Origin of the sequence: Segatella copri, assembly GCF_026015625.1 — a bacterium.
GTDB classification, from domain to species: domain Bacteria; phylum Bacteroidota; class Bacteroidia; order Bacteroidales; family Bacteroidaceae; genus Prevotella; species Prevotella copri_H.
In genome coordinates this window covers 2,759,386-2,817,056 of record NZ_JAPDVG010000001.1, presented here as the reverse complement: position 1 = coordinate 2,817,056, position 57,671 = coordinate 2,759,386, and the positions used below count along the sequence as shown (strand labels likewise).

The 57,671-nt window shown below is 45.6% G+C and carries 43 protein-coding genes and 1 pseudogene (1 of these 44 running past the window's edge); 21 read left to right on the top strand and 23 right to left on the bottom strand.

Annotated features, from left to right (window positions below; genetic code table 11):
- Positions 1-244: 244 nt before the first annotated feature.
- On the bottom strand, positions 245-1,543 hold the full coding sequence (locus ONT19_RS11770; protein WP_118200958.1) for a hypothetical protein: 1,299 nt from the start codon (positions 1,541-1,543) through the stop codon (positions 245-247).
- A gap of 904 nt (positions 1,544-2,447) precedes the next feature.
- Here ONT19_RS11770 and ONT19_RS11765 point away from each other — a divergent pair.
- From ONT19_RS11765 to ONT19_RS11755, 3 genes are read left to right on the top strand one after another with little or no spacing between them, the layout of a single operon-like run.
- Positions 2,448-5,417, top strand: a complete 2,970-nt coding sequence (locus tag ONT19_RS11765) for a T9SS type A sorting domain-containing protein (protein ID WP_264952039.1) — start codon at positions 2,448-2,450, stop codon at positions 5,415-5,417.
- A 17-nt stretch (positions 5,418-5,434) separates the two neighbouring features.
- Positions 5,435-14,521, top strand: coding sequence for a SpvB/TcaC N-terminal domain-containing protein (locus ONT19_RS11760; RefSeq protein WP_264952038.1), 9,087 nt, complete (start codon positions 5,435-5,437; stop codon positions 14,519-14,521).
- Entirely contained in the window at positions 14,518-15,207 is a 690-nt protein-coding gene (locus tag ONT19_RS11755; RefSeq protein ID WP_117728745.1) for a hypothetical protein, read from the top strand. The genes ONT19_RS11760 and ONT19_RS11755 overlap by 4 nt, the downstream gene beginning before the upstream one ends.
- 121 nt (positions 15,208-15,328) lie before the next feature.
- Here ONT19_RS11755 and ONT19_RS11750 read toward each other — a convergent pair whose 3' ends face one another.
- From ONT19_RS11750 to ONT19_RS11725, 6 genes and pseudogenes are all read right to left on the bottom strand, one after another.
- A complete protein-coding gene (locus ONT19_RS11750; protein ID WP_259297502.1) occupies positions 15,329-15,631 on the bottom strand; it encodes a copper resistance protein NlpE in 303 nt (100 codons plus the stop codon).
- Between the two features lie 350 nt (positions 15,632-15,981).
- Positions 15,982-16,733, bottom strand: a pseudogene (locus ONT19_RS11745) (hypothetical protein).
- Positions 16,734-16,765: 32 nt separating this feature from the next.
- A complete protein-coding gene (locus tag ONT19_RS11740) occupies positions 16,766-17,716 on the bottom strand; it encodes a relaxase/mobilization nuclease domain-containing protein (RefSeq protein ID WP_264952036.1) in 951 nt (316 codons plus the stop codon).
- Positions 17,713-18,126 (bottom strand): plasmid mobilization protein, encoded by a 414-nt coding sequence (locus tag ONT19_RS11735; protein ID WP_264964886.1) that lies wholly within the window; start codon positions 18,124-18,126, stop codon positions 17,713-17,715. Before ONT19_RS11735 ends, ONT19_RS11740 begins: the two co-directional genes overlap by 4 nt.
- 184 nt (positions 18,127-18,310) lie before the next feature.
- The gene (locus ONT19_RS11730) at positions 18,311-18,790 is read right to left on the bottom strand and encodes a DUF3408 domain-containing protein (protein ID WP_153096049.1); all 480 of its coding nucleotides are present in this window, start codon (positions 18,788-18,790) and stop codon (positions 18,311-18,313) included.
- Complete coding sequence (locus ONT19_RS11725; protein WP_237472422.1) at positions 18,756-19,055, bottom strand: hypothetical protein; 300 nt, start codon at positions 19,053-19,055, stop codon at positions 18,756-18,758. Before ONT19_RS11725 ends, ONT19_RS11730 begins: the two co-directional genes overlap by 35 nt.
- A gap of 132 nt (positions 19,056-19,187) precedes the next feature.
- Between ONT19_RS11725 and ONT19_RS11720 the strand changes: the two genes are divergently transcribed.
- Positions 19,188-19,499: a helix-turn-helix domain-containing protein gene (locus tag ONT19_RS11720; protein WP_008656559.1), complete on the top strand. Its 312-nt coding sequence runs from the start codon at positions 19,188-19,190 to the stop codon at positions 19,497-19,499.
- Between the two features lie 82 nt (positions 19,500-19,581).
- The gene (locus ONT19_RS11715) at positions 19,582-19,890 is read left to right on the top strand and encodes a helix-turn-helix domain-containing protein (RefSeq protein WP_025066990.1); all 309 of its coding nucleotides are present in this window, start codon (positions 19,582-19,584) and stop codon (positions 19,888-19,890) included.
- A gap of 238 nt (positions 19,891-20,128) precedes the next feature.
- Here the strand turns inward: ONT19_RS11715 and ONT19_RS11710 are convergent, their stop codons facing one another.
- The 5 genes from ONT19_RS11710 to ONT19_RS11690 all read right to left on the bottom strand — a co-directional run bounded on the left by ONT19_RS11710 (position 20,129) and on the right by ONT19_RS11690 (position 25,184).
- On the bottom strand, positions 20,129-20,491 hold the full coding sequence (locus tag ONT19_RS11710) for a hypothetical protein (protein ID WP_264952122.1): 363 nt from the start codon (positions 20,489-20,491) through the stop codon (positions 20,129-20,131).
- The gene (locus ONT19_RS11705) at positions 20,488-21,699 is read right to left on the bottom strand and encodes a site-specific integrase (protein WP_264952032.1); all 1,212 of its coding nucleotides are present in this window, start codon (positions 21,697-21,699) and stop codon (positions 20,488-20,490) included. Before ONT19_RS11705 ends, ONT19_RS11710 begins: the two co-directional genes overlap by 4 nt.
- Positions 21,700-21,763: 64 nt before the next feature.
- On the bottom strand, positions 21,764-22,996 hold the full coding sequence (locus ONT19_RS11700; protein WP_264964885.1) for a phage integrase SAM-like domain-containing protein: 1,233 nt from the start codon (positions 22,994-22,996) through the stop codon (positions 21,764-21,766).
- 930 nt (positions 22,997-23,926) lie between these two features.
- Positions 23,927-24,136 carry a hypothetical protein gene (locus tag ONT19_RS11695; RefSeq protein WP_147379996.1) on the bottom strand — a complete coding sequence of 70 codons (210 nt, stop codon included), beginning with the start codon at positions 24,134-24,136 and terminating at the stop codon, positions 23,927-23,929.
- 61 nt (positions 24,137-24,197) lie between these two features.
- The gene (locus tag ONT19_RS11690; RefSeq protein ID WP_117693239.1) at positions 24,198-25,184 is read right to left on the bottom strand and encodes a glycosyl transferase family 90; all 987 of its coding nucleotides are present in this window, start codon (positions 25,182-25,184) and stop codon (positions 24,198-24,200) included.
- 216 nt (positions 25,185-25,400) lie between these two features.
- Here ONT19_RS11690 and ONT19_RS11685 point away from each other — a divergent pair, with 216 nt between their 5' ends.
- The 4 genes from ONT19_RS11685 to ONT19_RS11670 are packed head-to-tail and all read left to right on the top strand — an operon-like array spanning position 25,401 to position 29,672.
- The gene (locus ONT19_RS11685) at positions 25,401-27,305 is read left to right on the top strand and encodes an RNA-binding domain-containing protein (RefSeq protein WP_264952030.1); all 1,905 of its coding nucleotides are present in this window, start codon (positions 25,401-25,403) and stop codon (positions 27,303-27,305) included.
- The gene (locus tag ONT19_RS11680; RefSeq protein ID WP_117728778.1) at positions 27,302-28,075 is read left to right on the top strand and encodes a lipopolysaccharide kinase InaA family protein; all 774 of its coding nucleotides are present in this window, start codon (positions 27,302-27,304) and stop codon (positions 28,073-28,075) included. Before ONT19_RS11685 ends, ONT19_RS11680 begins: the two co-directional genes overlap by 4 nt.
- Positions 28,072-28,860 carry a glycosyltransferase family 2 protein gene (locus ONT19_RS11675; RefSeq protein ID WP_117728779.1) on the top strand — a complete coding sequence of 263 codons (789 nt, stop codon included), beginning with the start codon at positions 28,072-28,074 and terminating at the stop codon, positions 28,858-28,860. The genes ONT19_RS11680 and ONT19_RS11675 overlap by 4 nt, the downstream gene beginning before the upstream one ends.
- Before the next feature lie 11 nt (positions 28,861-28,871).
- Entirely contained in the window at positions 28,872-29,672 is an 801-nt protein-coding gene (locus ONT19_RS11670) for a glycosyltransferase family 2 protein (RefSeq protein ID WP_117728781.1), read from the top strand.
- Between the two features lie 53 nt (positions 29,673-29,725).
- Here ONT19_RS11670 and ONT19_RS11665 read toward each other — a convergent pair whose 3' ends face one another.
- The 10 genes from ONT19_RS11665 to ONT19_RS11620 form a co-directional block, all read right to left on the bottom strand.
- Complete coding sequence (locus tag ONT19_RS11665) at positions 29,726-31,291, bottom strand: DUF6056 family protein (RefSeq protein ID WP_264952029.1); 1,566 nt, start codon at positions 31,289-31,291, stop codon at positions 29,726-29,728.
- 147 nt (positions 31,292-31,438) lie between these two features.
- Positions 31,439-32,785 carry a Gfo/Idh/MocA family oxidoreductase gene (locus ONT19_RS11660; RefSeq protein ID WP_264952028.1) on the bottom strand — a complete coding sequence of 449 codons (1,347 nt, stop codon included), beginning with the start codon at positions 32,783-32,785 and terminating at the stop codon, positions 31,439-31,441.
- 57 nt (positions 32,786-32,842) lie between these two features.
- Positions 32,843-33,916: a pyridoxal-phosphate-dependent aminotransferase family protein gene (locus ONT19_RS11655; RefSeq protein ID WP_264952027.1), complete on the bottom strand. Its 1,074-nt coding sequence runs from the start codon at positions 33,914-33,916 to the stop codon at positions 32,843-32,845.
- A 4-nt stretch (positions 33,917-33,920) separates the two neighbouring features.
- Positions 33,921-34,979: a CDP-glycerol glycerophosphotransferase family protein gene (locus tag ONT19_RS11650; protein ID WP_119228987.1), complete on the bottom strand. Its 1,059-nt coding sequence runs from the start codon at positions 34,977-34,979 to the stop codon at positions 33,921-33,923.
- Positions 34,976-35,902 carry a lysophospholipid acyltransferase family protein gene (locus ONT19_RS11645; protein WP_119228986.1) on the bottom strand — a complete coding sequence of 309 codons (927 nt, stop codon included), beginning with the start codon at positions 35,900-35,902 and terminating at the stop codon, positions 34,976-34,978. Before ONT19_RS11645 ends, ONT19_RS11650 begins: the two co-directional genes overlap by 4 nt.
- Before the next feature lie 41 nt (positions 35,903-35,943).
- Positions 35,944-37,797: an ABC transporter ATP-binding protein gene (locus ONT19_RS11640; RefSeq protein ID WP_264952026.1), complete on the bottom strand. Its 1,854-nt coding sequence runs from the start codon at positions 37,795-37,797 to the stop codon at positions 35,944-35,946.
- A gap of 124 nt (positions 37,798-37,921) precedes the next feature.
- The gene (gene miaB, locus ONT19_RS11635; protein ID WP_006848118.1) at positions 37,922-39,256 is read right to left on the bottom strand and encodes a tRNA (N6-isopentenyl adenosine(37)-C2)-methylthiotransferase MiaB; all 1,335 of its coding nucleotides are present in this window, start codon (positions 39,254-39,256) and stop codon (positions 37,922-37,924) included.
- 53 nt (positions 39,257-39,309) lie between these two features.
- Positions 39,310-40,329, bottom strand: a complete 1,020-nt coding sequence (locus ONT19_RS11630; protein WP_264952025.1) for a phosphatase PAP2 family protein — start codon at positions 40,327-40,329, stop codon at positions 39,310-39,312.
- Positions 40,320-41,315: an NAD-dependent epimerase/dehydratase family protein gene (locus ONT19_RS11625; protein WP_117693260.1), complete on the bottom strand. Its 996-nt coding sequence runs from the start codon at positions 41,313-41,315 to the stop codon at positions 40,320-40,322. Before ONT19_RS11625 ends, ONT19_RS11630 begins: the two co-directional genes overlap by 10 nt.
- A gap of 265 nt (positions 41,316-41,580) precedes the next feature.
- Complete coding sequence (locus ONT19_RS11620; RefSeq protein WP_203068346.1) at positions 41,581-43,290, bottom strand: Na/Pi cotransporter family protein; 1,710 nt, start codon at positions 43,288-43,290, stop codon at positions 41,581-41,583.
- 171 nt (positions 43,291-43,461) lie between these two features.
- On the opposite strand from ONT19_RS11620, the gene ONT19_RS11615 reads away from it, so the two are divergent.
- The gene (locus ONT19_RS11615) at positions 43,462-45,123 is read left to right on the top strand and encodes a nucleoside kinase (RefSeq protein WP_022121510.1); all 1,662 of its coding nucleotides are present in this window, start codon (positions 43,462-43,464) and stop codon (positions 45,121-45,123) included.
- 510 nt (positions 45,124-45,633) lie between these two features.
- Here the strand turns inward: ONT19_RS11615 and upp are convergent.
- Positions 45,634-46,293 (bottom strand): uracil phosphoribosyltransferase, encoded by a 660-nt coding sequence (gene upp / locus ONT19_RS11610; RefSeq protein WP_006848107.1) that lies wholly within the window; start codon positions 46,291-46,293, stop codon positions 45,634-45,636.
- A gap of 396 nt (positions 46,294-46,689) precedes the next feature.
- Between upp and pckA the strand changes: the two genes are divergently transcribed.
- The 11 genes from pckA to ONT19_RS11555 all read left to right on the top strand — a co-directional run.
- Positions 46,690-48,303, top strand: coding sequence for a phosphoenolpyruvate carboxykinase (ATP) (gene pckA, locus ONT19_RS11605; RefSeq protein WP_022121513.1), 1,614 nt, complete (start codon positions 46,690-46,692; stop codon positions 48,301-48,303).
- Positions 48,304-48,504: 201 nt separating this feature from the next.
- Entirely contained in the window at positions 48,505-49,863 is a 1,359-nt protein-coding gene (locus tag ONT19_RS11600) for a DUF6242 domain-containing protein (protein WP_264952024.1), read from the top strand.
- A complete protein-coding gene (locus ONT19_RS11595) occupies positions 49,818-50,534 on the top strand; it encodes a DUF6089 family protein (RefSeq protein ID WP_118140389.1) in 717 nt (238 codons plus the stop codon). Before ONT19_RS11600 ends, ONT19_RS11595 begins: the two co-directional genes overlap by 46 nt.
- The gene (locus ONT19_RS11590) at positions 50,531-51,283 is read left to right on the top strand and encodes an isoprenyl transferase (protein WP_181976443.1); all 753 of its coding nucleotides are present in this window, start codon (positions 50,531-50,533) and stop codon (positions 51,281-51,283) included. Before ONT19_RS11595 ends, ONT19_RS11590 begins: the two co-directional genes overlap by 4 nt.
- Before the next feature lie 51 nt (positions 51,284-51,334).
- Complete coding sequence (locus ONT19_RS11585; protein WP_264952023.1) at positions 51,335-53,971, top strand: BamA/OMP85 family outer membrane protein; 2,637 nt, start codon at positions 51,335-51,337, stop codon at positions 53,969-53,971.
- A gap of 11 nt (positions 53,972-53,982) precedes the next feature.
- Complete coding sequence (locus tag ONT19_RS11580) at positions 53,983-54,495, top strand: OmpH family outer membrane protein (RefSeq protein ID WP_022121518.1); 513 nt, start codon at positions 53,983-53,985, stop codon at positions 54,493-54,495.
- A 92-nt stretch (positions 54,496-54,587) separates the two neighbouring features.
- Positions 54,588-55,073, top strand: coding sequence for an OmpH family outer membrane protein (locus tag ONT19_RS11575; protein ID WP_006848100.1), 486 nt, complete (start codon positions 54,588-54,590; stop codon positions 55,071-55,073).
- A gap of 114 nt (positions 55,074-55,187) precedes the next feature.
- On the top strand, positions 55,188-55,742 hold the full coding sequence (locus tag ONT19_RS11570; RefSeq protein ID WP_218435053.1) for an OmpH family outer membrane protein: 555 nt from the start codon (positions 55,188-55,190) through the stop codon (positions 55,740-55,742).
- A complete protein-coding gene (murI, locus tag ONT19_RS11565; RefSeq protein ID WP_264952022.1) occupies positions 55,739-56,575 on the top strand; it encodes a glutamate racemase in 837 nt (278 codons plus the stop codon). The genes ONT19_RS11570 and murI overlap by 4 nt, the downstream gene beginning before the upstream one ends.
- A 31-nt stretch (positions 56,576-56,606) precedes the next feature.
- Positions 56,607-56,942, top strand: a complete 336-nt coding sequence (rbfA, locus tag ONT19_RS11560; RefSeq protein WP_006848097.1) for a 30S ribosome-binding factor RbfA — start codon at positions 56,607-56,609, stop codon at positions 56,940-56,942.
- 86 nt (positions 56,943-57,028) lie between these two features.
- Positions 57,029-57,671 carry the 5' portion of an FtsX-like permease family protein gene (locus tag ONT19_RS11555; protein WP_006848096.1) on the top strand. 587 nt of this gene lie beyond the right edge of the window, so 643 of the gene's 1,230 nt are visible here — the first part of the coding sequence; it begins with the start codon at positions 57,029-57,031; its stop codon lies off the right edge, out of view.

The following is a 57,671-nucleotide window of genomic DNA, read 5'->3' as shown; positions in this document are numbered from 1 at the left end:
ATCGAATTATATATGGAAGGTATATTGATTTGAGGCTTAATGTGCTGATTCTCTATGAAGTTATAAAATTATACCCAAAGGTATTATACCCTAGGGTATATTTTTTTGATATTGTAATATTCTTTTATTTCTATTGTATCGGTTGCCATCAGCAATTAAATACGATATTAGCAGAAATAGTAATCCCCCACCACGCTATGGCTGCGTGATGGGGGATTAATTGTTTCAGGAGATTCAAGATGCTTTATGCCGAGAGGGTAAGCTTCTGCCAGATCTCGGTGTCGCCACCTTTCAGCTTCTTGCAGAGACCACGCTTGGTCCAACGGCTTATCATCTTACGGATGGTTTCACGGCTGGCTCCGTCGCCACGCTCACGGCTGGCATCGAAGAGGGTGAACTGCTCCGGGAGCTGGGCGAAGAGCAGGGTGTTTCGAGACTTATAGACTGGGATAGCCTCGTTGTCCTGCTGCTGCTTGTCGAGACGCAAGCCAAACATCTCCATCTGCATGGCGAGCACGTAGTCGGCCACAGCCTTGGCAAAACGGATGCAGGCATCTGTCTCCTCTCCGGTCTGTTCCAGGATGTGGAAGATGACGCCACAACGGAAGCCGATGACGGCGGAACGGCGACGATATACATCCATCACACGGTCGGCATTCGCCAGGGCGAGCTGTCTCTTCGCTTCGAGCCACTGGCAGAACTCCTTGCACATACGGGGCAGCTCCATCACGCCGTGACTACGTTCAAGGAGAGTTACTGCCTTGAGGATGTTGGCCTGCTCCTCTTTGGTGTAGCCGTGGTGCTGACTGAGGGGTGCGAAGGAGGTATCGGGCATCTTGGCGAGCATCATTCTTGAAGAAGATCCGTCCTCGATGTTATCATCGGTGAAGAACTTCTGGAAGATGTTCTGGGTGCAGCAGCCGGAGAAGTTGAGCTGGGCGTGGGTTACGCCGCTGGTGGCTGTGATGTAGTCTTGACCCACCTCGCTCTGGTCGAACGCCTTACGGAAGTAGTCGCCGAACACCTTCCATACGCTCTTCATCGAACCGAGCTCCTCGCTGAACATATACATGGTGTGGCCGTCAGCACAGAGCTGACGACGCATCAGAGCCGACTTCGAGATTGTATCGCCAATGTGACGGATGCAAGGTTTTGGATCCACTACACCCTTCTTGCCCTTGTGCTGCTGGTACCAGGCTTCATCCTCACGAGGTTTCTCATCGTCCTTATCCATCTTCTTCGCCCAGATGTTCTCGATGCGGCGGCATACGCCCTTACCCGATGCCTGCTCGCCGATGATGATAGACATGAGTGCCATCGGAGTATCGCTGCCGTCGCAATACTTCGCCTTCAGACGGTCTGCGTAGGTTGCGGCAATAGGGAGGGCTGAGAAGAGGGCAGGCACGCGTGCCTCTGCGGCTACGCCAGAGAGCGAGTCGCGGAGTCCGAGTGGAAGCTGGTCTACTGGGAATTCGTAAAGAGGCTGTGTACTTGCCTTAGCGGCTAAAAGGTTCTCTATGTTTCTTAAATTTTCATTCTCCATAATTATTTAATGTTTAAAAGTTAGCTTGTCGGAATATCCGGTAAACGGGGGCAAAAATACGACTATCTTCTGTAACCGCCAAATTTGAGCGTGTGATAAGGCCCGAAATTCAGCAGGCATTTGGAGCAAATTGTGTTAAAAAATCTAACTCGCTCTAAATTGGACTTTGATTGAAAATCAAGAAGTTGGGCGTTTGCCTATATTATATAGGTAACAATATGGAAACGAGCGGACTTCTGCTCGTTTCTGTATTTTGCAATATGCAAAGAACGCCTCAATTCGGGGACAAAGATACGATATTTTTCTTAATATCCCATAATTTGCAAGAAGAGAAACATAGAAATTAGGACTTTTTTACATGAAATCTCAAACTTGTGAACATAACCCCATCATAAAAAATGAATAGCAAGTATTCCTGCTGAGTTTATCAAATCAGGGCCATTGTTGTTGATGACGACTCTACCATCAGCTCATATATACCTTTCCGACACAAGCATATATTGTTTTCGTTTGTACTCCGAGTGTGTACAGTTTCAAACCATGATTTACATTCTTATATAAGAAAGTGAAGCCGTGACCATTTGTGATTTTTTGCCAAACTAACTCCAGTACATACAACAGATGTAAAAGATTTCTGCAAAATTGACCGAAATCATAAGAAAAAAACACCAAATCTGCAAATTTCTTAAAGATTATATCCGTTTATTAAGATTATTTTTGTATATTTGCAGCATTAGTTTGGTGGTAAAGCCTATTGGCCTGCCACGTGACAACAGGACTTTACGGAGCAAGCCTATATCACAATTCTTCTCCGTAGTAACAGTCCGTTCTCTCTCACTGGTCTCTCCCTGCGCGGCAGAGGCATACGTTTCTATATTTTTCAAACACTCCAAATTGACAGCGCATGAGAAAGTTTACTTCTTTGTTACTGTTAGGCTTCGCTCTCGGCAGTTTCGCGCAAACGCCCGGAGGAGTCAGCGGAAGCGAACTGTGGTTCAAGACTGCGCCATTGAACTCAGACCTGCAAGGTTATTACCGTTGGCAGGATTTCTCTGGGGATTCCATACGGCTGATGCTATTGGACAGCCGTGGCGTCAAGTCTGAACTTACTCTTCCGAACAGTTCAGTCCATTACTTCAACTTCAATCCGAGTCTCTGGCTCGCAGACGGATTCCGTAGTCTGAGTGCCAAACTCAAACACGGCAACCTCTCGCAGGCTACCGTCATTGGTGTCTTTGCCCCCGAAATGGCAACCATCGGCAAGGATATGGTTGTCTATGCTCTTGACGGCCGCAAGGGTGACGGAGCCATTCTGAGCAAGGACAAAGCCGTAAGGGGTAGAGGTGTTGAACCACTGGACTATGGTTCAGCATCGGGTGAAGACCTGCTTTATCAATCAAGTGATTCTTTGTCCGAGAACGGTTTTAAGGAAAGCGCCCTGCGCGTTGTGTCCTACTTCAAGGTAAGCAATCCTTCAACAACATTGTGGGGAGACAACTCCAACACCACATTATTCATCGGAACCCCTTCCACCTCTGGCAGTTTCGGTACGGATTTCCCGACCTCGCTCTTCGGTAATGCTTCCATCCGGGGATATGCCCCTGAGCTTATTGTTTTCAGCAGGATGCTGACACCTGACGAGCGCAGGAAGGTGGAAAGTTACTTGGCAGTGAAGTATGGCATCACCCTCAAAGGCTCATATCTTGACAGCGAAGGAAACTTGATTTGGGACTTGGCGGAGAACCAAGCCTATCATCATCGTGTGACAGCCGTTGGAAACGATATAGCAGGAAGTCTTTTACAACCGCTTTCCGCTACCTCGTATGAGGAAAGTCCGACTTATGCGGCATTGCAGGACAATGACACCTATTATGATGCCAACCCTTATAGTCTTTCATCTGCCTCACGTCTGCTTGTTATGGGACGTGAAAGCGGCAATCCGATGCCAGACAAGGGATATACATTTTGGGGTGATGATGATGCGTCACTTGCAACCTACACATCCCCGACAGATTCCCTGTGGCACATCATGAAACGTACATGGATGGTCAAGACCAATGTGCCGTCAACGTCTGACAGTACAATGACAAGATGGACTGCACAAGGATTTGAGGTTTCGAGGAATGGCTTTACCGACAACATCATTCAAGAGGAAGCCGCTTCTGGGGCTTATGCCATTACTCCTGCCTTTGTTGAGGGTGGCGGCGCATTGGAGTTTACCTGTCCTACAAGTCACCCGACTTTTGACGTTGGCTTTGGAAGCAATAGCGGTAATACTTGCAAGTACGGTTTCCGAATCTCCAACGCAGGGACTGTTTACCCAATCATCAATGGCACTGTATCAAATTCGTACATTGCCACGGATGTTGATGGAACGGACATCTCTATCCGCAAGGAAAGCAAAAACATCTATCTGCGTGTTGACGGAATAGGAAGTGCCACAAGAACCATATCCCTTTCGGATGCGGCAGAAACAGATACCAGCGTAGGCATTATCCGAACGGAAGGAACAGAAGCCGCATTGAATCTGACAGGTTTGAGGACTGGAGGTATTGACGATGTCGGTTATATGGCAGAGTTGAGCTATGACCTCACGCCAAACAAGGAATTCTCTAACTATTGCCGCAAGCGTACCGTCATGCTCATAGACCCAAGCGGTGAAGGTGATTTCGACATCAACAGCAATAGCAACATAAGATGCTCCAAGCCTGATATGACAAGGGGCAAGACCATATTCCGCAATATCCTATGGGATGCAGACGGAAGCGGAAGCGATGTGTTCACATTCGCCTATTATGACGGCATTTCCTATGATGCCACTCCTACGCCGTCAAGTTGCGAGAATGGAGTTCCACGCAATGACGGGTATATCGACATCGGCATCAACATCGGTACACCAGTCTATTCCTATGTGCTCAGCGTTGACACCGTTGCAGGAAAAGTAAAAGGAGAAACCATTGCCAGAGGAACATTCTTCGGTGACACGCATAGAATCACGAATCTTGCCCCCGGCACCTATGCGCTGTCCGTATCACAAGGTGGAGGCAACGAGATTTATGCCACTGGCAATGCTCTCTACACCTCATACTCACATGACACCAGGACCTATCTGTCTGGCGACATCTCATGGACGGTGAACGATACAAAATCAAACTACCGTGTGGGATTGGAGCCAAGCCTCACGGACGAGATCACCCAATATGGCTTCGACGTGCGGGGCGACAAGGCGCATATCATAACCGGTGGATATACAAGCCTAACCAAATATGTCACCATCAAGCCGGGCGATGTGCTCAGTGTTACAGTCCGCAATATGCAGGTCACATACAAGTTGAACGGACAGACCGTGCATCATGAACATGTCTGGTCACTTCGTGCATGGCGGTTCTGCATCAAGTACGGAAAGGGCGAGACACATATCACAGATCTTACCGTAAACGGTACGCCTGTAACCTCATTCACCACAAGGGGCAACGTGCAGATAGAAACACCCAAGAAGTGTACGACAACGATGACCGTCTATGTCGGCAGCGAGTGTGATGCAAGTATGCCTAACGGAACACAGGCAAGGGAGAACCATGTGGGCAGCTCGGACAGACAGGCTGACAACTCCTTCATTTCTGGAGAAGACGAGAATTTCACTGTCAATGGCAACGGTTCTACGACAGGCATCTACGAGGCTAAACTCACACAGGACAAGCCTTCTGCAGCCACATTGATGGTGTTTGACGTATCAGGCAAACTGGTAGTGTCACGCCAAATGACAGGCGAAAGCGTCAAGCAGGCCGACTTCAAGGTTCCCGCATCGGGTGTGTATGTCGTGAAGGCAATCTCCGAGAATGGGGAGCATACAAGGAAAATCTCAGTAAAGTAACTTAAAGGAAGATACGCATGAAGAATTATATACAGAAGGTGGCGTGGGCATTGGTTTTACTGCTTGCCGCCACACTGTCCCTTTCGGCAAAGGACGGGACAGCCGTGAGAAAACTCTTCAAGAAGGGTGTCTCTGACAGTATCTCCGTAGGAGGTAGCAAACTGGTCGTTCTTCAGAAAGACCTCATTCGGAACAGAAGCCTTTCCGTGAACTCTATCGGAGAGGAGAATGTTCCTGAGCTTGACTTTGCCATGACCAATGTCACGGCAGGAGGACATGGCTACCGTTTTCTCCCTCACGGAACACACTTCACAGGCGAGGGCGCGACTGTCAAGATAAAGTATGACCGCACGAGAATACCAAGCGGCTATACCGAGGACGACATCCGTACCTATTACTACGACCCGGCCGAGAAGCACTGGGTTGCGTTGGAGCGTGTGCGTGTGGACAAGAAGGAAGAGTGTGTCGTTTCCAAGACGACCCACTTCACCGACATGATCAACGGCGTGATACAGGCCCCGGAGTCACCGCAGACCGAAGGATTTGCCCCGACGATGATGAACGACATCAAGGCGGCAGACCCGACGGCGAAGCTCAATGTCATTGCGCCTCCAAGCGCAAACAACCGTGGCTCTGCCAACCTGCAGTATCCGTTCGAGATGCCGCCAGCACGAAACGGCATGCAGCCAAGCCTTGGCTTGCAGTACAGCAGCGAGGGCGGTAGCGGTTGGCTTGGCGAGGGTTGGAACGTCAGCGTGCCAAGCATTACGCTTGACACCCGGTGGGGCGTGCCTCGTTATGACCAGTCAAAAGAGACGGAGACTTATCTCTTGTCCGGTTCAATGCTCTCCACCATGGACGACAACGGACAGATGGGAGTCGCACACCGTGGCGAGAAGATGAACAGAAAGGCTGACCGCCAGTTCTACACCCGCCAAGGCGGTGATTTCAGCCGTATCATCCGCAAGGGTGACAGTCCTGCCAACTATTATTGGGAGGTTACAGACAAGCAGGGTGTCAAGTATATCTATGGTGGTGACGGAGCTGTTGTAAAGGGCAATGTCACTGATGCTTCGGGCAGTACCCGTGAGGTGATTGCCGAATGGAAGCTGAAACGTGTCGAGGAACTCCACGGTGACTATATAGAATATGTGTATGACATCGTGGATGAGGATGTGCGTGGCGGCTTGAAGGCCAAGGCTGCATATCTGAAGGAGGTTCACGCAGGTAATGCAGGACAGGAACCGCACACCGTTGTACTCTTTGATGGCAACAAGGTAAAGCAGGTAAAGACCAACAATGCCCGCTATGGATTCCTCGCCTCCTCCAACAGGCTGTTGGAAAAAGTGACCGTGAATTTCCAGGGCGAGACCCTGCGCAGCTATGCCTTTGACTACAAGGAAGGTGCTTTCCATAAGGAAATGCTCACTGGTGTCAGACAGTATGACAACACAGGAAAGGAAGTGGCTTTCCAGAACTTCGACTATTATGATGATGTGCAGGCAGAAAAGGGTTATGTTCCGTTCAAGGATGATTCCGAAAAATGGAACACCCATGATGATGGACTTGACGCTGGTTTCGTCAATCCTTTAAAGGCTGTCAGCAAGCGATTCAGCGACAAGCCTACGGCACTCGGCGGTACTACAAGTTCTTCTGTGAGCGGTTCGTTCTATGCTGGTGTGGGTGTCGTGGACGGAAGTCCTTGGAAAGGCAATACCGTGGGTGGCTCATACAGTTACTCCAGCGACACGAGCAAGGGACTTTCCGCACTCGTTGACTTGAACGGTGACGGACTTCCTGACAAGGTATATAAGTCCGGTGGTTCTGTATATTATCGTCCACAGATTAAGACAGACAACGGAGAAGTCGTATATGGTGAGCCTGTCAAGGTAAAGGGCATCAGTAACTTCTCGACAACCAAAAGTTCTACCAACACTTTCGGTGCGAATGCCGTTGTCGGTTGGAATGTCCTGACTGCCGTTGTCGGAACGGACAAGTCAACCACTAAGACCAAGACCACTCAGTATTTCAGCGACATCAACGGTGACGGACTTGTTGACCTCGTTTCCAATGGCAAGGTATATTTCAACCATTTGGAGTTTGACAAGGCAGGCAATGCCGTGCCTACATTTACGTTGAGCAGTGCCGACACGCCAAGCCCAATCATCTATGGTGGCAAGGTTGACACATCCGTTATGGAGGTTAGCGAGGATGAGCAGGCGGAAGCCATCAAGAACTCCCCTATGGAGGATATTGTGCGTGTATGGCAAGCGCCAAAGGATGGAACAGTAAGCGTGGCAGGTCAAGTAAGCCTTGTCGCTCCTACTGGAGACTATGACGCTGACGAATACCAAAAAGCAGACGGTGTGAGGGTTGCCATTCAAAAGGGTGGCAATGAGCTTTGGAACAAGACTATTGCAAAGGGCGACGGCAGTTCTTATGCCGCTGCAGTCTCTTCTGTTGCCGTCAAGCGAGGTGACAGAATCTATTTCCGTGTGCAGTCGGGTTCCGAGGAAACAAGCAACGGTTCTTTTGACAAGGTGAGCTGGTCGCCTACCATTACATACGCTGGCGAGTCAAACACCTTACCTAATGGTCTTTCTTCAACAGAGTATAAGCCTGAGGATGGTGCCATCTATGATGTGAACACCTCTGCCAATGTGGAGAATGGTTCAAGTGTTGAAGTTCACAGTGTCTTCCACAAGCCTGTAACAACTGACGATGTTGTTCTCAGCATCATCGGCAGCAATGACAAGAAAGACAGTGACGGAAACGACAACCCGAACTATATCGAGAAGACGGTCTTTGCTCGTACACTGAAGGCTGGCGAGGCTTTCAATGGCGATTCACTCAACATCAGTCTGGAGAATACGGAAAAGCTGACCAACTTCAGCTTTGAGATTTCATCTACCTCAAATGTTGATTGGAAGAATATCGGTTGGCAAGCGTCTGTGACTTATAAGGACTCTGCCAATATCGAACAGACGGTAGCCGTTCCTGCACACTACAATACATTTGCAAATGCCTTGGAAGAAGGCAAGCCATACTTGACCACAGCGACTGATACAATTATGGTTGTGTCACCAGTGCTTACCCTTTCGGACAATTCTATCAACGGTCAGATTACTTTGACCGCCAAGACAGAGGATGCACTTGTTGGCAAGAAGTCTTTCACTATCGAGAATGGCATCTTGAAAGCCGATACTCTGCGATTTGCAACTACTGCAGGAAAGAACATCTGGTTTGAATACAGCTATCCGGCAGCAATCTCTAATGAAACTGTTACTTCAGCCTCTGTTTCCATTCTGAAAGATGCGGCAGGTCTCGTAACAGAGAATGTGCTTGCTGGATTCTATGCAGAGAATGACAATCTTGGCTTCGGTATGCTTTATCGTGGCTGGGGAGGTTTTGTTTATAACTCGGCAGAGGGCAGATATGCAAAGCCTATTGACGAGTCATTGCTGAAATTGCCTGAAAACGAGAACGACAAGGTCGATCCTCTCACGATGGCATTCACTCCATTGGGTACAGACCAGACCACTATGGACAAGTGGGTCGGTCAGCGACAGGACATCTATCTTACAGCGACCGAGGCAAGCACAGCCCGATTGACAGAGCAGGATGTACTCCTTACAAATCCTTTGGATAACAATGCGGAGGTGGCAGGACTTGCAGGCGAATACTTGCAGGGCACGGGTGCTGCGGCTGTAAGCCAAGTGGTATCAAGCAAGAGTACCGTTGTGCAAGGCGGTGCGCTTGGCATCACCCACAATGATGCCAAAGGTAGCGCAAAGACGGAAGTTGCCATGATGGATATGAACGGTGACGGATTCCCTGACATCATTGCAGGTGGTACAATTCAATACACCAACTCACAGGGTGGACTGAGCGGCGAAATCTATAAGGGCATCGGCTCAAACAACTCTGACAATGCTTCTGAGGCGTGGGGATATGGTGGCAATCCTGTTGCTTCAGCATCAGCTATTACCAATTTAATATCAAGAGGAAAGGCATCTATTCTGAATCAACAGACAGCTTGGTTGGCTCAATTCTCCATTTCTGGCAGTGCGCCAAAGAATACGGATGAAGCAGTAGAATCGTTTATTGATATAAATGGCGATGGACTCCCTGACAAGATTCTTTCCGACAAGAAGGTAAGATTAAATCTTGGCTATGCCTTTACAGAACCTATTGATTGGGAGCTTGACCGTGTTCAAGGCGGTAAGAGTCTGTCCTATAGCTTTGGCGCAGGTGGTAGTACTGAGACCGGTTGGGGTGAAACGTATTACAAGAATAAACGAATAGACAAGGCTTCTGGAAGTTTCTCTGCTGGCTTTGGTATCGTAACCTCAGAAAGCGAAGAGGAGTACAATCTTATTGACATCAACTCTGACGGTCTCCCTGATAAGGTATGGAAGAATGGTGACGGTATCACTGTTGCCCTCAATACAGGCAATGGCTTTGACGAGCCTATCAGTTGGAAGGGTGCAAGTGCGCTTAGTGAATCTGCCTCTACCTCAGAGTCTGCAAATGCAGCGTTCACTTTGACCATCAACATTCCTGTCATCAGCATCAAGATTTCAACCAACCCTGGTGCATCAACCTCGCACAGTATCAATCGTCCTACCTACTCTTTGCAGGATGTTGATGGTGACGGTTATCTTGACATCGTTGAGTCTGAGAAGGAAAGCGAGTTGAAGGTTACACGCTCTGCCATTGGCAGAACCAACATGCTAAAGTCTGTCACCAATTCCTTGGGCGGAACTTTCACATTGGACTATGCCCACACCACTCCGACCTACGGTCTCCCTGGTGGCAAGTGGGTAATGTCCGCATTAACTATTGATGACGGAATCCATGACGATGGTCCAGTCATGACAACCGCCTTTGAATATAAGGACGGAAAGCGTGACCGCCATGAACGTGAGTTCCTCGGTTTCGGTGAGGTTATCACCAAGAACCTCGACACGGAGAATGGCAATTCTGTTTACAGACAGGCTGTTGAGAACTACGATGTAGCCAATTACTACACGCAGGGCAATGTTACCGCCACATCCGTAGAGGATGCCAACGGCAACAAATACACGGAGACAAAGAACCGTTACGACAGCTACTATCTGACTGCCGACGGTGACAAGTACACGTTCGCAAAGCGTGACGTGAACCTTTGGAGTGACCGTGCATCTGCATTCGTACCTCTCCGCTATACGGCAAACTTGCAGTATGAGGGAGCGGCAAACGGTGTGGTTACATCCGAGGCATGGAATGAGTACTACCTCAATGGCTATCATGGTGAGTTGAAGTCCTACAAGTACAGCGACAAGGGAAGCCTTGGCGAGGACGGAAACGGAAAGTTTGACTATGCAACCGCCATTAAATACACGGACAATGCAGCGAAGCATATCTTCGGACTTCCAATAGATGTTACGGTGACTGGCGGTGACGGCTCGATTTACCACCATGTGACGGCAAAGTACAACACCAACTATGCCAACCACATCACGCAGATTACACAGCAGTTGAATGATGGCGAGGCTGTTACGGATTACAAGTACGACTCTTACGGCAACATCATCCAGAAGACTCTCCCTGCCAACGGCAAGGGACAGCGTATGTGGTACAAGTACCGCTATGAGCCTGAGATGAACATGTATGTTGAGCGCATTGACGATGCGTGGGGCTACCGCAGCGAGCAAGGCAATTTTGACTATCGCTATGGTATAGCCAAGGAGCATCGTGACCTCAACAACTTCTACTATGAGACTGATGTTGATGACCTCGGTCGCATTACTGGCGTGCGTGGTCCTAACGAGTTGGCTACGGGCGTGCCTTATGCCATCGCCTTTGAGTATCAGCCATTGGCTACCTTTGGTGAGAGTGGCATTACCGCTCCTGCATACGCAGTGACCAAGCACTACGACATCCAGCATCCTAACGATGACTTGGAGACCGTTACTTTCGTTGACGGCTTCGGAAGAGCCGTGCAGGTGAAGAAGGACGGTGTTGTGACAAGTGCATCCAAGGGAAGCTCTGCCAAGGACGAGAACGTGATGATTGTCAGCGGCAGAAACGTATATGACGCTTTTGGACGTGTGGCAAAGGCATTTTATCCTACAACGGAAGGAACAGGCTCGAAGTCCACATTCAACAAGTCATTTGACAATGTATCTCCAACGGTTACTGTTTATGACGTGCTCGACCGTGCTACCTCAGTGACATTGCCGGACAACTCTACGACAACTACGGCATATACTGTTGACAACGGCACTCATGCACTTGTTACAACCGTAACAGACGCACTCCATAATGTGCAGGCTACCCATACCAATGGCAGTGGCAAGACCTTGAAGACCATCCAGAAGAGCGGTCCTGACGGTGAGATTACCACTTCGTTTGAGTATGACGGCATACAGCGCCTTGTTCGTGTCACCGACACGGAGGGCAATGTAACGACCTCTACTTACGACATGGGCGACCGCCGTACAGAGGTGAACCATCCAGCAAGCGGCATCACCAGTTTCACTTATGATGCTCTCGGCAATGTGCTTACAAAGCAGACTGCCAACCTTGCGAAGGAAGGCAAGTTCATCACCTACGATTACGACTATCAGCGTCTGACGGGTATCAACTATCCTGACCACCCGGAGAACAACGTGAAGTATTACTATGGTGGTCGCAATGCCTCTCAGAACCGTATCGGCAGATTGATGCTCCGCGAGGATGGAACAGGTGCCATTGAATACTTCTATGGCAAGATGGGCGAGGTGACAAAGACCCGCCGCACGATGATTGTGCCTAATCAGGCGATAGCAACCTACGTGACGCAATGGACTTACGACAGCCACAACCGTCTGTTGGAGATGATTTATCCTGATGAGGAGAAAATCACTTACTCTTACAATCTCGGTGGTCAGCTTGAAAAGGTTCATGGCTACAAGTCATACGGCTACGATTATGTAAGCAAGATTGGCTATGACAAGTTCGAGCAGCGCACATACTTGAAGTATTGCAACGGTGCAGAGACATTCTACACCTACGACCCACAGCGTCGTAGATTGCAGAACCTCACGGTGAATAGTGGTGGAAACACCATCATGGATAACGCCTACACTTACGATGCGGTGAGCAATGTGCTCAGCGTAGTAAACGGTGCGTCAGTGCCTCAGGGTGGCAAGGCTGGCGGACAGATGGCGCATACCTATACATACGATGCTCTTTACCGTCTTGTCAGTGCAACAGGCACTTATACTGGTGCAGACAACAAGACCGCAAGTTATACTCTTGCGATGGGTTACGACAATATGCACCGTATCACATCGAAGCGTCAGATTCTCACGCAGAACAATGTGCAGTTCAACGGCACATTGAATGCTGGCTATGATTTGTCGTACACCTATGGAACTGATACAGGAAAGAAGTTCCAACTCGCCAATGTGAAGGATGTGAACTACCGCACAGAGGAGACGCCTTCGGAGAGCGAGAATGTGAACAACAGCCATGCCTATGAGTATGATGCCAATGGTAATCTTGTCTATGTCAATACAAGCCGCACAAAGAAGGACGGTATTGCTGACGAGAAAGCCGCAGAGCGTAAGCTCAAGTGGGACGAGGAGAACCGCCTCCTTGCTTCTGATGACAACGGCTTTGTGACCAACTATTGGTATGATGCTGATGGTGAGCGCACGGTGAAGACATCAGGTGAGAGTGACCAGGTGTATGTAAACTCCGAGTTTGCTGGAGGTCGCACGAACACCGCCAAGTTCTCACTCTATGTATCACCTTATCTTGTTGCCAACCAAGGCGGACGCTACACCAAGCACATCTATATTGGTAGCCAGCGTGTCGTTTCCAAGATTGGAGACTTTGACTCTTACGGTTCTGACCCACGCCGCATCCAATATGCAGGTGGTGAGACTGATGGCTTGTCTGTTGATTATAAGGTTAAATATACTCAGCAGTTGCAGGTTATCAAGGATAATTATGCAACCTTTGCAGTGCCGTACAATGGCGAGGACAACAACGACTATGTCGATGGCAAGGGTTTCTGCTGCAATGACGGCAGCTTGGAGGCTGCTCAGACACGAGCTTTAGCGAGAGCTGCAAAGAATAACTTCCAAGAAGGCGATACATACGAGAAGATGCAGTTCTACTACCACCCAGACCACTTGGGTAGCAGCAGTTACATCACCAACCTTGATGGCGAGGTGGTACAGCATATCGAGTATGTTCCTTTCGGTGAAGTGTTCATTGAGGAGCGCAACAACATCTGGAATACGCCTTATCTTTTCAATGCGAAGGAATTCGATGAGGAGACAGGATTGTATTACTATGGAGCGAGGTACTATGACCCAAGGGTGAGTTTGTGGATATCAACAGACCCAAAACAAGAATCATATTTTGCATTTTCATCCTATGTTTATTGTGGAAATAATCCTCTTATATATATTGACCCAAATGGTAAGGAATGGGAAGATCCAGCTCAAGCGGAAAAACTAAAAGCAAAAATAGATAATAAAATAACATCTATTCAAAAGAGTATTTTAGCGCAGAAGGCACGTTTGGAAAGTAACCAAGCAAAAGGCAAGGATATTTCTAAGCAAGAGAGAAAAATTGCTGATTTCGAAAGTAGAATATCAAACTTGAATCAAAGTAAATCAGATATTGATTTATTGGGGCATGATTCTCAAAAATACAAGCTAACTCAGGTTAGTGGAGAAGGTGCTCATATGGTTAGGCTTGAAAATAATGGTACAATTTCGATTGAAACATCTGAAGATGCTTTATCAATTCATGAAATTACTCATGTAAGACAGGCATTAGATGCTGGTGGTCTTGAGTTTTCAGATTCTGGATGTTTGAAAAATCCTGGAACAAGAGCAAAAGGTTTACAACGGTATATTGCAATTTCAGAAGCTGAAATAGAGGCTTACAAAATGCAGTATTCCTATAGACCAGAAAGTTTACCGATATCCGTTGACAACATCTCTATAATAAATGTTCATTATGTAGGCTCCATAAAAGATCCGAATGGTGGATATGGCTATCCAATGATTAAAGATTATTCTGATTTTTTGAAGAGTCAACAAAAATTTAAAAATAAATGAGATTTATATTTTGTATTTTTTTGTCAGTTATAGGATTGGTTAGTTTTGGTGAAACATCTAAAAAACTTGAAAATGGTATCTATCATAATGAAACCAGTTCAAAATTGATAGAAATTAAAAATGACACACTAAAGTTCTATTCCTCCTCTTCTATAGAGGGGGAACAGAGCTTTCCTTTGGCTATTTGTCAAATAACTAAAGTCAGCGATACTTTTTTTGAGATAAATTCAATAGAAGGACCGATGCAAAGTGCTTTTAAAAACATTTTAATTATCGAAGAAGTTTCTGGTAATAAAACTCTTGCTGAAATACTTTTCAAAGTTCCGAATACAACTATGCCTATAAAGTTTAATGTTTATTGTGGAACTATTTCGTATTCTGGGATTACAGAAAAAGGGACATGTACTATAGTATTGAATCGTAATAGAATTAATTCTCCAAAAAGTTTCAGATTTACATTCCAACCAATGTATTATACCGAAAGTAATCCCGCAGGCCAATACTTTGGTGTCTTATACTACGAGTATCCGTATAAAGTGGATTTGAATACTGAGAAAAGTATTATTATAAATCTACCTGATGTAACAGATAAACTTTTCAATCAATATTATTTATTAGGAGAGTATATACAAGTTACACCAAATGGTATAAAATGGAGAGGTGAATACTACAAAAAGCAACAATAATCTTAGTGTGTTTACTATTCAATATGTCTTTGTAAACAATAATTTGTAAAAGTCCATCTTTGGTTCGAGTGTATAATAAGCTGTGTTCTACTACAATGGGTAAACACAGTTTATTTACATTTCATTTCTTTATTAGGGCATAGTTATCCCGATTTTCTTTTTTAGGTTCGTTACCAAACGAATCTATCAGAATAATATGGTTGGCATCCCTCACCTTATAGAATATATTGTCGCCACTCGAAGGATGTGCAAGCATCAATATGTTACCGTCAAGCATATGGAAAGAACCTCTTAACTTTTCCTGCTCGTGCTGCTTTCCTTTGAATGTCTGTATCAATAAGTAGGTACCATCAGCATTTAATATGAGTGTTGTTTCCACATTCGGCGGTAATACACCGCAATAAGTTCCCGCAATAGAATCCAAATCAATCTTGTTGCTTAAAGCAGCCGTATATTCTTCGATTTTAATTGAGTCAATCTATGTATCATTTTTGTCAGTACCGCAGAATATATAAGATGTAACCAAAGCGATAACCAAAACAGTTATTATTATCAATTTCTTTTTCATAGCCGTCATAAAAGAAAATGTGTCCGCAATGTCAAACGAGTGGCATCACGGACACGGATGAATAGTTGAGAGTTGAATGAAAGTTAGTATGCTGAAACATTGTTGATGCACGGACAAGCCCTTGCGCTGTCGAATACGATGCGAAGACCGTTAGTCTTAATCTTGTCGAAGCGAAGAATGCGCTTGTACCCGTTGGTCGTTGTCTATTATTTCTGATTAATTTTCTTTTTAATTTCATTCACCTCTTTAAATAGGCTATTAGCAATGCTATCTTTAATTGCTGCCATCTGTATCATTTCGTTATGATAGCGAATTGAGTCCTCGTAAATATTTACATGAGTTCTCACTTTCTCAGTAACTTCTTTATTTGGGCATACAGAAAAGTTCTTTTCGATGTATCGAACATTTGGATCGTTAGATGGAAGAACCATCTTCAATGCCCGATACTTCAAGTCTGTCTCCTCCCAATCTTGGTGCTCTCGCCATTGGGTAAGATTGCCCCAAATGGATATGACAAGTGACAGAGCCATGCCAACAATGAAAAGAAGAACATACTTTGAAGTTGGCTCAAAGCGGTGGGTGACAACCTTCTTTTGAGGTTTGTACCCTATTGCGTGAAGTTTGTCCTGCACAACTTTTGATGTGGCATTCAGTTCTTGTTTCACCTGATTAATGGTATAAACAAGAGTTTACTTCGCTGTTCATCTTTGCTTACTTCTTTCTTGGTAAGGTCGATATAGACGCATATCGCCTCTCTTAATTTTGCCAATTTTCCAATAGTTTCCTCTTCTCTTGCAGATGCAGAAAGAATGGCTTTTTCAAGTTTGCTTGTGTCAACACTTGCAGGGCTGAGAACAGTTTCCGCTCCTGCGTTCTTTGTGGAGACAGAAAGTTCATCAACTTTCTGCTCCAATCTCTCAACTGTGCCGTAGATGGCTTCCAATAGTTCTTCTTTCATGTTCGATTCTATTTTTAAGTCTGTAACTTGCATCAAAGGCTGAAGCCCTTTCTGCGTTTTCTCTTTTTCTTCTTGGCGGATTCATCCTCTGGGAATAGCTCATAAGTTTGGGCATTAGACGGAGCGAACAAGCCGATGGAAGAAATACCACTCCAAGGGTCTTGGGTATGTTCTGCCGTTGGTTGAGTCTGTTCTACTTGGTGACAACTTAGTTGTCCTCCCTGCATAGATTCGGATCTTGGCGATACACGATTATACTCAGTGCCAAGTCTTGCATCCAACTTGACAAAGCTGTATTCTCGGCTAATCTGCGTACCCTTAAAACTATATCCATCCTTGCTAAAACGGATGCCTTGAATCTTGGCTTGCTCCTTGTCCTTATAGACAAACTCCAAGTGAACACCTCGTTTTGCAAATTCGCTTCTGAGCTTTTCCCAACTATCTGCCATTTTCAATGCGTCCTTAACAGCATTGTGAATCTCATATTTGGCTCGCTCGGCATTGCGTAATTTACGAGTATTAGTATTGCTCTTGTCCGTTCCGTAAGTAAATCCATACTTGGATTTAAGAGCCTTGGTCACTTGCTCATTACGCCTGTAATCATTCCTGTCTGATATGAGCTTGCCATCGTTATTGATGCGGTTATATACTATATGGCAATGTGGATTGTCAGTATTGTGATGCCTTACGATGATGAATTGGGTATCGGTGATGCCCATCATCTGCATGTATTCAATGGCTATCTTAGCCATGAACTCATCCGTCAAGCGTGGCTTGTCCTCGGGCTTGAAGCTCAAAGCTATATGTCCCACCGGCTTCTTAATCCTTGGATTTAGTTGCCTTTGTAGCTCAAAGCTTTGCGCCATTTCGGTATTCGTGCCGAGTAACACACCATCAGAGGCAAGGATCTTCGCCTCGTCCTTGCCTGTCACATAGCGGATGCAGCCACCAAAAGATGTGCCTTTCTTTAGCTTGCCTATCATGGTGTATCCTCCCTTCTGTTCTTTCCGCTTTGATTCGGTTTGGAATTTCCTTGCCGATACTCAACAAGGACAGTTTTCAATCTCCTCAACAAGTCCACCACATACACATGGGTTTCGTGGAAACCTCTCTGATGCGACAGCTTGGTAAGTTGGTTGAGGTTGTTCGCCATGCCAATGAGGTGCTTGGCGATGGCTACCGTCTCTGCGCTGTGTCCGCTAACCACCTCGCCGTTCAAGGCGGACTCACGGATGTACTCCGCCAACTTGCGGTTGGCTTTTCTCGCCCTCAGTCTCAATGCCTCGTAGCTTGGCTTCGAGAACTTCACCGTGACAGACTTCGACAGCTTGCGAACCCTGCCTGTGGGCGGTCTTCCGCCCTTTCTCTTGTCTTGTTCCTGTACGTTTGTCATTCGATACACTGTTTACAGTTGGTACACTCACTTTCTGCGACCGTCGGGAGCAAAATTTCTCCGCCCTCATGGTGGAGCGAGGCGTTCTGGGGGTCCCAAAACATAACCTCGCTCCCTCTCAGAACACGTTAGTTGGAACTACAGCCTTTCAGCTATCCACGTCCAAGGTCGCAGACCTTAATTCTCACAATTTGCGCCAAGCCTCGAAGTCCTCTTCATAAAGGCTTAGGTGGTGGCGCACGATGTTCTCGATGATGCCCGATACGCTCATGCGTCTCCCTCCGAGGATGCGGACGACACGATCAAGACGGTCTCGCACATCGGAACTGACAAAGACTGGCTTGCGGTCGTCAATCCTTGGAACTTGGAGGAAGGTCTGCTGATACTCCTCCAATGTCGCCTTGCGCTGCTTGCCACTGATGCGCTTCTGCGGATTCGGTGGCGATTGAACCTCGTTCGTCAGCTCGTCCTCCATGTTGGAGGTTGTTGCAGCCACATTCTCTGTCACAACTTCTAAATCGGAGTTCTCCACCTCTTCAAAGAAAGAGCTATGTTTTTGGGCATAGTCTTTACCATAAGTGGATGGTTGAAGCGAAGCCATCACCTCCTGTGTCATTTTCTCCTGCTGTTCAGGAAACATTTTCGTTTCTTTTGTTCTTGCCATAGCTTAACTTGTTTAAATTGTTGGTATAGTGGTCACGGTATGCACCATTGACCGATTGTCGGCTGCAAAGTAAGTATACTGAGTGCTGCCATGCAACTGATTGGGTGTAACGTGGCAATTTAGTTGTGGCTTGCTTGTGGGTGAATGAGAACAGCTGTGATAACTTCAACGTATTTCTCAACTCATCATTGTTCATGTATTCGTTGCAGTCGTGCAAGTTTTTCTTGTTGTTTTTGGCGTTGAAGTCGGCAAACCCCGGCAACATACTGCCACAGAAATTGAAAACGCTTGTTTTTAGATTGCCGTGCCTTATCTTTGCACTCACAAACGTGGAGCACAGCATATGCGTGGAGCTTTGCGACATACAACATAGTATTAACTTAGAAAAAAGAAAAGTATGGGATTCATCGTATTCGAGGAAGAGGCATTCAACTATCTTGATGCCCAGTTGGAGAACTTCGTGAAGCGCATGGACAGAATCCGTGAGCGCAGTGAGGACAAGACCATGAACAAGTGGCTCGACACGCAGGACGTGTGTCAGACGCTCAACATCTGCCCACGGACAGTGCAGACGCTTCGGGACAACGGAACTTTGGCTTATACGCAAATCAGCCACAAGACCTACTACAAGCCGGAGGACGTGATGGCTATCGTAGCAGTAGTGGAGGACAAGAAAAAGGACATGCGCTTTCGCAAGCGCACAGGTTAGGCTGTCAATATACAACAGCCACTTAATCCAATGCAGCAAGTAAAACGAGTAACGTAAGTATCAACAATAAAACGAGACAACTATGAGCAATGAAGTAATGACAAGAAACAGCGAGTGGATGAACCACATCGTGAACCACCTCAACCGAATGGTTGACAATTTTGAACGTGCCGTGATGAACTACCGTCCCATGCTTGATGGTGAGCGCTTCATGACGGACAAGGAGCTTTGTGCCAGGCTGCAACTGAGCCGAAGAACCCTGCAGGACTACCGAAACAACGGTGTCATCCCGTATATCCAGCTTGGCGGAAAGATACTCTACCGCGAGTCCGACATTCAGAAGATTCTGATGGCTAACTATCGTGAGGCGTACAGAATGAAGGGCTTGTAGGAGAAATACATGTCCTTGATGAGTGGGGTGAAATGAACAAGGCGACAACGTATAACTTACCGAGCGTGGTTGTTATAGGTTGTCGCCTCGTTTTATTGGCTATACCGAGTTGGTCGTGTTTGCCGGGTATCATTTGTGTTACCTGTATAAATCTAATACCATGCTAAAACACACTGCGGTGGTTCGCCCAAGTGGCTGGAGGCGCAAAGCCTCCAAGGAACGTTGCTTTATGGCAGGTCTATGCCATTGCGTTCTCTGTAAAGATACAGACCAGTTTCGTGCGGCTTGTCTGCTTGCCGATGACGGACTGCATGATGAACTCCCGAAAGGCTCTGCTCTCAATGCTGTCAATACGGAAGGCTACCGCAATGACGAGTTCAAGGCTATACACATCATAGCTGATGCGGTCGTTCTTCCTGACATGACGGTGTACACCCTGCTCTTTCAGAATGCCATCCTTGAATATAGCCTTGACAGCCTTGCGCACATAGCAGCCGAACACATTATACATGTCGGCAATCTCCTGCATGGTCATCCATACAGTATCGGTCGGCATGGATACCGTTCCGCTCTCGCTGATAGTTATAACTCCTCTGTTCATTTTCCAATAGTTTTTTCGTTCGACAATCTGTTCCTTTCTCGCTTGGCAATAAGCTTATCCATGTCATTTGAAATCTTCTGCTCCGTCACCTGCGCATAGACCTGTGTGCTTGTAATGTCTGCGTGTCCCATCATCTTGGCTATGCTGCCGATGGGAATTTCCTCGTTGAGCATCAAGACTCCGAATGTATGGCGGCTGGCGTGGAATCCCAACTTATTACTTATGCCAAGCACCATTCCAAGGGTATGCACATCAAGATAGATGTCTTTCTTCTCACCCAGTGGAAAAACAGGCTTGCTGTCGTCCGTGGTATTGTAGAGCGAAAGAATCTTCTCGGCTATCGGATGGAGTGGCACGAAGAACTCCACGCCTGTCTTCTCTCTTTCCTTGCGGATGAACTTCCTACCCTCAGAGTTCTCACTGATATGGTGAGGGTACAGTTTCTTTACATCTATATAGGATAAGGAGGTGAGCGAGGCAAAAATGAAACATCTGCGTGCAAGCTCCGTTCGCTCGTCAGCCATCGGGGTAGAGAGCATCTTGATGAAGTCTGCCTTGCTGATATGGGTCATCTTCGGGGCTGCCTTCTTCTCATACCCTATCTTGGCTATGGGATTGAAGCGGACAATGCTCCTGTCCACTGCCTTGTACATCAACATGTTCAGCCATAGAAGGCAATGGTTCACGTAGCTGTCGATGCGTCCCTGGTCTCGTTTCAGGAATAGCTTGTATTCCTCCCCGAAATTCTCGTCTATGTCCTCAAAGGCGATGTCGTCCTTATCCAACGAATGGACAAAGGCTCTCAGGTTCTTCTGCCATGTCCGCTTGTGCAGAAAGGTTTGTCTGGCTTTTGAGGTTCGATACCATTCCACGATGGTATCACCAAAGTTCAGCAAGAACCTTCCTGTCGTGTCCTTGTCCTTCAACACAGCCTTCAGCATTTCCACGGTGATGATGCCATTGGTGGTAAGAAGTGAGTTGTATTTATCCTTGACCTCAGCAAGGAAACTTGCCAATCGTCCGTTGTCCCTTGCGTTCCGTACCTCTCCCTTCTTGGCGTTCCACTCCTGTGGGGTACAGGATATGCCTGTGGAAATGGCTGCGCTTTTGCCGTCAACGGTGATGCGGCAAAGTATGTTGGCTGTTCCGTCTGCCTTCACCTTCTGTCTGTTGATGTAAGGCAAAATTGAAAATGTACTTCTGCTCATAGTTGTTGTCCTTATAATATAATAATGTAGTTGAAACTGTAAAAAGAAAAGTTGAAAGCCTTGTTCATAATGCGAGAATAAAGTCCTTCCCGGTTGCAGCGATGAACTTGTCCATGTCCTCAAACAGCTTCTTCTGGGTTACTCTCGCATACCGCTGCGTCATCTTCACATCCTTGTGACCGAGCATCTTGCAGATGGTCTCCATCGGCACACCAGCCTCCAGCGTAATGAGGCTGGCGAACGAGTGTCGTCCCGAATGGTAGGAATAGGTCTTGCTCGTTTCCGCCAACTTGCAGATGGTGATGAGATCGATACGAACACGATTCGTGCTCAGCAATGGGAAAAGGGTATCTCTTGCCCCGTCCTCGTATTTCGCCACCAGCTCCAACGCTTCGGACAGGAGTTTCACCCTGGCAAGTGTTCCGGTCTTCTTGCGGTTATAGATGAGCCATTTGTCACCATCCTCCAACACCTTGACATTGGCTTTCGTGATGGAAACGGTGTCTATGAAGGCTGTTCCTGCATAGCAGGCGAAAAGAAACAGGTCACGGCTAACGGATAGTCTCGGCTTGTCTTCGGGCAGTTCCGCATCACGGATTTTTATGAAATCAGACATGCTGAGAGCCTTGGGTGTCGTAACCTTTGGAGTGCCAACCCGATAATGGGCGAACAGCAGGTTCTTGCACAAGCCTCGCTCAAAGGCGATGCGGCACATCTTCTTGAAGAGCGACACATAGATGGTGATGGTTCCTGATGAAAAGCCTTTCTCGTCAAGCAGGTAATGGTGAAAGTCACTGATGAAAGGCTCGGTCAGCTGTCCGAAAGCCAAATCAGTCAACCTATACTTCTCCCCGATGAACTCAGCGAGATTCTTGCGAATCTTTCTGTAAGTCCAGACACTGCTCTTCGACATATCGATGCCCTCATGGGTACTGAGTTCACTGATATGCTCGTCCACGAAGGAGAGAAGGGTGGTCTGTGTCTTGACGCTGCCCTGCAAAGCCTCCTTGACATCCTTAGCCTCGAAGTCCGTTCTCTTTTCCACAAGCACATCGAAAGCCTTTTGGATGGAAAGCAACAACTGCTCGATGTCCTTGTTGGTCTCCACGGCTTCCTTGCTCTTGCCCTCCAATCGGCTGGCACGAGGATTCCAAAGCGATGGAGTGCAAGACAACTTGCAGGAGAACTGCGCCATAGTCCTGTTCACCGTGATGCGTCCCATGATGGGAGCTTTTCCATTCTTGTCCATTCCGCTCTTTTTCAGGTAGAGCAACACCTTGAATTTTTCGATTTTCATAACGCTTACATTTTGAGTGTGCAAATATAATCATTTTGTAAGCGTTCCTTGATACGCAAAACATTGAGAATCAGCGCAATAAAATCCGTTGATGCACAAAGTTGCCTTTCCGCATTGTTACCTGCTTTGCATAGGTAACTGTGGCTCACGATTTAGTAACTGAACTACTTCAATATTCCTCACTCGCTTGCTTTATGCCGATTTGGCAACTTTGTGCAAATCTACTCATTCCCAACTGTTTACGTTCCAACCTCTCTTATTCTCCTTTGGCTGCTTTAGAGCTTTATGTTAATAATCCTAAGTCATAGTTTTGTGGGGCGGAAAACATAGGTTCTTATGTGCTAAATCATAGTTTCTCGGGTGCTAGGTTATAGTTTCTCGGATAACAGGTCCTCGTCTCAATCCGTAACCCCCTTTTTCTTCTTCTTCCTTTCTCATAAAAAATAACACGGACAAATAGAATTTGTCCGGACAAATTGTCTGGAGCGTCATAACGTGTTGTTTTTCTGGTACTTATAAGCCTGCCGGACAACCATCCGGACAAATTCAATTTGTCCGTGTTTTAAAAATATTCCCGTTAAATTCTTTGGTGTCTTACCCGTAATCCATTGACTATTAGTTAATTCGTAATAAAAATGCTAGTTTTAAACAACTTTGTTTTAAACAACCTTGTTTAATTTGTTTTTTTTTTGCTATCTTTGCAGAAGTTCTGTATCTGCAGCCAATGTAACCCGCCTCAAGAAGTCCTTGATGGTGAAAGATCTGATTACAATACCTGCTCCTAAGCATCTGGAAATGAGTGACCCCATCTTGGCGTTGTGGCTCAAGAGAAGAGTGTGGAAGGAATCATAAAAGGATAAAGCCCCTTCTGTATTCCGGGTATATGAAAAACTGGGATGCGGAAGGGGCTTTTGGGGAATTTACCTTTTCTTATTTAAAGAACCTGTTGAGCTGTTTGATGGTCTGGTCGAACTGCTTGGCTGGCAGACGGTAGTTCTTTACAGGATTCATGTGGGCATCATAAACATCCAGGGCACCATCGGCAGTCTTCTCCAGAATGGTGTCGTTGTTGATGATGAAGGCATAGTTCAGATTGCTGCCTACTACATGCCATAGTCTAGGCGTCTTATCTGTCATCATTCTGCCCATCGAATAATCGGCAGGATTGTTCTTTCATAATAGATAGAATCCTTTCTAGACATTAATCCTTAGATTTTAACAGAGAAAAATACTTGTCCAGAACCATCAGCGAGATGATGTCCTCACGTTGCTTATCCTTGAATTGCTCTACATATTCATGAGCGTGGTTGATGATAGCTTGCGCTTCATCTGGATGAGCAGTATAATAGTCCATCTTTTCCTCAAGATCAGAGAAATCAGGCTTTACTTCTATATAATGATAGTCTGGCTTCAGAGTTCCTTCCATAAACCAAGTTTCATAATATGGCTTAGGCATCACGGCGATGGAATTGGAAGACATAATCCATTTAAGATTGCTTGCCACGTCATTTCCCTCCAGCGCCATCACGTATTTGTATTTCAGATGGTCGTAGATGGAAATCTTGTCGCTCTTCCATTCTGGCTTAATCAGATCTATGGTTCCGATATCGAAGCGAGGATTTCCGAAAAACTTCTCTACGAATTGCACACGGATGTCCTTGCAGGCTATTTTTCCTCTGAAGATAGCCTGGTCTTTCTTTTCTGCAAATGAAAGCTTGTCCTTCACGAAGATGAAATGGCGTACCTTGTCCATCTTGAGCAATACGGAGTTCTGGTTTTCTCCATGAATTGGGCGGCTTTTTACAATGGTAGGAATATCTTCCACATACGTGATGTCACCAGGGAGGAGATTCCATTTGTTATTGCCGTCAAAACAGCGGGCATATTCCAAAGTATCCAGATAATATACCTTCTGGCGGGTCATCGGCTGTTCTGCAACTTTAACAGCTTCTTTGTCCCATAAATCTTTGTTGAGAAGGATATTATCTTCTGTAAGCTTGTTGTAGTAGTTTACCCGGTTCAGGATATAATCGTAGTCTTTGCGTTTCTTGGCTTTGTCAAGTAAATGCTGCCCCCTCCATATCAAGATGCAGGCAGGTGTATACAGACGAGCGTATTCCTTGATGTAATACCAGGGTTTGCTGTTTTTTCCGCTATGGAATTTATATTTCAATTTTTGAATATTCATAGGATTTCTTTTTGTTTATGAAAACGATGATGATGTTATTGGGTACAAAAATACGAAATATACTTTAATCTTGCAAGAAAATGGATAAAAAAAGCAAGTATCAATGAAGGAAGAAAGATAATCTTCCTAAAATTTGGCGTTTCTGATAGTTTTTCGTATCTTTGCAACCTATGAGATACTAGGAAGGTATCTTGTTAAAGAATATAAAAGAATTGTATGTTAGAAGTACGTGATAGATTAAACTTCGAGGATTATCTGGATTCACTCTTGAATAGCGTAGAGAGTGATGACTTGGAGTTTAAAAGTGCTGCCGGTGGATTTCCTGGTAGCTTTTGGGATACCTATTCAGCCTTCGCCAATAGCGAAGGAGGAGTTATCGTGCTTGGAGTTATAGAAAGAAAAGGTAAGTTCTATATAGATAATCTATCTGATGAACAGATAGAGAAATATACCAAGGACTTTTGGAATAATGTGAATAATCGAGCTACGGTTAGTTGTAACCTGTTAAAAACAGAAGATGTCGTGGTAGAAGATTACAATGGTCACAAACTTATGTTATTCTTTATTCCTCGTGCATCCAGAGAACAGCGTCCTGTTTATAGAACATCCCAGCCCTATAATGGTACTTTTAAGCGCAATCATGAAGGTGATTATAAATGTACGGAGCGAGAAGTGCAGCGTATGTTTTCAGATGCGAATGTTTCTAATCCCGCTGATAGCCGCATTTTGAGAAATTATTCATTGGATGATTTAGATATGGAGTCTGTTGCTCAATATCGGCAATTATTTAAGTTAGCCAAGCCAGATCATCCTTGGTCTGTTTTGTCTGATTTTGAATTTCTTAAAAAGATAGGTGCTTATCGTACTGATCGTGGAACGAAAGAAGAAGGTTTTACTGTGGCAGGAGTTTTGATGTTTGGTAAAGAAGATGCCATTACTGATAATGAATGTTGCCCCGACTTCTTTCCTGATTACCAAGAAAAGCTGTCAGATAATCCTGAGATACGATGGACCAATCGTATTTGTCCTGATGGAACTTGGGAGGCAAATTTATTCCAATTCTATCTTCGTGTTCTTCCAAGATTATCAGCGGTCTTGCCAAAACCTTTCATCTTGGAGGGCAATATTCGTCGTGATGAAACTCCTGCGCATGTGGCTGTTCGCGAAGCTCTGGTGAATTTTTGTATTCATACCGATTATTCGGAAAATGCAACAATGGTAGTGCGATTGTATAGCAATAAAATTGTTTTTACTAACCCGGGAACTCTGTTGGTTTCTAAAATGCAATATTATGGAGAAAGTGCTAGCGTATGTCGCAACAAGACTCTTCAAAAGATGTTTATGTTGATTGGCTCTGCTGAAAAAGCGGGAAGTGGAGTTGATAAGATATTGGCTGGTTGGCGATTTGCAAATTGGAGAGCACCTATGTTGAGAACATTAAGTCAGCCTGACTTAGTGGAACTCACAATGATGATGGAGTCGATGATGGATGAAGGAACAAAGGAAAGATTGGTTCTGATATATGGAACAGAAGTTTTTTCTTTGGGACATGAACGCCTGTTGACTCTTAATGCAACTTGTACAGATGGATATATTACAAATGAGAGCTTAAGGGTTGTCCTTAACCAGCATAAGGCAGAAGTTGCCGATTTGTTGAAAGATATGTGTAAGCATAAATTGCTGGTTCAAGAGGGATACGGTAGAGGAACCAAGTATCGGTTGCCTATGAATGCTAAGGTTGCAAGTTCCGGCTCTAAGGTTGCAAGTTCCGAGTCTAATATTGCAAGTTCTGGGGCTAATATTGCAAGTTCCGAGTCTAATATTGCAAGCTCTGGGGCTAATATTGCAAGCTCTGGGGCTAATATTGCAAGTTCTGGGGCTAATATTGCAAGTGCTCGTGTAAAACAAAGAATGTCTTATCAAAATTTAAAGACTTTGATTTGTTCTGTTTGTTCTGAGTGGCTATCTTTAGATGAATTATCGGCAATTGTAAGGCGAGATAAAATTTATTTAAGAAATTTTATAATTCCTAAGATGTTAGAAGATAATAGCCTGGAAATGCTATTCCCTGGTGTTCCTAACCATCCTAGGCAAAAATATAAAAGTACTATAAAGAAATGAAGATAAAGATAAACCCAAAATACGAAGAGATGAGAAGTTTCATCGAACGCATCCCGGATGTGTTCGAGCAGGAGGGACGTTGTATCTTTGAAGGACGAAATGTTATCAAGGCTTTTCATGTAAAGTTTGATGGAAAAGAGAAAGAAGTTGTGGTGAAGAGATACAAGCAGCCTAATTTCATTCAGAAGATAGGATATAGCTTCTTCCGCTCTACCAAGGCTTTCCGTGCCTATGAGAATGCCCTTAGGCTGATGGCAGATGGCTTTGCCACTCCCGAAGGCTTTGGATATATTGAAACGAGGGTAAAGGGACTTATTGACTATTGCTACTTTGTCTCTGATATAGATAACAGTATGCCTATCAACGATCAGTTGAACTCCCCAGAGGAATTCAACAGGGTGATGGCGGCAGATTATGCGCACTTTGTGAATCGATTGCACCAGAAAGGCATCATCGATATTGACTTGAATGCCGGCAATGTGCTGTATCAGCTTCAGGCTGATGGTCATTATACGTTCTCGCTTATCGATATCAATCGTATGAGGTTTTACTCAGGCTATCCGCCGATGAAGGAATGTGTGGAAAACCTGACGAGGTTTACCGGAAGAATGGATGTCTTCGAGTGTGTGGCACGAGAGTATGTGAAACTGCGGGGAATGGATGAGAAAATATTACAAAAAATAATAGGAGCAAAGAAGATACACGATTGGCGATGGGCACATCGCAAAGGTATCTTGCATTATTTTAAACACAAAAAGTTAGGTTTATGAAAACAACATTATTGATTACGACTTACAATTGGCCTAAAGCCTTAGAACTCGTGTTGTATAGCGTGTTGCATCAGCATGTTATGCCTGATGAAGTTGTTATTGCTGACGATGGTTCTACCGAAGAGACTAAAAAACTGATAGACCGTTATGCTGATAAAATGCCAGTACCGGTAATTTGGGTTTGGCAGGAAGATAAGGGATTCAGAAGAACTTCCATTTTGAATAAGGCAATAGCAAAGGCTACGGGTGATTATATCATCCAAGTTGATGGAGATGTTGTTTTGAGTTCTCATTTTGTAGAAGACCATATAGAAATGGCTCAGAAAGGATGTTTCGTCTGTGGAAGTAGAGTGCTGCTGTCTGCCCAGATTTCCAAAAAGATTTTGGATACAAAGGTAGTCAATGTGAATCTTTGGAACATGCCTTTCAGTTATGTAAGCAACAGCTTCCGTTCTCATGTGTTCCGCAGATTGCTGGCTTTTCGCTATGCCCGTAGAATCGACCATCTCAGAGGTTGCAACATGGCTTATTGGAAAGAGGATGCCATCAAGGTAAATGGTTACAATGAGGATCTGTTGGAATGGGGACATGAGGATGCCGAGTTTGCCTATCGCCTGCATTTTGCTGGCGTTCGGAAGAAGGCGCTGAAGATGGGAGGAATCATGTACCATCTTTATCACAAGGAGGCGTCTAAAGCCCAAGAGAACATGCATAAAGATGTTTTGAACCAGGTGAAGAAGGAGCGTTTGGTTCGTTGCACAAATGGTATCGATCAATATTTATAGAGCATAGATATATGGATAAGACAAGTGTAGAACAAGAGCAGGGAAATGGCATCTCGGTGGTTATTAATACCTATAATGCCTCCTGCCATCTTCAGCAGGTGCTGGATACAGTGAAGGGCTTTGACGAGGTGGTTGTCTGCGACATGGAAAGTACTGACGACACCTTGGATATAGCAAAGCGTAATGGTTGCAAGATAGTTGTCTTTCCTAGAGGAAACTATCAGATTTGTGAACCGGCACGTCAGACTGCCATAGATGCTGCTTCCTGCAAGTGGGTATTGGTGGTTGATGCTGATGAACTGGTAACTCCAGAACTGAAGGAATATCTTTATTCCCTGATAGAGAAGGAGAATGCTCCACAGGGTTTGTATGTTCCACGCAAGAGTCGCTTTATGGGACGATTCATGCACTGTTTCTATCCCGACTACCAGTTGCGTTTCTTTATCAGGAAGGATACCGTATGGCCAGCCATCATTCATGCCGATCCTGTTATCAAGGGCAGAATAGAAAAGATACCGGCGGCTCATGCTGATATGGCACTTGTTCATCTGGCAGATGACAGTATTGCCAGCAGGATGGGAAAGATCAACCAGTATACAGCTAACGAGATAGAAAAGAAGAAAGATCGCAATTATGGAATGGCAGCTTTGTTCTATCGTCCGTTGGTGCGTTTCTTCCGTGCTTATATTCAGAAGGGTGGCTTCCGTGATGGTAAGGAAGGATTTGTATGTGCCTGCTATGAAGGCATCTATCAGTTTGTTGCTGTCAGCAAGATTATAGAAGATCGCTTGAAACATAAAAAAGGTAAGTAGTAGTTTGGGCTACTTACCTTTTTTGTTTAATGAATGGTATTGTTATTTCTGATTTATTTTCCTTCGATAAAGGTCATTCCGCCTGGACCTACTTCATCACGGCAGCGTTTTAACAATTTGGCTGGCGTTTCTTCGCCATCATCGAAAGGTAATGCTACTACCGTTTTTTTGCCATAATAGTTTGCCATACCTCGGTTAATCCAATAACCTGGATAAATAGTGATATCATGGAAGGCATCGGATGGCATCTTTACGGTAAGCGGATTTAATACCAGATGATCTGCCTTGCTTTGCTTTACGGCAATTTCGCGCTGCTGCATTTCTAGGTCAAACTTCTGTGCTGTTCCTCTACGCAGCAAGGAGAGTGTTCTGTTGGTAGTAGTTGGCTTTGCTGTGATAGAAAGTACCAACACAAGCCAGTAATATACCGGTAGCCATCTGAAGTATTTATTATATTTCAGTCTGATTGCCTCTGTCAAGTTTACAATAGCAACGCTTATTGGTTCCAGATTAGCCGCTCTGCGCTGAAGAGCACCAGAAAGATAGTAGATATTGAAGCAAATCATCCACAGATGCACATAGAAGTATACATTCTGTGTTCTGTCTGCTCCTTTGGTTCCCATGGCATAGCTGTTTGGAAAAAAGAAGGCGCAATAAAGTAGGAAAGAGATGAGCAGATAAAGCCATGGATGAGAAAACCTAAAGTGGGATGCCTTGGCTAATCTTGCAAGGAAAGGTATGAGAATGGTAAACATGAGTATTTCTGTGATTTTAATGGCATCAGCGAGAAATTCTATGCCCTTTGCTATCGCAATAAAGAAGGCTGAAACCACATTCGGTTGACTGGTGACTGTGGATTGGCGGACAGTATTGCCTGGTGCAAATACACTGAAAGCAAAAGCGCAGGCATAAATGATAAGGATAGAAAGCAAGAAGAAAGGAGTCTTCTTCCTCTCCACCCACATCCATACGATTGCCATAAAGAGAATGGCTGGCATACCCAGACCGGTAACAAAGTTGCCGCCGGCAATGAATATGGCGAGTGCTGCGGAAACCAGCGTGATGATGATTTTCGCTATGATAGATTTTGTAAGATGGAATTCGATGAGTAGGGAGGCAAGAAACAAAGAAATACTATAATATAAGGTATAGTACATCGCTCCGTTATACCAGCAGAATGCATCGTAGAACGACCATACGAACTGTACGGTCATTAATACAAATAGAGTAGAAATGAAAGTGTATTCCAATTTGCTGATATGTAGCAATCTGCGTAATATTGTGTATCCCAGTGTATAGGTGGAAAGAATTAGACTTCCCAATAGAATAATCGGTACAAGCCAGTATTTGCCAAAAATTCCAGGTTGTAATGCCATCAGGAAACATGCCGAATAGGTACCCTGCCATGTCTGGTAGATATGCATGGATTCTGCCCAGGCCGCCTGAATACATGCCCCAAATGAATGGGTGGCAGTCCAAGCCTTGTAGACAGGAGCTCCGAATACATAGTCATCTGCAAACTGATGGAGATAGGGACCTGTTGCCACAACAGGGATGACGGATAAGATTAGAATACAAATCGCCAATATCGTATGGCTTTTTAACAATTTCTGATTCATCGTATTATTGTTTTTGCTTATTTTTATATGTATAATAACAGAGAAACTTGTGCTTTCTTGCACTAATAGTTGTTAAATTATATAAATGCCGTTAAGACTAAAAGGAAAAAGCTTTCAAGAAAGGAAATGGACATCATGTAGACGAACCTATATGATGACCATGTCTTTTCTTGCCTCGAAATTGGCGATAGTCTTGACGATTTCTTCTGATATGTCATCGGATACATACGAGAAGTCCTTGCCGGTGCGGATGGCTTTGAGGAAGGAGAGGAGCATATAGCGCAACCCTTCTCCATCCAGCTGGTAGAAGTAGCGCTTGTTGTTCTGCGGATTCTCGTATCTCACCTCGAAGTAATCGGTCTTCCACCATGGGGCTGGTACGTAGATGTATCCCTTGGTGCCCGAGATAATCAATTCGCCTTCCGACTTCACGCCTTGACCAACCTTCAGCGAAGCTACGGCATGAGGATAGAGGAAGGATATCTTGGTAAAGGCATCATAGCGCTTTGCTTCGTCCAGGAAGTGAGTGGCTATCTGTTTGTTGCTGTATTCTGTGCCTAGAAGCTGGAAGATAGGCAGGAGTGCCGTCGGTCCCCAGGCGCAGATACTGTTCCATTCGTAAAGACTCTTCTGTGAATCCTGGGTCGGGTCAAAGTCTACGAGACTGGTGCAGGTTGCATCCACCGACATGATATCACCGATGATACCGCCCTTAGCCAAGAGTAAGAGTCGGTAATAGGCTACGGAATAGGCGGTCTTGATAGAATCCATCAAGACTACCTTCTTATTTTTTGCTATTTCCTTGAGTTCTTTCCATTGCTGAGGCTGAAGAGTGATAGGCGATTCGCACAATACGTGTTTGCCAGCTTCTAATGCCTCCTTTATTTGAGCATAGTGCTTGCTTGGGGCAGAGATAACATAGAGCGCATCGCTTTCATTCAGGAGTTCCTGAAAACTGGCTGCCTGCTTTTCCGCTGCCTGCAGATTCTCTGAGAGATATTGGTCGTTGAGGGAGAAAACCTTTCCTGCCTCTAGCCCATTGACATATTGGCTTTCGCGCTCTATCTTGTTGAGGATAGGCGATTCGCCAACCAGTCCGAGGCTAACCACCTGCTGCTCGCTTCTGATCTCCGTGCTCGATACGCCCTGAGTGCGGTCTAGATAAACCACCTTGCAATAAGCGTTGAGATAGTCAAACTTGCCTCTCCAGTCAGAACCTACGGTAAAGATATCTACGTCCAGTCGCTTGATGTCGTCAATCTTCTGTCCCTCGTATTCCTCGATGATGATTTCATCGGCAATGCCAGTGGCACGCACGGCTTCCACTCGTTCCATGAGGGATTGTTGTACATTGATTTTGCCACGCTCACGGTCGAAGGTATCCGAGGTTACGCCCACGATGAGGTAGTCGCCCAAAGCCTTGGCGCGCTCCAGGAGACGGATGTGACCATAATGAAGCAGGTCGTAAGTACCGTATGTGATGACTTTAACCATAAGTTTCTCTATCTTGAAAGTTCTCTATACCTTATTATATATATTATAGCAGCCCCTTTATAGCAGTCCCTTAGCCTGCATATCCTTCAGTGCATCAACGAGAGTGGTGTTGTCTTCCGGACTCAGGTTGCCGAGATGACCTACACGGAACACCTTTTCTGCCATGTCGCCACCATTAGGACATACCCAGATGCCATATTCGTCTTTCAGCTTCAGGAAGATGTCGTAGGCTGAGGCGTTCTGTGGATGCAGAGGAGTAACGGCATTTGACATTGACTTTGATACGATGGTGAATGGCAGGTCCTTGATCTTACTTCTGAAATCTTCGGCAAGCATTTTCATGCGCTGGTTCTCGCTCTCCACACCGCCATTGCGCTCTATCTCCTTCAGGCGGGCATGAATCTGCAGTAAAGTTCCTACGGCTGGGGTGAAAGGAGTCTGTCCACGCTCACCGTTCTTCAAGGCATCCTTCAGGTCGAAATACATCGACTTAACATTGTTTGCCTCTACTCGCTTGATTGCCTCTGTATCGAGAATGATGACAGAGATGCCTGGAGGACATGCCAGTGCCTTCTGTGAACCCGTAATCATTACGTTCACGCCGAGTTCCTTCATGTTGAATGGATCCGCGAGGAAAGAACTGATGGAATCTACGGCCAGGAAAATATGGTTGCGATGACAGAAGTCGCTGATCATCTGGATGTCGTAGAGTACGCCGGTAGAAGTCTCATGTAGATTGACGAGGAAGCCGGTGTAGCCTTGTCCCTCGTATGGCTTGAGGTCTTCTGCCGTGAGTGGAGTCCCCATCTCAAGCTTGATTTCTGTATGTGGAATCTCATGAATTTCACAGAGTTGTACGAATCGGTGACCAAAGCTACCGCCATTCACTACCAGTACTTTGTCGGCAGGAGTGAATACATTCATAACCACGGCTTCCATAGAGGCTGTGCCCGAACCTGTGATAAAAACAGTGCGGGCATCGTCTGATGCCTTGGCAAACTGCTTCATCAATTGTTCGTTCTCCTTCATGATGGCGGAGAACTCTGCTGTTCTGAAATAAGGCACCTGCTCAGCGCCGATGGCTCTAACTTCATCGCTTGCCATCACAGGTCCTACTGTAAAATTAAGCATATCTTTATTCTTTTTTGATTCTTCCAAATGTCTTGATGCTGGTATATTTGCGCCAGAGATTCAGCTTTCTCTTCTTCGGCACACCATGACGGCGGATGTAGTCTTCGGCTCCGTCGAGCATGCGCTGGCATACGTTGCCGTCCAAATATGGATCGTAGTTGTCTACTATCCACTGTCTCTTGGCTATCGCCTCAGGGTCTGTGAGGGCATGGTCGTAGGCGGCAATCAGTTGATCAGGTTCCGTGATGTTTTCCCAGTAGATATCCTTGGATATGGTGCCGAGGGTGATTACTGGGCGAGAGAGCAGCAGGAACTCATAGATGGTAGAAGAAGTGTCGCTGATGAGCGTATCTGCCATCAGCTGATATTTGGTTACGTTCTCTCCCTTGTCGATGAAGAGAACATCCTTCTTGGTTGCAGCCCATTCACGGTATTCATCTACCCATTCCTGACGGGTAAGCGGATGGAACTTCATTACTATCAGGGCATTGCGCTCCTTAGCCAGCTTGCCCAACTCTTCCTTGATGTAAGGAAGCGAAGTGAGTTTTGGCGAGAAGGTTGGGGCATAAAGGATCAAGGTCTCCTTGCCGCTTTCCCTGAGCAGTTTCTCTCGGTCGGCATCATATTTATGCAGGTTTTCCTTGATCCAATCCTGCTTAGGCCATCCCGTTTCCAACACCTCGAAATCTCCATATCTCTTGGCCAGAGCCTCGAAGTGGGAAGTGAAGTAAGGACCTTGGGTGAAATAGGTGTCAAAGTAACGGCGGATAATCCAGTGATCTTTCTTCTCTGCGGCATAGCCGTGGAATACCTGTATCTTGACGCCTGGCAGATAGTAAGGCACAATGTTGCCTGGCACATAGATAGCCTCTGGCTGGAAGTCATAGACTTCTTGAATAGAGTTGGTCCATTTCACCTGGTCGGCATATGGAAAACTGTCTATCTTTGGTTTGTGGATATACCACAATATCTCGTGTGGCAAATGTTGCTTTGTCACATGTTCTTGTATCGGATTAAGTATGTCTATGGCATACTTGTTTTCACAGAAAAGAACTATTCTCATGATTCTATAGGAATTACTTTACCGTTTTTAATTTCATATCGCTTGTCAAACTCCTCCTTGGTTCGCTTCCATCTGTTATGCGTCCATAAATAATAGGGTGGATTCCGGCGGATGGTTTCTTCCAGCATCTGGAAGAAGCGACGGGTAATCTCGTGCTCCGGCAGGGAGTTCGGATTGCGGGTGATGAGCTTGTAAGTGGCTGTATAGTAGCCGCGCTTAGGGCGGGACATCTCTACATAGAACACGGCATCGTTCATCTTCCTCATGATTCTCTCGCCACCCGTAAACACAGGGGTTTCGGGATGGTTGAGGAAAGGAAGCCATAAGTGGATGTTCTCCCACTTGGGACCCTGGTCGCTGATGTAGCCGAAGATGCTCATGATGCCCTTGCGCTTGTAATCCACCAAGTAGCGGAGGATGTTTTTCTTGGGCACCACCACGCCATTCTCCTCGTGAGAACGGATGCGCTTGAAGAGTTCGTCGAAGGCTTGGTTGCGCAGAGGATGATAGATGAGACCCATCTTGCGTGACTTGGGCAGTTCGATGCCCACACATGAGAGCCACTCCCAGTTGCAGTAATGGCCCAGGATGGCTGCCACGTTCTGACCTTCCTGGAAACATTGCTCCACCTCCTCGCTGTTGATGACCTGGAATCGCTGGCGCAACCCCTTGTCACTGATGCTGAGCAGTTTGACAGCCTCGAAGAAGTAATCACTGAACCAGCGATAGAACTTCTTCTCGATGTCGATAATCTCTTCTTCTGATTTCTCAGGAAAAGAGCTGGTGAGATTCTTACGCACAATGCCTCTGCGGTACTTGATGACGTAATACATCATGAAGTACTCGAAGTCGGCAATGCAATAGAGCAGCCTGAAAGGCAGCAGCGATATTGCATAAAAGAATGCATAAACAATCTTAACCATCTGTAAAACTATAAATTCTTAACTATTAACTCTTTACTCAATTACACCTGCTGCATATCATGCAACTTCTTGTAATATCCTTTTTTTTCAATCAGTTCCTCATGAGTACCACGCTCCACAATCCTACCCTCGTGCAATACGCAGATTTCATCGGCATGCTTGATGGTACTCAATCGGTGAGCCACAGCCACGGTGGTACGGGTTTTCATCAGTTTCTCCAAGGCATCCTGAACCAGGCGCTCGCTCTCGGTATCGAGGGCTGATGTTGCCTCATCGAGGATGAGGATAGGAGGATTCTTGAGGATGGCACGGGCGATGCTGACACGCTGGCGCTGACCACCGGAGAGTCTGCCGCCTCGGTCACCGATATTTGTATCGAAACCATGCTCCGACTTGGTAATGAACTCGTAAGCATTGGCTATCTTAGCTGCATTGGCTATTTCCTCATCCGTAGCGTCGGTCTTGCCGAATCGGATATTGTCCTTGAAACTTGCATTGAAGAGGATAGCCTCCTGGTTTACATTTCCTATCAGCATGCGAAGGTCATGTACGGCAAGGTCTTTCACATTAATGCCGTCAATCAGCACCTCGCCTTCCTGTACATCATAGTAACGTGGAATCAGATCTACCATCGTACTCTTACCGCTACCGCTCTGACCAACAAGTGCAACAGTCTTGCCTTTTGGTATCACGAGATTGATATCCTTTAATACATAAACCAGTTCGGCGCTCTTTCGGTCGGTATAGGCGAAGGAAACGTGGCGGAACTCTATCTGATGTTCGAAGCTGCTGATATGCTCAGGGTTCTCCTTGTCCTTGATTTCCACCTCAGCCTGCAGAATCTTGTCGATACGCTCCATACTTGCCAATCCCTTTGGAATATTGTAACTCGCTTTGGAGAATTCCTTCAGCGGGTTGATGATGCTGTAGAGCATCACGAGATAGAAGATGATGGTAGGACCGTCGATTCTGCCGTAATCCAGAACCAGGATACCGCCAAACCACAATACCACTACGATGAGGATAGTTCCCAGAAACTCACTCATCGGGTGTGCCATCTGCTGGCGGATATTTACACGCATGATGTTGTCGCGGTAGCTGCTGTTAACCTGATTGAAACGCTTGTTCATCTTTTCTTCAGCACAGAACGCCTTGATGATGCGCAAGCCGCCCAGCGTTTCTTCTACCATACTCATCGTATCGCTCCAAAGTGCCTGTGCCTCGATACTGTGTGCCTTCAGTTTCTTGCCCACTACTCCCATAAACCAGCCGAAAGGTGGTACAAAGAGAATGGTGAAGAGGGTGAGCTGCCAGCTGATGCAGATGAGTGTAACGAAATAGAAGAGAATCAGGACAGGATTTTTGAAGAGCATGTCGAGCGACGACATGATGCTGTTCTCCACTTCCTGCACATCACCGCTCATGCGGGCAATGATATCGCCCTTGCGCTCCTCGCTGAAGAAACCGAGCGAGAGACTGTTTATCTTCTGGTAAATCTGGTTGCGGATGTCTCTTACGATACCTGTACGGATAGGTATGATGGTGGCTGACGAGAGGAAATAGGCTCCCGTCTTGAGGAATGTCATGAAGGCTAGGAATATGCCGATGACCAAAAGGGCAGTTGATGCACTATGGACAACAATAAACTCCTGAATATAATAATACAGGTTATTGGTTGCAACCTCCTTGATGCTACCCCAATCTCCATTCCAGTGCATATACTCGTTGACACGGATACCACCATCTACTTGGAACAGGATTTGCAGGATTGGTATCAAGGCTGCAAACGAAAAGATGTTCAATACCGCAGACAGGATATTGAACAGGATAGACAGTCCCAGATACTTCTTGTATGGAGGGACGAATCGGCGTAAAATTTGCAAGAATTCCTTCATAGGTGCAAATATAGTGCTTTTTAAGAAAACCGCCAAACTTTTGGCGGTTTTTCTTGTTTATATTCTGTTTTTTCTTTTAGAAGAGTCTTTTTATTCAGAAAAAGCTGTTCTGATGAGTTTGGTTTTACTCCTTTACTTCTTCTCCGAAGAGAGTAGCAGAGGTAGAACCGGTGATGCGAACCTTCACGAACTCTCCGATATGGTGGTTACCCTTATCAATGACAACCGCCTTGTTCTGTTCTGTTCGACCCATCATCTGCTCGCGGCTACGCTTGCTGAAGTTCTCGATGAGGATGGTGAATACCTTGCCTTCATCCTTCTTGTTCTGCTCGGCACTCACCTCGGTCTGCAACTTGATAAGTTCGTTGAGGCGGGCTATCTTGGTTTCCTCAGAAACGTTGTCTGGCAGATGCTTGGCGGCATAGGTGCCCGGGCGCTCTGAATACTTGAACATGAAGGCGCTGTCGAAGCCTACTTCCTTCACCAGCGAGAGGGTTTCCTGATGGTCTTCCTCGGTCTCGTCGTGATAACCCACGAAGATGTCGGTGGTGATGCCGCAGCCTGGAATGATGCGCTTGATGTCGGCGATGCGCTGCAGATACTCCTCACGGGTGTATTTGCGGTTCATCAGCTTCAAAATCTTGTTGCTTCCGCTCTGTGCAGGGAAGTGGATGTGCTTGCAGAGGTTTGGCTCTTCGGCGATGGCGTGGAGGATGTCCTCGGTCATATCCTCTGGGTTAGAGGTGGTGAAGCGTACTCGCATATCCGGCACAGCCTGGGCTACCATGTGGAGGAGTTCGGCGAAGGAAAGACTGCCTTCCTCGCGCTTGCCCGATGGAGAGAGACCATAACTGTTTACATTCTGTCCAAGCAGGGTAACTTCCTTGAAGCCACGCTGCTGCAAATCGCGAACCTCACGCAGGATGCTCTCAGCATCGCGGCTGCGCTCACGTCCACGGGTATAAGGCACGATGCAGTAGTGGCAGAAGTTGTTGCAACCACGCATGATGCTTACGAAACCGCTCACTCTGTTGCCACCGATGCGCTGAGGCACGATGTCACGGTAAGTCTCGGTCTTAGAGAGTTCTATGTTGATGGCATTGGTACCCATCTCGCACTGCGCAATCATATCCGGCAGGTTGAGATAGCTGTCTGGTCCGCAAACCAGGTTGGCATAGTGGTTCTGGATGAGGTCATCCTTTACGCGCTCAGCCATGCAGCCCAAAACGCCGAGAATCACCTTTCTTCCCTTCTTCTGCTCTGCATGGAGGGTGTCGAGGCGATGATAAATCTTGTTCTCTGCATTCTCGCGGATACTGCAGGTGTTCAGGAAGATGGCATCAGCCTCTTCTTCTTTCTCACAAATTTCGTAGCCAGCCATCTGCATCACAGAGGCAACTACCTCACTGTCTGCCACGTTCATCTGGCAGCCATAAGTCTCAATAAATAGTTTCTTCATTGTTCTAGATGAATTCTATTCGTTTATAATGTTATTGTAATTAAAATATGTATTTATCTGAATCTCAGTCGCGAAGAAGGAGTATGATGCTCTATCATTCCCTTCGATACTGCCATCAATACAAAATAGATGACGACGGCAGAGATGAGGCCAGCGATGGCATCGATGAGATAATGCGCCTGAATATATACGGTAGCCAGACACAGGAAGATGTAGAATGGCAGCATCACGTATAGCAGTTTTCGGTTGCCGGTATGCCAGACCAGGAGCATGCAGATGGTGCTCACGCCCACATGCGAACTTGGGAAAGCGGCAGTAGGACGCTCGCCGGCGTTCTTGGCGTCTTCTACAAGCTGGTAGAAGATTCCATCGGTGTAGCCCGGTGTCGGCAGGCAGTTGGTATGGGTATTGAAGTAATCGCCCAAAGCCGGGAAGATGCCTTTGGTTATTTCTGATATTCCTACTGCATCAAAGTAGAAGGTCGGGCCCACTACCGGTACATAGATGTAGATGAGATAGTAGATAAAGAAACCGGCGAGCATGACGAATGCAGCTCTTTCTGCCTCATAATATCTGCAGAAGAAATAATAGAATGTAACTAATGCAATCATCGGATAATACATAAAGTAGCCCATCGACATCAGTTCGCTTACTACAGCCCAAGGCAGAGCTTTGGCAAAGAGCAGGGCGGGTTGACATCCGAAAAGATCCTGCTCCCAACCTGCAAAGATATGGTCTAGGTTTGGGAACATACGATTGATTTCGTAGGTGTCGGGATACCACCAGGCAAGCAAAGCCATCTGGGCAATGATGCGCACCATCTTGGTGATGCGGCAAGGTATCATGCGGTATACTGCCCAAAGGGCAATGGTCATGACGAGCACTCTCAGTCGTCCCCAGAGCATAGCTTCCGGGTTTACGAGTTTGGTGTAGGTAAAGAGCATGGTGATAATGGTGATTGCCATATATCCCAGCATGACCCATTCCAGTGTCATCAGTCCCTTCTTCGGGTTCTTGTCTATCTTGAAATAATCTTTTATCACGCTTCTTATTAGTTTATAATTTACAGCCATCCGTTATCCTTGTACCACTTGATGGCGAGCTTCACACCTCTTTCCAGTGGATAATGAGGATGATAGCCCAGTTCATCCATGGCTGGCTCAATATCACATCGCCAGTTGCGCTGTTTCAGAATGTTGTACTTATCATTGTTCAGGGCCGACATCTTGCCGGTCATTCTTCCGAGATATTCTCCGAAGAAGGTTACGATGCGCAATACCCAGACAGGTGCCTTGATGCGTAGCATCCAAGGATTGCCTAACTCCTTTTTTATCAGGTCGCTGAAGGCGGCCGACTGGTATACTTCTCCATCGCTGAGGAAGTATTTCCTGCCGTTCATTCCATGATCCAGAGCCAGGAATACAGCCTGTACTACGTCCTGTACATATACAAAGGTGATGTCCTGGCGCTTGAATCCTACAGCAAAGTCAACATGCTGCTTGATGCTCTGTGCCATGAGGAAATAATCTTTCTCTCTAGGACCGTAAACTCCTGTAGGGCGGAGGATGATATAAGGAAAGTTGTTGCCGATGCTGTCCAGATAGCGTTCTGCCTCCAGCTTACTCTTTCCGTATGCAGTATTTGGCTTAGGAGTATCATGTTCTGAGATTTCCTGATAAGGCTGCTCTTCGCGGATGGCTCCAAAGATGCTGAGCGAACTGACAAAGACAAATCGCCTGATAGGCATCTGGAGGCGCAGAAGAACGTTCACCAGATGCTTGGTTCCCTCTGTGTTTACCTTATAAAAGTCCTCTGCATGCAGGCACTTCGTTGCGCCGGCTGCATGCACTATATAGTCGAACTCGTGCGGGGCGAGTTCTTTCTCCAACTCTTCCTCTGAAGAAAGATTGAGATTGATAAAATGGATGCGCTCGTCTTGCAGATACTTTCTGGAACTGGTAGGGCGTACTGCCGCCCAAGTTTCCATGCCCTGTCTTAAGGCCTCTTCCACGATGTAGCTGCCGATAAAGCCCGACGCACCCGTTACTAGAATCTTCATTAATAATTTATAAAATTGCAATTTCGGCTGCAAAATTACAACAAAAAATCGACTTATCCTCTATGTTATGCCAAAATTCTTTCTTTTTCTTTGTGAAATCACTTCTTTATGGCAACTTTGCTGTTGTGAATCAAGTATCTTGCTTAAAAACATATCTGTTTATCCTATTTAATATAGGTAGAAAATAAAGATAGGGCATGAAGCCCACTAATGAACTTCATGCCCTATAAACTGTTAACTATAAACTATAAACTGTAAACTCTCCCTAAGCTTCATGCTGTCTTACACCCATGCGGGCCTCTACTACGTTTACTACATAGTCGCCGAGTTTCTCGCATTCCTGAATGATATCCATATACATGGTACCGATGGCGTAGGTATAGAGATGGTTGTTTACATCGTTGATGTTCTGGCTCTTCAACTGATTGCGATAGTTGTTGATTTCGTTCTCGATGTTGAAAGAGAGGTTGGCATCGTTGTCTCCCTTATGACCTACGAGTGTGATGTTCATCTGGGTAAGGGCATTGTCGGTAAGTTCCATCATCTGGTGCATGTGCTCATACTGTGAAGTGATGAAGTCTTCCTTGCCTTTGAAACGGCGGTTCAGCGTGCGTGCGATGTTGAAGCAGCTGTCACCGATACTCTCGATTTCAGAAATCTCACGGAGCATGGCACGAATCTTTGCCTTGGTCTCGTCAGAAAGATGAGAATCGCTCACCTGGTCGAGATATTTGGCAATCTCTATCTCCATGTTGTCAGAGATGCCCTCGTATTTCTCGATGCGGCTATAGAGTTTTACAAACTTATCTTCATTGGTTTCGCCAAGAAGCGTCTTCACCATGCCGAACATGCGTTGGATGCGCTCGGCAAAGCAATGAATCTCTTTCTGTGCCTCCAAGACAGAGATTTCCGGTGTCTTCATGATACCGCTCTGGATAAAGCGCAGGCGGAAGTCGTCCTCATCGGTATTCTTCTTAGGACGGATAATCTTGCATACCAGCTTCTCTATCTGTGGAATGAACCATACCAGGATAAAGGTATTGGAGAGGTTGAACGTGGTATGGAAGGCGGCAAGCACAAAGGATAGCTTGGCTGCATTGGCTACGAAATGAGGATTAGTCTTCTCCATGGCATCGTCGAAACCTACCCAGCCGCAAACCAGATGGATGAACGGGCGGAATACGCAGAGTATCCAAAGCACACCGAAGATGTTGAATACCATGTGCGCCATCGCCGCTCTCCGGGCCTGGGTGTTGGCGGTGAGCGCTGCCACATTGGAGGTTACGGTTGTACCGATATTCTCACCCATCACAAGCGCAATACCCTGATAGATAGGCAATACGCCGGTAGAGCAGAGAATCATCGTAATCGCCATGACGGCTGCCGAACTCTGCACGCACATAGTGAGTATACTACCAATAATCAGGAAGGTGATGGTAGTCTGGAAACTGTGAGGGTCGAAACTTGCAAAGAATTCAAGAACCGGCTGATTATGAGCCAGATCCATGTCGATACCGGTTTGGCGTAAAGTACCCAAACCGAGGAACATAAAGGATATACCGAAGATGAAGTCGCCGATAATCTTGCGCTTCTTGCTGTAAATCAGAATGATGGCGATGAAGAACGCCGGCCATACAAAATCTGTGATGTTAAACGAGAAACCGGCACTCATGATCCATGCGGTGAGCGTGGTTCCGATGTTGGCGCCCATGATAACGGAGATAGCCTGGGCTAGGGTAAGGAGACCTGCGTTAACGAATGATACGGTCATCACCGTTGTGGCTGTAGAAGACTGCACCGCTGCGGTGATGAGCGTACCCGAGAGGATGCCCGTCAAACGATTGGTGGTCATGGTTCCTAACACATGGCGGAGCTGTGGTCCTGCCATCTTCTGCAAACTGTCGCTCATGGACTTCATACCGAACATCAGTAGGGCGAGTGCTCCAATAAGCTTAAAAAATATCCAAATCGACATATAATAACTTAATTAATGTTGTCAAATACATCAAGTTTCCGAATTTCTTCGTAACTTTACACACTGTAGGCGTCTCTCTTCTAAAAAGAGTAAGCCGATGCTCAAAAAGCACCTTCGGGGGCTTCGAGAGCGGGTAGATTAGTTTAATTTTGTAACATAGTTTTAATACAAATGAAACAAGTAATTCAAATCCGTTGCAAAAATAATAAAAAATCTCAGAAAGTAGAAATCGGAAGCACACTTTTTGATATTTTTTCAGCATTTGACCTCAAAATGACCCACGGACCGGTGTCTGCAAGGGTAAATAACAAGGTTGAAGGCATGCATTATCGTGTTTATAATTCTAAAGATGTAGAATTTCTTGATATGACTTCTTCATCCGGTTCGCGTGCATATACCCGTACCCTCTTCTTTGTTCTCTGCAAGGCGGTACAGGACATTTATCCTGCTACAGATGTGGTGATTGATATCCCCGTATCGAATGGTTTCTACGTAGATATTCGCCTGGGCAGACCTGTTGTTGATGAAGATGTGAACATCATCCGCCGTCGCATGCAGGAGATTATCGATGCCAGAATGCCGATACGCCGCTTCACCGTGCCTACCGAAGAGGCAGTTGCGCTGTTTCAGGAGAAAGGAGATGTTGAGAAGGTGAAACTGCTCAAGACATCGGGCTCTATCTATACTACCTATTATAAAATAGGTGATTATGTAGATTATTACTACGGCACGCTGCTCACCAATACCTCGCAGCTCTATCTCTTCGGGCTGGAGAAATATTATGATGGCATGCTCCTGCGCATTCCTTCGCTCAAGAACCCGGATGTGCTGGGCGAAATGACCCGACAGGACAAGATGTTTGAGATATTCAAGGAGCATCATCGCTGGCAGAGTATCCTGGGCATCAGGACTGTAGGCGATTTTAACCAGGCGATAGATGCTAATCATGCTACTGACATCATCAATATCAGCGAGGCGCTGCAGGAGAAGAAAATTGCCAAGATTGCTGAGGAAATTGCCAGCCGCAAGGGCGTGAAACTGGTGCTGCTGGCAGGTCCTTCTTCTTCGGGCAAGACCACTTCGTGCAAGCGCCTGAGCATACAGCTTGCCGTAAACGGATTGAAACCGCTCCAGATTTCGCTCGATGATTATTTCGTAGATAGGGAGAAAACGCCGAAGGATGCTTCGGGCGAATATGATTATGAGAGCATCTATGCCCTGGATCTCGATTTGATCAACGAGCAGTTCAACGCCCTCTTCCGTGGTGAGGAGGTAGAATTGCCGAAGTATGATTTCCAGAGCGGAAAGAGTAAAAAGAGCGGCAACAAGCTGAAGATGAACGATAACAATGTGCTGGTGGTAGAGGGCATTCATGCATTGAACCCTGAGCTGACGGCCCACATCCCGCAGGAGCAGATATTCAGAGTATATGCTTCGGCGCTGACCACGATTCTTCTGGACAATCACAATTATATCCCGACGACAGACAACCGTTTGCTTCGCCGCATCATCCGCGATTACAAGTATCGAGGTGTCTCTGCCCAGGAAACCATTCATCGCTGGCCTTCGGTAAGGGCGGGTGAGAACAAGTGGATATTCCCGTTCCAGGAGAATGCCGATGCGATGCTCAATACGGCGATGCTTTATGAGCTGGCTGTGATTAAGACGCAGGCAGAGCCGCTGCTGCAGCAGGTTCCGGAGAATTGCGAGGAATATGCTGAGGCTTACCGGTTGCTTAAGTTCCTGAAATACTTCAAGGGTATACCTTATAATAATCTGCCGCCTACTTCGCTTCTGCGAGAGTTCCTGGGGGGCAGCTCGTTCCATTATTAAAGGTTTTATCTTTCGGAGATAAGTTGGCTGTTTGAGTAGGACAGCCAACTGGCAGAAGCCGGACAGCCGACTAGCGCCTTATCCGCTAGTCGGCTGTTTGTCTTTAACAGTCCTCGGAAATGGGTTTGTCTGATTTCCTTTTAGGCGTCTGATTTTCTTTTTTATGCGATAGACGAAAAACTCTTCACTCTTCACCAAATGCTCCGAAACCCTAGTGTTTATGGGCATTCCGAGGGGTGAAGAGTGCTCGGACACTCTTCACCCACTCTTCACCACTCTTCACCCTTCAGTTCTGGCTAATTTGCAATTCTCCTATCTGTCTTTCGCATCTGTTTCCGTTCCTGTCGGTGAAGAGTGGTGAAGAGAGGGTGAAGAGATAAAAACAACTCTTCACCCCTCGGAATGCCGATAAACACAGGGGTTTCGGACCGAAAGGTGAAGAGTGAAGAGTATTTCAGAGTAGAGTTGCTATACTTTTTATAAAGCGTACGAATTTATAAAGCCTGCGGCTTAGAGCTTGCTGCCATAGCACAAGTCGCCGGCGTCGCCGAAGCCTGGCACGATGTACTTATGCTCGTTCAACCCCTCATCAATAGAGGCACACCAGATGGTAGTCTTGTCCTCTGGGAAGGTTTTCTTGACGTGCTCAATGCCCTCAGGTGCAGCGAGAACACAGGCAATGTGGATATGTTTAGGATTGCCCTTGGTGAGGAAAGCCTTCATACCCATCTCCATGCTGATACCTGTGGCAAGCATAGGGTCGGCAATGATGAGCACCTTATCAGTAAGATCAGGTGTGGCGAGGTATTCGATATGTACGCCCACCTCAGTATGCTCCTTGTTGGTATACTCGCGATAAGCACTCACAAAGGCATTGCCAGAGTGGTCGAAAATATTGAGGAAACCTTCGTGGAAAGGAAGTCCGGCACGGAAGATCGTACCGATGACAATCTTTTCGGTAGGAAGATTGACCTGGGCTACACCGAGCGGTGTAGTCACCTCTGTCTTTTCGTAATTAAGAGTCTTTGATATTTCAAAGGCCTCATACTCACCGATTCTCATAATGTTGTTGCGGAAGAGCAATCGGTTCTTTTGATAATCGCAGTCACGCATCTCTGCCAGATAGCGGTTGATGATGCAATTGTGCTCGCTCAGATTATTTATCTTCATATAGCTGTAGTTTTTCTGCAAAGATATAATAAATCTCGGAAACGGCAAAATGTTTGGGCAATTATTTTCTCTCTGGAGGAATGAAAGAACATGTTACTATCTTATTTTTCCTTCAAATATCCTCTTATATATAAAATAGGTGTAAATCTCTGCTTGTTTTTCTCTAAGCAGAGATTTTTTGCAAAGTCAACGTGGCAAATGTCGGTCGAATCGGCTTTTTTTAAGTTCTTTAACCTAAAAAGCTTTTAAAAAGAAAGAATAATACCTAAGAATCTTTGCTATAAAACATATTTTTCGTAACTTTGCGGCGGTTTTGGGAGAATGATGATTTCTTCTGCCAACCAAGGTAAAAAGGTAAAGAGAAATTATTCACAACTTAAATACATTTAAAATAAAATGGCAAAGTTTGATAAGTCAGTTTTAGCAAAGTACGGAATCACAGGTACAACTGAGGTTCTCTACAATCCTTCTTATGAGGTATTGTTCAATGAGGAGACTAAGGAAGGTCTCGAGGGTTTTGAGGTTGGTCAGGAGACTGAGCTCGGTGCAGTTAACGTAATGACTGGTATTTACACTGGTCGTTCTCCTAAAGACAAGTTCATCGTTGACGATGCTACATCTCACGACACTGTATGGTGGGATTCTGAGGAGTATCACAACGATAACCACAAGGCAACTCCAGAGGCATGGAACGCCGTTAAGGAGATCGCTAAGAAGGAGCTTTCTAATAAGAAGTTGTTCGTAGTAGATGGTTTCTGCGGTACACACAAGGATACACGTATGAAGGTACGTTTCATCGTTGAGGTAGCATGGCAGGCACACTTCGTAACAAATATGTTCATCCGTCCTCAGAACGAGGCTGAGTTCGATCAGGAGCCAGACTTCATCGTTTACAATGCTTCTAAGGCAAAGGTTGAGAACTGGAAGGAGTTGGGTCTCCACTCAGAGACAGCCGTTGTATTCAACGTAACTTCTAAGGAGCAGGTTATCATCAACACATGGTATGGTGGTGAGATGAAGAAGGGTATGTTCTCTATGATGAACTACTTCTTGCCATTGAAGGGTATGGCTTCTATGCACTGCTCTGCCAACACAGATATGAACGGTGAGAACACTGCTATCTTCTTCGGTCTTTCTGGTACAGGTAAGACTACATTGTCAACAGACCCTAAGCGTAAGTTGATCGGTGACGATGAGCACGGATGGGACGACGAGGGTGTGTTCAACTTCGAAGGTGGTTGCTACGCTAAGGTTATCAACCTCGATAAGGAGTCTGAGCCAGACATCTACGGTGCTATCACACGTGACGCTCTTCTCGAGAACGTAACTGTAGCTAAGGATGGTAAGATTGACTTCGCAGATAAGACTGTTACCGAGAATACTCGTGTATCTTATCCTATCTACCACATCAAGAACATCCAGCGTCCATTCTCTCAGGGTCCAGCTGCTAAGCAGGTTATCTTCCTCTCAGCAGATGCATTCGGTGTATTGCCACCAGTATCTATCTTGAACGCTGAGCAGACTAAGTATTACTTCCTCTCTGGCTTCACAGCTAAGTTGGCTGGTACAGAGCGCGGTATCACCGAGCCTACTCCAACATTCTCTGCTTGCTTCGGTCAGGCATTCTTGGAGTTGCACCCAACTAAGTACGCTGAGGAGTTGGTAAAGAAGATGCAGAAGTCTGGTGCTAAGGCATACTTGGTTAACACAGGTTGGAACGGTACAGGCAAGCGTATCTCTATCCGCGATACACGTGGTATCATCGACGCTATCCTCGACCACTCAATCGACGCAGCTCCTACAAAGACTATCCCATTCTTCAACTTCGTAGTTCCTACACAGTTGGAAGGCGTAGATCCTAAGATTCTCGATCCACGTGATACATACGCTGAGGCTTCTCAGTGGGAGGAGAAGGCTAAGGATTTGGCTGCTCGTTTCATCAAGAACTTCAAGAAGTATGAGACAAACGAGGCAGGTAAGGCTCTCGTTGCTGCTGGTCCACAGCTCTAATTCGACACTTCGAATTTATACTAAATATGGAATCCCGTTTCTTGCAAAAGAAGCGGGATTTCTTCGTTTTTACGCCTCGAAATCACTAAAAAACTTAAAAAATGCGCCTAAAAATGAATAATTTGCATAATAATAAGGAGAAAAGGTCGAGTTTTTAAAGAATTCTCAGTAAATTTGCAGCTAAAAATAAAATAGGATAGAATGAAAAGGAAGTTTTTTGCTTTCATAGCGCTGATTACAGCTACGCTCTCGCTCTCTTCTTGCTTGAGCAGCGATGAAACAACAGTAGAATATACACATGATACAGCCATCACGGCTTTCTCGTTGGGTAGTCTTGACAGATATACCAAAACGAAGGCAGGTAAAGATACCTTGCTCAAGGCTAATGTGACGGGCTCTGACTATAAATTTTACATAGATCAAGCACAACGCAAGATTTATAATGTAGATTCCTTGCCTTGTGGGGTGAGGGATACTGCCATATTGGCTACTATCAGCAGCAAGAATAGCAGCCCTATTCTCCTGATGGATATCAACAAGACTGATTCTGTCGCAGCATACTATTCAAGCTCTGATTCCATCAACTTCTCAAAGCCTCGCTTTATTAGAGTTTACAGCAGCGACTACTCTGTCTATGCCCAGTATCAGGTTACCGTAAACGTACATAAGGAGTTGCCTTATGAGTTTAAGTGGCATGAGCTGGCTCAGAACAACAGTCAGTTGGCTGCATTCTCTGATCTGAAGGCTGTAGCTTGTGGTGATGACATCTATGTATTCGGCAAGACTGCCGAGGGTACTAAGGTGCTGAAGTCAGCCATCAATAATGGCAGCGCCTGGTCATCTATTACGATGAAAGTAGGCTTAAGTAGTGACGCTTACCAGAGTGCAGTAGCGCTGGATGGCAAACTTTATATCTCAGATGGCGGCAAGGTTTATGCTTCTGCCGATGCTGCAATATGGACAGTGGTTTCTGACAACGCAGATATCAAGCAGCTCATTGGTGCAAGCAGCAAGAATCTCTATGCTTATACAGCTACAGGTATCTCTGTTTCAGAAGATAAGGGTGCCAACTGGAAGGCAGAGAAACTTGATACAGATAAAGCCTATTTGCCAAAACAGAATATCTCAATGAATGTGGCTGGCGTACTCTCTGCTAAGGATGTAGAGAACGTAATGCTGCTGGGTACTCGCGACAAGGCTTTGAAAGATACGGTTGCTACCACATGGTTGCGCACGGTTGACTATGCAAATGAAGACGGACAGTGGAACTATCTGGAAATCGAAAACAATAAAAGTGGAAAGATGCCTTGGCTGGATCAGGTAATTACCTGTGCTGCCGATACAGGCTTCGTTGCTTTAGGCAGTAACGGCAAATGGTATAAGAGCCAGGATGCCGGATTGACTTGGAAGCAGGATGCGATGGTTGTTCTGCCTGCTAAGTTTGCTACTGACGGTCGTTTCGCTTTCTGCCGTGACAAGCAACATTATTATTGGATTATCAGAAACGGATACGTATGGAGAGGACGTTTCAATATAGATGGCTGGAGCAAGGAAGATTAATCATCCTGCTTGCCTTCTTAACTCTGGGCTGTATGGCGGTTCGTGCACAGGACGATCCGCAATATCGCATGGAGATAGGCGCCGGTGTGGGAGTAATGACCTATGAAGGCGACTTTAACGGAAATGTGCTTGGCGACATGCAACCTGCCGGTTTCCTGGTGGGAAGATACAATTTCGACCCCTACAAGGACTTGAAACTGAGCGTGGGCTTTGGAAAAATAAAAGGTTCTTCGGCAAATGTGGATACTTTCTATCCTGATTATGCGGAGAATCCCTATTCCTTCAATCATACGCTGGTGGATATGAATCTGGTGTTTGAGTACAACTTCTGGCCTTACGGAACAGGCAGAGACTATCGCGGAGCCCAGCGCCTGGTTCCTTATATACTGGGTGGCCTGGGAGCAACCTATGTAAAAGGTAACGAAAAAAATGTATTTACAGCAAACGTGCCTTTAGGCATCGGCGCAAAATATAAAGTGAACGAAAGGTTGAACTTGGGACTGGCCTGGACTTTCCATTTCTCGCTCAGCGATGAACTGGATGGTGTGAAAGACCCTTACTGGGTAAAGAGCAGTGGCATTTTCAAGAATACCGACTGCTATTCTACCATAGCCGTTTCGGTGACCTATAGTTTCAGTGCAAAATGTAAAACTTGTAATAAAGAAGAATGATGGACAACTTAGATATGAACAGGATTCCTGAGCACATCGCTATCATTATGGATGGCAATGGTCGCTGGGCAACAGAACGGGGCAAGGAGCGTAGCTACGGCCATCAGGCTGGAGTAGATACCGTGCGCCGAATTACATCGGAGTGTACCAGGTTGGGGGTAAAATATCTCACCCTCTATACTTTCTCTACAGAGAATTGGAACCGTCCGGCCGATGAGGTTGCTGCCTTGATGGGACTGGTACTGACTTCGCTCGAAGATGAAATCTTCATGAAGAATAATGTCCGCTTCCGTGTGATAGGTGATTTGAAACGCCTGCCACAACAGGTACAGGACAAGCTTCAGGAGACCATGGACCATACTGCGAAGAACGATGCTATGACTATGGTTGTGGCATTGAGCTATTCTTCACGTTGGGAAATCCTGAATGCTACAAAGAAAATGGTAAAAGAAGCATTGGAGTCAGGTTCAACCTATGAGCAGATAGAGGATAAACTGACAGAGGAGAACTTCGAAAAGCATCTTGAAACCAGTTTCATGCCAGATCCTGAACTTCTGATACGTACAGGAGGTGAACTCCGTATCAGCAACTATCTTCTTTGGCAGATAGCTTATTCAGAGTTGTATTTCTGTGATACCTTCTGGCCAGACTTCAATGAAGAAGATCTGCACAAGGCAATAGCAAGTTATCAGAACCGCCAACGTCGATTTGGAAAAACCGAGGCACAGGTGGAAGAGGAGGAGAAATAGGCAAACCTCATACAAGCATAGAAAAATCATATTATATATAATAAGGTATAAATGAATAGATTTAAAAAGATTTTCATCCTGCTGTTCGGCGTAATGGCATGCATGCAGATTCAGGCACAAGATAAAATCGTAAACCCTGATATCTCGTATGCTGGTACACCTCGTACCCTTAAGATTGGTGGTATCAATGTTTCGGGTGTTGAGGGCTACGAAGACTATGTTCTCACAGGTATCTCAGGCCTCAGTGTGGGCGATGAGATTACTGTGCCTGGCGACGAGATTACCAATGCCGTAAAGCGCTACTGGAAACATGGACTCTTCTCGAAGGTGGCTATCGCTGCTGACTCTATCGTAGGTGAGAAGCTTTATCTCCATATCTATCTTGCGGTTCGTCCACGTATATCTAATATCAACTATGTTGGTTTGAAGAAGAGCGAGCGTGAAGATATGGAGCAGAAGTTGGGTATGGTAAAGGGCACTCAGGTAACTCCGAATATGCTCGACCGTGCCAAGATTCTTGCCAAGAAGTATTTCGATGATAAGGGCTTCAAGAACGCTGATATCCAGATTAACCAGCGCGATGATATTGCCAACAAGGGACAGGTAATCCTGGATGTTGTTGTTGACAAGAAAGAAAAAATCAAGGTTCATCAGATAACAATCGATGGAAACGAACAGCTTTCTGACCGCAAGATTAAGGGTGGACTCTTCTCGAAGGGTGCTTTTGCCAAGACGCATGAGGCTGGTAAGTTCGCCTCTTTCTTCAAGTCGAAGAAGTTTACCCCTGAGCGTTGGAAGGAAGATAAGCAGAAACTCATCGACAAATATAATGAGTATGGTTTCCGTGATGCTCAGATTCTGGAAGATAGCGTGAGCAACTTCGATGAGAAGCACGTTAATATCTACATCAAGGTAGATGAAGGTAAGAAATACTATATCCGTAACATCTCCTGGGCAGGTAATACCGTTTACTCTTCAGCTTATCTCGAAGCATTGCTCGGCATGAAGAAGGGCGATGTATATAACCAGAAGATATTGGGTAAGCGCCTGAATGAAGATGATGATGCTGTTTCTAACCTCTACTATAATAATGGTTATGTGTTCTCTCGTATCGAACCGACTGAAATCAATATTGATGGCGATTCTATCGACTTAGAGATGCGCGTAACAGAGGGACCTCAGGCTTATCTGAGCCATGTACGTATCAATGGTAATACTCGTCTTTACGAAAACGTAGTGCGTCGTGAACTTCGTACCAAGCCAGGCGACCTTTTCTCTAAGGATGCTCTGATGCGTTCGGCTCGTGAGCTTGCTTCTATGGGACACTTTGATCCTGAGAAGGTTAACCCGGATGTAAAGCCTAATCCTGAAGATGGTACGGTTGATGTAAACTGGAACCTGGAGCAGAAGAGTAACGACCAGATTGAGTTCTCGCTCGGTTGGGGTCAGACGGGTGTCATCGGACGTGTGGGCTTGAAGCTCAACAACTTCTCTATGGCAAACCTCTTCAACAAAAACAAGGAGCATCGTGGTATCATGCCTATCGGTGATGGTGAGGTGCTGAGTATCGGTGCACAGACCAATGGTACCTACTACCAGAGCTATAGCGTAAGCTACTCTACCAACTGGTTTGGCGGCAAGCGCCCTATCCAGTTCAGCGTAGGTGCATACTACAGTAAGAGTACCGACGTGTCAAGCAACTATTACAATAGTGCTTACATGAACAACTATTACAGTTATATGTATGGTTATGGTTCTAGTTACTATAACAACTACGAGAATTATTACGATCCTGACAAGTATATCCAGATGGTGGGTGTAAGCCTCGGTTGGGGTAAGCGCCTCCGTTGGCCGGATGATTACTTCACCTTGTCTGTACAGTTGGCTTACCAGCGCTACATGATGAAGAACTGGAGCTATATGTTGATGACCAACGGTAATGCGAACAACTTGAACTTGACCATCGCATTGAACCGAACATCAACCGATAACCAACTCTTCCCACGTCGTGGTTCTGAGGTTGAGGCAAGTGTCAACCTTACTCCACCATGGAGTGCGTTCGACAACAAGGACTACAAGAATCTTGCCAACGATTCTAAGTCGCCAACCTATTCTGCTGAGCAGCAGGAGAAGTACAGATGGATTGAATACCATAAGTGGAAGTTCAAGGCAAAGACTTATACTGCACTCACAGAGGGTCAGAAGTGCTTCGTATTGATGACCCGTGTAGAACTCGGTTTGCTCGGTTCTTATAACAAGTATAAGAAGAGTCCGTTCGAGACCTACTATGTGGGTGGTGACGGTATGAGTGGATACTCATCATATTATGGTGAGGAAACAATCGGACTCCGCGGTTATGAGAATGGTTCTGTATCTTACAGTCCTACAACCGGTTACTATGCTTATGCATACGACCGCTTCTCATTGGAGCTTCGCTATCCATTCCTCTTAGGTAACACAACCATTTACGGTTTGACCTTCGTAGAGGCTGGTAACGCCTGGTATGAAACCAAGAAGTTCAACCCATTCAGCATGAAACGTAGTGCCGGTGTCGGTGTACGTATCTTCTTGCCTATGGTTGGTCTGATGGGTATTGACTGGGCTTACGGTTTCGATACTGTATGGAATGGTAGCTCATATAAGAAGGGTGGAAGCCAGTTCCACTTCATCTTAGGTCAGGAATTCTAAAAATGGGTTTTATGAAGAAAATAGTATTGATGCTGATGATGGCTGTAGCAGCCATCTCAGCACATGCACAGAAATATGCATTGATAGATATGGAGTACATCTTGAAGAATGTACCCGCTTATGAGCGTGCCAACGAGCAGCTGAATCAGGTAAGCCGCAAATGGCAGGCTGAGGTAGAAGCTCTTAACACAGAGGCAAGCACCATGTATAAGAACTATCAGAACGAGGTAGTGTTCCTTTCCCAGGAGCAGAAGAAGGCTAAGCAGGATGCCATCATGCAGAAAGAGAAGGAGGCTAGCGATTTGAAGAAAAAATATTTTGGTGCAGAAGGCGACCTCTATAAGATGCGTGAGGCATTGATGGGACCTATTCAGGAAGAGATTTATACAGCCGTAAAAGAGATTTCAGACCTGCGCGGATATTCGCTTGTTCTCGATAGGGCTAGCAACAGCGGCATCATCTTTGGCTCTCCTAAGATAGATATTAGCAACGAAGTGCTCCAAAAATTAGGTTATTCCAAATAATAATTGTATATTTGCAGCCGGTAAGTACATGTGCCAATGGTTGGCGGCATGAAAACTTCATTTAGAAATTAATAATTAAAAAGAATAGAACAATGAAAAAGCTTATTTTAATGTTGATGCTCTGTGCACCAATGACTATGATGGCTCAGAAGTTTGGTAAAGTAAATACTCAGCAGATTATGCAGTCTTTGCCAGATGTAGCTAAGGCTAATGGCGAGATGGAAGCTCTCCAGAAGCAGAAGGAGAATGACTTGAAGTCTATGCAGGATGAGTTCCAGCGTAAGGCTGACGAGTATCAGAAGGGTTCCAGCACAATGAACGCTACTGCAAAGCAGCAGAAGGAAACTGAGTTGCAGACTCTCCAGCAGAAAATTCAGCAGGCTTACCAGGATGGTCAGCAGGAGTTGCAGAAGAAGAGCAGCGAACTCATGCAGCCTATCGTAGCAAAGGTACGTACAGCTATCGAGGCTGTAGGCAAGGCTGGCAACTACACCTTCATCTTCGAGGATGGTGCAGCTGTATATACAGGTACTAACGTAGTAGACGTTACTAAGGAAGTACAGGCTAAGATTAAGTAATCAAGGCAAATAAAAAGAATATAGATTGAGGGCAGGCAGAAGTGCTTGCCCTTATTTCTCATTTTCAATAACGAGGTATTTATAAGGTATTCATCATAAACGGTATCACTCATCATGAAAAAGAATCTCTTATTTCTGGCTTTTGCTCTCATCTCTTTGACTGTTTCAGCCCAGCATACAACGCCTGCAGCAAAGGCTCAGCAACAACAGATTGCTGTATCTGCTCCTTTGCATTTTGGCTACTTTAGTTTTGATAAGGTTTTTCATACTATGCCTGGTTACGCTATAGCCAAGCATAATATGGATGAACTCCGTGAGAAATACGATGCAGAAACGAAACGTGTAGAAACTGAGTTTAATGCTAAGTATGAGGAATTTCTTGATGGACAGCGCACTTATGCCAAGACAATTCTGGAGAAACGTCAGGCTGAATTGCGTGAATTGATGGAGAAAAATATTGCCTTCAAGGCTGAGGCTACCCGCCTGTTGCAGCAAGCAGAGAATGATGCTTATGCTCCGCTCAAAGCAAAAATAAACGAGGAAGCTAAAAAGATTGGCAAGCAGAAGGGCTTTGCCTTTATCATCAATACAGACAATAATGCAGCTCCTTATCTCAACGAAGAGATGGGGGAGGATATTACAGCTTTGCTGGAGGAGACTTTAAAATGATGTTGACTTCTAATCCCGGACCAATCGGTGTCTTTGATTCTGGTTATGGCGGACTGACCATCCTGCATGGGTTGCGCCAGACGATGCCTCAGTATGATTATATGTACTTGGGTGATAACGCTCGTGCTCCTTATGGCTCGCGTTCGTTTGAGGTGGTTTATAAGTTCACACGCCAGGCTGTGCTTAAACTTTTCTCTATGGGGTGTCATCTCGTTATCCTGGGATGTAATACGGCTTCGGCTAAGGCACTACGTTCTTTGCAGCAGCGCGATATTCCAGAGTTGGATCCCACCAGAAGAGTTCTGGGTATTATCCGCCCTACTGCCGAAGTAATTGGTACTATTACCAAGAGTAATCACGTGGGACTTTTGGCTACAGAAGGTACTATTAAAAGCCAAAGTTATAATATGGAAATTTCGAAACTTTGGCCAGAGATTCAGGTGAATGGCGTGGCTTGTCCGCTTTGGGCTGCCATCGTGGAAGCCAATGAAGCAGATAGTCCGGGAGCTGATTATTTCGTAAAGAAACGCATCGACCAGCTGATGCTGAAGGACGCTGATATTGATACCATTATTTTGGGTTGCACGCATTATCCGCTTCTTATGAGCAGCATTGTGAAGAATCTTCCTGATGGCGTAAGAGTGGTTCCGCAAGGACAATATGTAGCAAACAGTCTGAAAGATTATCTGAAACGCCATCCGCAGATGGAACAGATGATAACCAAAACAGGCTCTTGCCGATATCTCACAACAGAGAGTGAGGATAAATTCAAGGAATCTGCACAGATTTTCCTTCATGAACAGGTGGAGGTTACACATGTAGATCTTGAATAGTATTATAGTTAATAATTTATAGTTAATAGTTATGCAAGAAACAAGACAAAACCGTATATCAAGACTTCTCCAGAAGGAGTTGAGTCTTATCTTCCAGTCACAAACCCGCATGATGCATGGTGTGATGGTAAGTGTTACTAAGGTTAGAGTAAGTCCAGATCTCAGTATCTGTACTGCTTACTTGAGTGTGTTCCCTTCTGAAAAAGGAGAGGAGATTTTGAAGAATATCAATGCAAATGAGAAGACGATCCGTTTCGACTTGGGTAAAAAAGTGAGAAACCAGTTACGTATTATTCCAGAACTCCGTTTCTTCCTTGATGATAGTCTCGATTATTTGGAGCACATTGATGAACTCTTGAAAAAGTAAAAGAGTAAGGAAGTAAAAAGACAAGGGAGTTAAGACGGCAATTCTTGACTCCCTATACTGTTATATAAATAAGGTAAGATAGAATTATGAATTTCCCATTCTTTATAGCTCGCAGGTATCTTTTCTCAAAGAAGAGTACGCACGTCATCAACGTCATCAGTTCTATTTCTGTAATAGGAGTGGCGGTAGCTACGATGGCTCTGGTCATCGTTCTGAGTGTTTTTAACGGCTTCCATGACCTGGTAGCTTCACTCTTTACGAGTTTTGACCCACAACTCAAGGTTGTGCCTGTTGAGGGAAAGACTGCACCTGCAGATGATCCTATTCTTACTAAGATTCGTCTTTTGCCGCAGGTGGATGTTGCAACAGAAACCGTAGAAGATCAAGCTCTTGCAATCTATAATGATCATCAGGCTATGGTGAAAATCAAGGGTGTAGATGATAATTTTGCAGAACTTTCTCATATTACAGATATTTTATATGGTGATGGCTCCTTCTCCTTGCATGCTGCCAATCTGGAATATGGAACAGTAGGTATCCGTCTTGCCCAGAATTTAGGCATAGGAGCACAATGGGATGGTTTCCTGAAAATCTATGCTCCTAAAAAGGAAGGACAGCTGGATATGACTAACCCAGGTGATGGCTTTGTAGTTGACTCGCTCAACTCTCCTGGAGTGCTTTTTGCCGTCAAACAGGCTAAGTATGATAAAAACTACATCATCACTTCTA

What these genes read in the sequence shown, in the direction of transcription:
- ONT19_RS11770 (WP_118200958.1), bottom strand. Translation starts at nt 1,543, where the DNA reads ATGGAGAATGAAAATTTAAGAAACATAGAGAACCTTTTAGCCGCTAAG.
- ONT19_RS11765 (WP_264952039.1), top strand. Translation starts at nt 2,448, where the DNA reads ATGAGAAAGTTTACTTCTTTGTTACTGTTAGGCTTCGCTCTCGGCAGT.
- ONT19_RS11760 (WP_264952038.1), top strand. Translation starts at nt 5,435, where the DNA reads ATGAAGAATTATATACAGAAGGTGGCGTGGGCATTGGTTTTACTGCTT.
- ONT19_RS11755 (WP_117728745.1), top strand. Translation starts at nt 14,518, where the DNA reads ATGAGATTTATATTTTGTATTTTTTTGTCAGTTATAGGATTGGTTAGT.
- ONT19_RS11740 (WP_264952036.1), bottom strand. Translation starts at nt 17,716, where the DNA reads ATGATAGGCAAGCTAAAGAAAGGCACATCTTTTGGTGGCTGCATCCGC.
- ONT19_RS11735 (WP_264964886.1), bottom strand. Translation starts at nt 18,126, where the DNA reads ATGACAAACGTACAGGAACAAGACAAGAGAAAGGGCGGAAGACCGCCC.
- ONT19_RS11730 (WP_153096049.1), bottom strand. Translation starts at nt 18,790, where the DNA reads ATGGCAAGAACAAAAGAAACGAAAATGTTTCCTGAACAGCAGGAGAAA.
- ONT19_RS11725 (WP_237472422.1), bottom strand. Translation starts at nt 19,055, where the DNA reads ATGTTGCCGGGGTTTGCCGACTTCAACGCCAAAAACAACAAGAAAAAC.
- ONT19_RS11720 (WP_008656559.1), top strand. Translation starts at nt 19,188, where the DNA reads ATGGGATTCATCGTATTCGAGGAAGAGGCATTCAACTATCTTGATGCC.
- ONT19_RS11715 (WP_025066990.1), top strand. Translation starts at nt 19,582, where the DNA reads ATGAGCAATGAAGTAATGACAAGAAACAGCGAGTGGATGAACCACATC.
- ONT19_RS11710 (WP_264952122.1), bottom strand. Translation starts at nt 20,491, where the DNA reads ATGAACAGAGGAGTTATAACTATCAGCGAGAGCGGAACGGTATCCATG.
- ONT19_RS11705 (WP_264952032.1), bottom strand. Translation starts at nt 21,699, where the DNA reads ATGAGCAGAAGTACATTTTCAATTTTGCCTTACATCAACAGACAGAAG.
- ONT19_RS11700 (WP_264964885.1), bottom strand. Translation starts at nt 22,996, where the DNA reads ATGAAAATCGAAAAATTCAAGGTGTTGCTCTACCTGAAAAAGAGCGGA.
- ONT19_RS11695 (WP_147379996.1), bottom strand. Translation starts at nt 24,136, where the DNA reads ATGATGACAGATAAGACGCCTAGACTATGGCATGTAGTAGGCAGCAAT.
- ONT19_RS11690 (WP_117693239.1), bottom strand. Translation starts at nt 25,184, where the DNA reads ATGAATATTCAAAAATTGAAATATAAATTCCATAGCGGAAAAAACAGC.
- ONT19_RS11685 (WP_264952030.1), top strand. Translation starts at nt 25,401, where the DNA reads ATGTTAGAAGTACGTGATAGATTAAACTTCGAGGATTATCTGGATTCA.
- ONT19_RS11680 (WP_117728778.1), top strand. Translation starts at nt 27,302, where the DNA reads ATGAAGATAAAGATAAACCCAAAATACGAAGAGATGAGAAGTTTCATC.
- ONT19_RS11675 (WP_117728779.1), top strand. Translation starts at nt 28,072, where the DNA reads ATGAAAACAACATTATTGATTACGACTTACAATTGGCCTAAAGCCTTA.
- ONT19_RS11670 (WP_117728781.1), top strand. Translation starts at nt 28,872, where the DNA reads ATGGATAAGACAAGTGTAGAACAAGAGCAGGGAAATGGCATCTCGGTG.
- ONT19_RS11665 (WP_264952029.1), bottom strand. Translation starts at nt 31,291, where the DNA reads ATGAATCAGAAATTGTTAAAAAGCCATACGATATTGGCGATTTGTATT.
- ONT19_RS11660 (WP_264952028.1), bottom strand. Translation starts at nt 32,785, where the DNA reads ATGGTTAAAGTCATCACATACGGTACTTACGACCTGCTTCATTATGGT.
- ONT19_RS11655 (WP_264952027.1), bottom strand. Translation starts at nt 33,916, where the DNA reads ATGCTTAATTTTACAGTAGGACCTGTGATGGCAAGCGATGAAGTTAGA.
- ONT19_RS11650 (WP_119228987.1), bottom strand. Translation starts at nt 34,979, where the DNA reads ATGAGAATAGTTCTTTTCTGTGAAAACAAGTATGCCATAGACATACTT.
- ONT19_RS11645 (WP_119228986.1), bottom strand. Translation starts at nt 35,902, where the DNA reads ATGGTTAAGATTGTTTATGCATTCTTTTATGCAATATCGCTGCTGCCT.
- ONT19_RS11640 (WP_264952026.1), bottom strand. Translation starts at nt 37,797, where the DNA reads ATGAAGGAATTCTTGCAAATTTTACGCCGATTCGTCCCTCCATACAAG.
- miaB (WP_006848118.1), bottom strand. Translation starts at nt 39,256, where the DNA reads ATGAAGAAACTATTTATTGAGACTTATGGCTGCCAGATGAACGTGGCA.
- ONT19_RS11630 (WP_264952025.1), bottom strand. Translation starts at nt 40,329, where the DNA reads ATGGCTGTAAATTATAAACTAATAAGAAGCGTGATAAAAGATTATTTC.
- ONT19_RS11625 (WP_117693260.1), bottom strand. Translation starts at nt 41,315, where the DNA reads ATGAAGATTCTAGTAACGGGTGCGTCGGGCTTTATCGGCAGCTACATC.
- ONT19_RS11620 (WP_203068346.1), bottom strand. Translation starts at nt 43,290, where the DNA reads ATGTCGATTTGGATATTTTTTAAGCTTATTGGAGCACTCGCCCTACTG.
- ONT19_RS11615 (WP_022121510.1), top strand. Translation starts at nt 43,462, where the DNA reads ATGAAACAAGTAATTCAAATCCGTTGCAAAAATAATAAAAAATCTCAG.
- upp (WP_006848107.1), bottom strand. Translation starts at nt 46,293, where the DNA reads ATGAAGATAAATAATCTGAGCGAGCACAATTGCATCATCAACCGCTAT.
- pckA (WP_022121513.1), top strand. Translation starts at nt 46,690, where the DNA reads ATGGCAAAGTTTGATAAGTCAGTTTTAGCAAAGTACGGAATCACAGGT.
- ONT19_RS11600 (WP_264952024.1), top strand. Translation starts at nt 48,505, where the DNA reads ATGAAAAGGAAGTTTTTTGCTTTCATAGCGCTGATTACAGCTACGCTC.
- ONT19_RS11595 (WP_118140389.1), top strand. Translation starts at nt 49,818, where the DNA reads ATGGAGAGGACGTTTCAATATAGATGGCTGGAGCAAGGAAGATTAATC.
- ONT19_RS11590 (WP_181976443.1), top strand. Translation starts at nt 50,531, where the DNA reads ATGATGGACAACTTAGATATGAACAGGATTCCTGAGCACATCGCTATC.
- ONT19_RS11585 (WP_264952023.1), top strand. Translation starts at nt 51,335, where the DNA reads ATGAATAGATTTAAAAAGATTTTCATCCTGCTGTTCGGCGTAATGGCA.
- ONT19_RS11580 (WP_022121518.1), top strand. Translation starts at nt 53,983, where the DNA reads ATGAAGAAAATAGTATTGATGCTGATGATGGCTGTAGCAGCCATCTCA.
- ONT19_RS11575 (WP_006848100.1), top strand. Translation starts at nt 54,588, where the DNA reads ATGAAAAAGCTTATTTTAATGTTGATGCTCTGTGCACCAATGACTATG.
- ONT19_RS11570 (WP_218435053.1), top strand. Translation starts at nt 55,188, where the DNA reads ATGAAAAAGAATCTCTTATTTCTGGCTTTTGCTCTCATCTCTTTGACT.
- murI (WP_264952022.1), top strand. Translation starts at nt 55,739, where the DNA reads ATGATGTTGACTTCTAATCCCGGACCAATCGGTGTCTTTGATTCTGGT.
- rbfA (WP_006848097.1), top strand. Translation starts at nt 56,607, where the DNA reads ATGCAAGAAACAAGACAAAACCGTATATCAAGACTTCTCCAGAAGGAG.